Origin of the sequence: Streptomyces sp. KL116D, from assembly GCF_030766975.1 — a bacterium.
GTDB lineage: Bacteria > Actinomycetota > Actinomycetes > Streptomycetales > Streptomycetaceae > Streptomyces > Streptomyces longispororuber_A.
Window position 1 is genome coordinate 1 of record NZ_JASERH010000055.1, and the last position, 43,104, is coordinate 43,104.

Consider the following 43,104-nt stretch of genomic DNA (forward strand, 5'->3'; position numbering starts at 1 on the left):
CACACACACACACACACACACACACTAATAATAATGTAATAATAATGGGTAATATCAAATCTGTCGTCATCACATGTCGAGCAGGCGCCTCACGTACCAGCGGGAAGAGCCGCGACGGTCGGTGAACCAGGCCGCGCCGAAAATCGAGTACTACCGCGTCGTACCTACGGGTGTCGTGGCGCAGGAAGTCGAGTACCGCCGCACACGAACTCGGCCCTGTACGGCCCACCGCTCGCCGGTCTTCTTGACCATGACCGGGAGAGGTCGATGCCGCGGGCCGCGATGCCGCGCCCGGCGAGTGGGCCAGGCGCGGCCGGTGCCGCACCTCCGATCTCCCAGGACGCGGGCCGGCTCCCCGAGCAGCGCCGGGGCCGTGCCCGGCGTACTGCGTCCAGGTGGAACACCGGCTCCATGTCGCCCTTGAAGGCGGATTCCGCGTAGGCGTCCCAGTAGTTCCGGTCTCGGCGGCGATGCCGTGTTCTGCGGGCACTGCGGTCCTTTGCGGTGAGACGGGGGAGCGCTCGGGGGAAACTGGGGCGGGCGTTCGCTAAGCGATCAGTGACTGTCAGGCACTCTGAGGTCGTCGCACGGCGAGCAGGTTGGTGCCGTCCGAGGCCCATACAGGTCCGCGCTCGCTGAAGCCCTGGCCCCGGATCACGTCCACGGTGCGCTGCACCAGGCCGTCGGTGCGGCGCCGCACGAGCGGTGCGTGGTGCTTGTATGCCCTGCCGTTGCAGACGCGGCAGATCGCGAAGAACACCGGGCTGTCCAGGATGATCTGGTGCACCCCCATGTTCGCGATCTTGCCGATGCCGATGTCCGATGCCGATGCCGATGCCGATGCCGATGCCGATGCTGATGCCGAGGTGGAGGTCGCCGTTCCATCGCGGTGATCAGGTACATCACCGCGTTGCCCAGGGATCTCCTCCGCCCACAGCCGGGTCAGCAGGTTGTCGCGCATCAGCAGCGCGACCTCACGGTCCCACAGACGCCCTCGCTGCCGGGGGCATCGAACACGCTGCAGGTGCACTCCTTCACGAACGGGCGGACCGCGTTGAGCAGTTCGCGCGGGTCCCGGCTCGCGGTGGCGAACGGTCGTTCGGCCAAGACAGTCACGGTGATTCCCTTCCGGTTGGGATCATGGCCCCGCTCCGCCCGTCCGATCCGGGCGGCACGGCCGAGCGGGCGTTCAGGGAGCGGCAGCGGGCCCCTGCCGGGAGGCGACGCCGTCCCCCACTGCCGCTCGGTCTCGGGGTGCCGTCCACGTAGCGCGGGAAGCCGAGCGAGCCGGCCGGATGGTCGTCCAGCGGGATGAGCCCCAGGGCGAACTGGCAGACGGGGCAGAGGTAGATCGATGTGCCCGCCGGACGCCGACGTGCTCCAGGGCGACCGCCACCGGCTGCTGGTGGTCCGGCGGCACTCGCGGCAGACTGCGTGCTCATCGCGCCCCGCCGTCCCGAGCAGCGCGGCGCGCAGGCCCAGAGTTCGACGTACTCGCTGGTGTACGGATGGGGACCAGGCCCAAGGACCGGTCCCGGTACAGCCGCGCGCCGCACAGCCGCGCAGGCCCAACCGCGCAGCTGGTCGCCGGTCAGGCGCGCCGGATCGGGAAAGACGGTGGTCTTCATGCGCCGCTCCCTACGCGATCAGGCTGCGTTCGATGAGCCCCGCCCGCAGTTGTTCGGCGTCGTCGGCCGGCCGGATCCGGTCCGGGTCGGCATCCCACTCCCGGCCGCCGGTCCGGGCTGCCTCAGCTGGACGTACGGCCGACGCTGCCTATCGCCGGCCCGTCTTGCCCGTCTCGGTGTCGACGACCAGGGCGCCGGCGCTCCGCAGTGCTCACGTTCACGGCCCCCTCGCCGGATCACGTCTGCCAGTCGTATGGCCACCTCAGGACGGATGCGTCCCAACTCCACAAGATCCAGATGCGGAAAGGTGTCGTCGACCCCGAGGGACGGGATCACGATGTCCGCCTCGCTCAGAGCTGTTCGCAACTGCTCCACCGCTCTGCAGGGCGCGGACCGGTGCATCGGGTGTGGCCATGACCGGGACGCTAGAGATCAACCACCGCGCTCGTCCCCGGAGTTGCTCGGAGTTTCTTGACAGGATCCGGAAGGTGCTCGAAGTTTCTTCTAGAGGTGTCCAAGCCCCATGGCCCGGATCCCGCGCCGGCGCCAAGCTGTGATCAAACCCGACGAAGGGGGAGATCATGGCGCGACGACTGCGCTGCAACGGCACAGGGAAGCGGCGGCACCGGATGCCCGACCGTCCACGAGGACCTCGACACAGGAGATGTGATCTTCCACGGACCGCCTCTCACCGACCCCGGCGACATCGGCCAGCTGGAGCACCTGTCCGCCGGCGAAGTCGCCGTGGTCATCCCCCGGCACGTCGTCGTCGACTTCGCACCCAAGGAGCTGGAGCGCGTGCCCCGCATCATCGGCCTGGACGAATTCGAGGATCTGTTCCGGACCTTCGAGCATTCGGCCTGGCGTCTTGAGAGCAGGCGGCGCTACGCGAGCGACGACGCCACGGAGACCTTCCGCGAGTTCCTCGCCACCGGGTCGGCGACCTGGGGATCCCGACGATCCGTACTGCGCGCTCATCCGCCCGCAGATCGAGCAGGGCAAGACCATCGGCCGGGTCCGGGTCCTTGACGATCCCCCGACGGTCGGGCAGCTCTACCTGCTCGACAACGCCCGGCGCAACAGCGAGTTGGGCGAGAACATCAAGAGCCCTGACGCGGGCCGATGCCGAACGGCTCCGGCTGCCGCGCGAGGACTTCTGGATCTTCGACTCGCGTCTCGTGGCACGGCTCAACTCACGGCGTCGGACGACCTGACCGACGTGGAACTGATCACCGAGCCCGCCCAGGTGGTGCGGTACTCGATGGCCCGGGATGCGGCGTGGAACCACGCCGTCCCGTACGAGTACGCCGCGGCGAAGTACGCCGGAGGCGACCAGTCTGAATAGGTGCACTAGGTGAGTACGGATTTCCAGCAAGCCCGAACGGCCCTCGGGGTACGCCTTCGAGAACTGAGACTGCACTGCCCCGAGGGGCCGACTCACCGGAGAACAGCTCGCCGGGCGCACCGGCTGGAACAAGTCCAAGGTCTCCAAGCTGGAGAACGGCAAGCAGACCGCCACACCCGAGGACCTCACCGCATGGGCGCGGGCCACCGGCCACGAGAGTGCCATCGAGGGACTGCACGCGCAGCTCGCCGGCTTCGAGTCGCTCACCCGCTCATGGCGGCGCCAGCTCGCACAGGGGGCACCGCCCGGTACAGGAGACCTTGCTCGCGGAGCACGAGCGCACCTCCGCCTTCCGGATGTGGGAGAACTCCGCGATCGTCGGCGTGCTCCAGACCCCCGGAGTACGCCCGCGCCATGTTCACCCGGTACACCGAACTGTGGGACGCACGCCCGGACATCGAAGAGGCGGTGCGGGCACGCATCGAACCCAGAAGTGGCTCTACTCCGGGACGAAGCAGTACCACGTCGTCCTGTGGGAGGCGGCGCTGTACGCACCGATCTGCACGCCGCAGGCGCTCGCGCTCCAGCTGGACCGGCTCGCGGGGGATCGTCGGCCTGGACACGATGCGGCTCGGGATCGTCCCGCTCACGTCCTCACTCAAGATCCCGCCGGGGAACGGCTTCTGGCTCTACGACGACCGCCTCGTGGTGGTCGAGGACTGGCACGCCGAACTGTGGCTCCGACACCCCGGACGCCGTGGCGTCCTACGAGAAGGTGTGGGACACCCTCACCGAGTCGGCGGTCTACGGGGCCGACGCGCACCGGATCATCCTGCGGGCCCGGCATGCACTGGATCCTCGGTAGCGTCCCGCGGCGGCATGCGCCCGGCGGACTGCGGACCAGTCTGGAAGGCAGGGCCCACTGCTTGCCGATGGCGCTCCGAGAGGCAGTACGCCTACTGCAAGTGGTTCGCGGCCCCGTTCCGCCGGGCGCCCTGCGACCGTAGGGCCCGGAGCATGGTCACCGTCAGGCCCGCTCCAGCCGTCACTGAACGGGTGGCGATCCCGTGACGGCACGCGCGCGGCCAGCCTGCTCGCGAGGCACCGTGCAGCGTCCGCCCACTCGTCATCGCCCTCGCCGAACCAGCCCAGGACATCGATCGCATCCTGCGCCTCTTCCAGCGTGAGGTCCGGCAACCGCTCATCCATGGACACCCCGTGCTCGAGATCATGTGGGCAGTACGGTAGGGAAGCTCAATGGGGAACGGATGTCCCTGTGGATGAATCGAAGCCCTCCTCCTCACCCCCTCAGAACGCGGACGGCTGCGGCACGAGCATCCCGGGCACATCCACTGTGGGCCTCCTCCTCCCGGGGACATCTTTCAGCCAGTTGCGCGTGATGTGCGCTCAATCTGTCCTGGGCCACGGCCAGTTCAGTCACCACCACCAGGGCCAGGGCGCGCAGACGGGCCACTTCGGCCGCCGGGCCCTCGGCAAGTCCCAACTCGGCGATCCGGCGGGCCGTTGCGTTCGTCTGCTGCGTTCCACGGCCGCCTGTTCGCGCAGGTCCGGAATTATGGCCGCGCGCCAGCAGCTGGTCGATGACCAGTCGGTCGAAAGCGCCCGGAAGCGGCCGACACAACAAGCATCCACAACTCCCTCGCCGTGGTGTAGCCGTCGCCGACGCGGCGGTTCGTGAGTGCTCGCTGCGGACGTCCGGCTCAACATCGGCGATCAGCGAACCGCGCGTCAAAGCCTCTTTCCAAGCCCCAGATCCGCGATCGCCGGGAGGGCAGTTCCCGCCGGCCGAGGCCGGCAGCATCATCGCCCGTCAGTAGTGCACAGACCCGGTACGTCCCCGGCGCACGATCTGCTGCAGTTTCGGCCCTTCCTGATCGGTGAGTCTGCGTATCCGCACAGGCTCAGCCACCACACCTCCAGCGGTCGGAACCGACGTCACCGCCCATCCAGCCGCCCCACACAGCACTAGCGAGGTGCCGCGAGCACGTCCCGAGTACGTTCTCGAGCGTGACGCGGGCCAGCTCGTGTCTCAGGGTCTCCTCGATACCCTCGTAGACGCCCTGCATCGCGGGCTGGATGCCGTAACCCACCACGCATTCCTGGTCCGGGGTGGTGCGGTGCATTGCGAACAGCGGGCCGGGTTCCACTGCCTCGTACACGTCGAGCAGGGTCATCGACCCCAGCTCGCGCGCCAGCGACCAGCCTGCGCCCACACCCCGCCGGGACTTCACGAGCCCGGCCCTGCGCAAGTCGCCAAGCAGCCGCCTGATCACCACCGGGCTAGGTTCGCGCTGGTCGCGATCTGCTCGGAGGTGGCGACCTCGCGCCCTGGCGCTGGTAGAGACCGATCCAGGCCAGCGCGTGGGCGGCAATGGTCAACCTGCTGTTGGCGCTCATGAACTCCTTCCCCGGCCGCAACGCTTCATGTTACGACAGGATCCAGTCGTAACAAAGAAGGTTGCAACAGACTGTCGTAACAATTAGCGTTGCGACTGCCGGAACGGTCAATCAACGAGGTGAGAAGAATGAGCAAGGCACTCACGGGCAAGGTCGCCCTGGTCACCGGAGGGTCGCGCGGACTGGGAGCCGCGACCGTACGACTGCTGGCCGAACAGGGCGCCGACGTCGCCTTCACCTACGTCAGCCCGAGAAGCAGGCGCAGGCTGTCGTCGACGAGGTGTGCGGCAAGGGAGCGAAGGCCGTCGCCTTCAAGTCCGACCAGGCGGACACGAGTCAGGCGCCGGCGCTGATCGACGACGTGGTGGCGCACTTCGGCGGCTCTGACATCCTCGTCAACAACGCGGCGATCTCCGCGGCTGGCACAGTGGACGACCCGGACGCCGACACTGCCGCACTGGACCGGATGCACGCCACCAACTACCTCGGCGTGATCGCGATCATCCGCCGCATCCCGAGCGCTGCGCGCGGGCGGCCGCATCATCACGGTGAGTTCTGACTGGGCTCCCGGGTCGGTACTCCGGGAGCTGCCGACTACGCGGCGACCAAGGCAGGGATCTCGAGGTACACCCTGGGGGTCGCAAGGGACCCGGGCCCCGGGACATCACGGCCAACGTCGTGGAGGCCGGACTGATGGACGGCGGCATGGAGACGAACCCCGAGACCTCAAGACCCTGGTCAGCACGCTGTCCCTGCAAACGCCTGTCACCCTCGAAGAAATCGCCGCGGCGATCGCCTTCTTGGCGAGCTCCTTCCGCGTCGTACGTCACGGGCGCGGTGCTGACGCCCACGGCGGCTACAACGCCTGAAACCGGAACTCCTGCCGCGCGCCCCGAAGGAAATCCCGTCCTCGGGGCGCGCACCGCCAACGGCCCGCGTGCGTGGACGCGCCCTCAAGAGCCCGGGTCGTGATCGTGTTACGAGCTCTCAGGGAGCGGCAGCGGGCTGCCGGGGAGGCGATGTCATCCCCGCTGTCGCTCGGTCTCGGGACGCCGTCCATGGAGAGCAGGGAAGCCGAGCGAGTCCGCGGGGTGCTTCGTCCAGCGGGACGAGTCCGAGCGCGAACTGGCAGACGGCGCACAGGTAGACGATATGCCCGGGGCCGGACGCCACGTGTTCCAGGGCGACCGCCACCGGCTCGCTGGTGGACCGGTGGCACTGCGGCAGGTCTGGTGCTCATCGCGTCCACCGCCCCGGGCAGCGCGGCGCGCAGGCCCAGAGTTCGACGTACTCGCTGGTGTACGGATCGGGGACCAGGCTCAGCGGCCGGTCGCGGCGTACAGCCGCGCGCCGCACAGCGCGCAGGCCCAGCCACGCAGTTGGTCGCCGGTCAGGCGCTTCGGGTCGGGAAAGACGGTGGCTTTCATGCGCTGCTCCGTTAGGCGATCAGACTGCGTTCGATAGGACCTGCTTTCAGCTCTTCCGCTTCGTCGGCCGGACGGATGCGGTGCGGATCGGCATCCCACTCCCGGCCGCCGGTCCGGGCTGCCTCAGCTGGACGTACGCCGGGCCGACGCTGCCCATCACCTCGGCCCGTCTTGCTCCGTCTCGGTGTCGACGACCAGGGCGCCGGCGCTCCACTCAGTGCTCACGTTCACGGCCCCCTCGCCGATCACGTCTGCCAGCCGTATGGCCACATCCGCGCGGACGCTCCCGAGCACCACGAGTCCGAGTTGAGGTGACGCCCGGTCAACTCCAAGGGAGGGGGGCAACGATGCCTGCTCTGCGGCTGAGCGCGGGGCGCGAGGAGACCCAACGACATGTCGGGATCGATCGGTGTCCTGCGGCTTGGTGCGTGTGGCCATGACCAGAGAGCCTGTGGTGCAGGGTCCGGGGCGCAGCCATCCTGGTTTGATCAACGCCCCTTGAAAGGACACGATCATGAGGCGACTGCGCTTCACGGGCACCGACAGCAAGAACGGCGGATGCCCGGCACTGCATGAGGACCTGGACTCGCGCGAGACCGTCGTCCAGGGCAGGCCGCTCACCGACCCCGACGACACGGCCGCAGCTTCAGCACTTCGGTGCCGGGGGATACCGCCGTCGTCGTCCCGCGCCAACTGCTCGTCAACTGGGCACCGAAGGAGATGCACCGCTTGCCAGAGATGATCACGCCGGAGGAGTTCGGCCGCCTCTTCGAGACGTTCGAGCACACGGCCTGGCATCTGGAGACGCGGCGCGGCTACGCCTCGGACCGCGAGGACCTGATTTCGACCGTTTCCTGAGACGGGTCAGGTAGACCTGGGACCTGGACAGCGCCTGGAACCAGAACATCAAACGCCAGACCGAGGCGGGCAAACGCGTCGGCCGAGTGCGCGTCGTCGACCAACCGCCCACCGACGGGCAGCGCTTTCCTCCTCGGCTACGCCACGTGCAACGCCGCCTCGGGTGAGGACGTCGGGTGTCTGTGGCGCAGCGACGCACAGCGGATCAACTTGATCGAAGAGGACTTCTGATCTTTCGACTCCCGGCTCGTCGCCGTCCTGCACTTCGACGACGACGACCGCCTGACCGGCGTCGAGACCATCACAGAGCCCGCCGAAGTGGTGCGGTACTCATGGCGCGTGACACCGCGGTGCATCACGCCGTCCCGTACGAGTACTTCGCGGCACAGGTGGCCGCGACCGAGTGACCCAGCGAGAGTGACCGGTGAGCACGGGACTATCAGAAGGCTCGCAGCGCTCGGCGTGCGGCTGCGGGAACTGAGGATCGGGCGTCCTGACGGAAGGCTCACCGGTCCACAGCTGGCCGGCCTGCTCGGCTGGCCGCACTCCAAGATCTACAAGCTGGAGGGCGGCAAGCAGACCGCCACGCGCGCACGACCTGCGCGCGCTTTTTGGACGCCATCGGGTGGCCCGACGCGTTCGGTGAACTCGCCGCGCGTCTGGCCGGGTTCGAGACCCAGATCCAGTCATGGCGGCGCCAGCTGGCGAACGGGCACCGGCCCGTGCAGGAACGCTGGAACGCCGAAGTCGACCGGGCCCGCGTCATCCACGCCTGGGAAGAGGCCGTGGTACCCGGCATGCTCCAGAACGCCGACTACGCCCGGCACGTCTTCGCCCGGTACGCGCAGACCTGCACGGGTCCACCCGCGACATCGAGGAAGCCGTGCGGGCCCGCGCGCAGCGCCAAGAATGGCTGTTCCAGGCGGGCCACCGCTTCCGCGTCATCCTCTGGGAAGCGGCCCTGCGCTCCCTGATCTGCCCGCCCGCGGTACTCGCCACGCAGCTGGACCGGCTCGCCGGGGTCATCGGCCTGGACACGGTGGAGCTCGGCATCGTGCCCTTCTCCGCCTCCGTCAAGATCGCCCCGGCGAACGGCTTCTGGGTCCTGGACGACCGCCTCGTCATCGCGGGAGGACTGGCACGCCGAACTCTGGCTGACGACGCCGACAGTGTCGCTCTGTACACGAAGGTCGGGAACACCCCGAGGGAGTCCGCCGTGTACGGCGCCGACGCACACAACGTGATCAACGCCGCGCGGTGCGCGCTCAGTTCGAGGTGACGTCCTCGCGTGACTTGGCTGCTGCCCGCTTCGCATGCCCGACAAAGATCCATGCCAGGGCGGCGAAGAACGCCGTCATGACGATGTCACCCACGGACTCACAGTGTCAGCTGCCTTGATCGCGTGCTGATGCCCGCAAGAGCAAGCCCGCCGAACAGCATCGCAAGCAGTGCCCAGAGCACCCTCATGGGTCCTCCAGCATCGAGTCGCAGGCTCACTGTAGAAAGCAGGCCGGCCCACCCGGCAGGTCACTTCGCCCACATGGGGCCCTCTGCGGTGGGAGCACAGCGCGCCAGGGGCGCTTTGCCGGACACCGTCACTCCTGTGACGGCACCCATGCCGACAGTTCTGGAGGCGAAGCGCCGCGCTTCGTTCGCGCACTCTCGTCGTCGCCTTCGGCGCATCAGACCGGGGCCGTCCGTCATCGAGATCGAAGGCGCCGTTGTCTGCTGCAGTCGCACGCAGTGGTTATCGCGGCTGCTTCTGACAGGGACGACTGGTGGTTCCTGTGGAACGGCGTCACCTGGTTCGGACGGAGCCACATCGTGCCTCAGTCTTCTGGATCCACCCTTGGTCCGAGGGCTTCAGCCGCCACAATGAGCTCTTTGTAACCGGGTTCGTCCTCAAGGCGGTATCGGCGCACCATGAAGCAGAGATTGTGAGAACGATTGGGTGCTCGCACTGGTTTGCTGCAACCCGGAACGCCTCTACTGGAACTTGCTGGTATTCGTAGCCGAAGCGATTGAGAGTGGCCAGTAGATTTAACTGAACGACGACGAGGCGGTCGAACCTGTACCTTCCGCCCTCTTCACGTTTGGAGCCCGTCGAGGAATCTGAAGACCACGTCATAGGCTTCCCCTGTCTCGGCGCAAGGCGGGACTCGAACTCACTGAGCGATATCAGGGCGTCCGTCGTCGTACATTGCGTCAGCCAGATCTGTGAGGTGGTCACGCAAGAAGTGGCCGGCCGCGACCCCGCCGTCGTAAGGAAGTCCGCTGAACAGGTCCGCTTTGGTCCACAGCGCGTCAATGCCCAGCTTCATTGCCTCGAGGAGGCGCCGATCCTGCCTCGTCGCTACCACACTGTCCACGTAGAAGGCCTGGCGTTCGATGAGGCGTGAGGGATGCCACCAAGCACAGAATGCGGTAGGAGAACGACCTTATGTAATAACCGAATGCTCGCCCTGGCTCATACGGAGCCATCCATGCCCTTCGTGTTGGAAGAGGTTCCACAACCCTGCTCCTCATCTGGCCACCGGTCTCAAGCGAGTAATCCCTTGTACAGAGCGATCCGATTCCGAAGTTCCTTCTGCTGCTCATAGGGCATACTCACGTCCAGCTTGCGTTGCTGGAACTTCTTGTCGAACCCGTACTGATTGGCGGGCCCCAGGAGCGCCACACCAGCGCCACTGCAGCAGCAACAACGGCAGATGCCAACGGTAAGGGCATGCCAAGCCAGACAGGTGTCATGGACTAAGCGAAGCCGGGCCTCAGAGAGCTGTAAAGCACCCCTCGCGTGGGGGCTCACGCTTGAGGATCAGCGTCAGCTCGATCGCATCGCCCTTGTAGCCCCTCGCTCAGCACGACGGGCCTGTCCTCGCCGAGTGGTTGGTACATGACGCTCGTGCCGGTCGCGGCGACCGCGAAGGGCTCCGCTTTCACCCGCAGGGCGATGCTGCCGGCCGGGTCGGGGGCTCGGTGTGCGGCGGGACCAGGAATGACCGGAACACCGCTTCCCAGTTTTTCGTTGAATGCGCAAGTGTGTGGGTGTACGCAACACATGTGTCACGGTCGACGACCGGCCCGGCACATTCGTGCATCCGCACATCCGTATATCGACACATCGAGACATCGACAGGGAGAACGACATGCGCACACCGTGGAAGCGCGGGACTCGTGGCCGTGGCGGCGGCGACGTCGGGAGCGGCCGTAGTTTCGCCGGCGTCGGCCTGGCCCAGCCCGCCGCGGCCGCCGAGTTCGGAGGGATCACCTTCTACACGAACCACGACTTCACCGGCACGGAAGTGCGCGCGACCCCGCGGACTACGAGTGCCACACCCCTGCCGCAGGCCATGTACTCGGTGCAGAACTACTCGCTCACCCAGTACATGGACGTCTACTACAAGGCCGACTGCGCCCCGGGGTGCCCGACTCCCCTACACCGACGCCGTCCTGCGGCTGGACGGCCTGCAGCAGAGCGGCACCGAGGTCGCTACCGGGTTCCGCAGCTACCGGGTGCTCGCCACGACCCCGTAGCCGCGTACCGGCCCCCGCCCCCGGCCGTGCCGAGTCGTCAGGGACCCGGCATCGGCCGTCCCGCCGTCGGCGTCAGTCCCTCAGCGCGTCAGTCCTGAGCGCGTAGAAACGCATCGGCGAGTTCGGCACGAAGCCGATCCGCGGGTCACCGGAGCCCCGGCGGCGGTCGCGTGCAGCGTCGCCCGGGTCAGCCCGGTGGCGCGGGCGCCCTCGTGCAGTGCCTTGCGGGTGACCGCCTCGCCGTAACCGCGGCGTTCCCAGGCCGGATCCGTGGCGACGAGCGCGACGAACAGGCGCCCTCGGCCTCCACCGCGCCGGCACGGGTCACCGGCACGCCGTCCCGCAGCCCCAGGTAGGCGTGCACCCGGTCGCGCCACAGCGCGGAGCCGGCCAGGCCGTCGCGGCCGTCCTCGACGAGGGAACCCGTAGGCACGCGCGTTGATGTCGGCGAAGGCCAGCAGGTGTGCGTCGGTCGTCACCCGTACGAAGTCCAGCTCGGGTGTGGGCCGGTTCGGGAACGGGCAGGAAGTCCCCGGCCATCCCGGTGCCGGGGAAGGCGTGTTCGAGACCTGCCTGTCCGGCCGCCGCGTCGAGCCCGGCCCGGGCGTCGTCCCGGACGAGGTCGTCGAAGACCCACAGGAAGCCCGGGTGCTCCTTCGACCGCATGATCCCGGCCGCCTCGTCGAGCCTCTGTCGCAGGAGGTCGGACCCCACGCCGACCTCGGTCAGCGTGAGGCAGTTCCAGAAGGCGAAGCGGCAGTCCGCCCAGCGGACGGCGATGCCGGGCAGATCGCGGACGTCCGCGTCCGTCCCGGTCGAGCACCATGGCACGCCAGGCCACGGAGAGCTGTTCCATCGATTCGATCGAGTCCGCCAGATCGTGCACCAGAACCCCTCAGGTCGTCGGTGTCGGGAGCAGCCCGCTCTGTGTGAACGACGCCGGACGTGTGAGGGTTCACCGAGGTGTGCGCGGTGCGCCCCGCACAAGCCTTTGCGACCCGCGCACCCCGCGCACCCCGTGCATCCCGCGCACCCCGTTCGACATGTGAGACACCTCTGCGAATGTTCAATCCAGAACTGCTACGTTGACGGCCTTCCCGGGCCATCGGCACGGATCGGCACGGGCGCCGTCGTGCGGCCCGGCTCGGAGTGGGGATGGACAAGGGGGACGTTCGGCCGGCTGCTGCGCCGGGCACGGCAGCGTTCGCTGCTGACGATCGAGGGCCTCGCCGAGGCGTCCGGGGTGAGCCAACGCGCCATCAGTGACATGGAGCGGGGCCACAGCCTGCCGCGTCAGTCGACGCTCGCCGAGCTGATGGACGCGCTCGGCCTGGAGGAGGACGAGCGGAGCAGCCTGGTGCGGGAGGGCCCTCCCGACGGGCGCCACAGGCCGTGGTGCCCCGCCAACTGCCGCCCGACCTGGCCCAGTTCCGCGGCCGCGACGCGGCCCTCGCCACGGTCCACGACCTCACCGACCGCGTCACCGGCCAGGGCGGACACGTCGTCATCTCCGCGATCGGCGGCATGGCAGGTGTGGGCAAGACGACGCTCGCGGTGCGCTGGGCGCACCAGGTGGCGGACCGCTTCCCGGACGGCCAGTTGTATGTGAACCTGCGCGGGTTCGAGGCGTCGGAACACCCCCTGGACCCCGGTGAGGCGCGTCGGCGGCTTCCTGCGGGCGCTCGGGGTGCCGAGCGGCGACATCCCCTCCGGGCGTCGACCGGCGCGGCGCGCTGTTCCGGGAGCTGACCGCGGACCGGCGGCTGATCGCCGTCCTGGACAACGCCAAGGACCCGGAGCAGGTCGGGCCGCTGCTGCCGACGTCCCCGGGATGCCTGACCATCGTCACCTCCGCAACCAGCTGTCCGGCCTGGTGGCCGTCGAGGGCGCCGCGGCGATCAACCTGGACGTGTGGGGACAGGACGAGGCGCTCGCGGCGCTCGTCGCCAGGATCGGCGAAGAGCGCTGCCGCGAGGAACCCGAGGCCGCCGCCGAACTGGTCGCCCTGTGCGGGTTCCTGCCGCTCGCGGTCGCCGTGGTCGGCGCGCAGCTCAGCAGCGAACCGCGGATGCCGCTGCGCCCTCGCGGTGCGCGAACTGCGGCGGACCCGGCCCCGCCTCGACGCCCTGGCCACCGACGACCTGCGCGTGGACGTGCGCACCGTCTTCTCCTGGTCCTATCGGGCGCTCACCGCCGGGACGGCCCGCTTCTTCCGGTACGTGTCCCTGCATCCGGGCCCGGCCGTGTCCGCCGAGGCCGCCGCCACGCTTCGCCGGGTGCAGCCGGCACCGGCCCGGCGCCACCTGCGCGAACTGGACCGCGGCCAGCCTGCTCTCCCGTGACGCCGACGGCCGCTACGTACTGCACGACCTGGTGCGCGCCTACGGCGGCGAACTGGCCGACCAGGAGGACGACGACCGCCTCGGCGCGCAGGCCCGCCTGCTGGACTACCTGCGCCACAACGCGCACACACACGGCCAACCGCCACGTGTCGCAATCTGGACCCCGAACCGGAGGAGCAGCCGTTGGACGGTGTCGTGCACGTGGTGCTCGCCGACCGCGACGAGGCGCTGCACTGGTTCCGCCAGGAGGAGTCGGCCGTGGGACCCGCCGTGCGGTCCCTGGACGATCCACGGCTGCTGCGCCTGCGCGGCAACTGCGCGCGGGAATGGATCGGTTACAACGAAGTGGTGGGCCGCTGGTCCGAGGAGATCGGGACGGCGCGCGTCGGGCTCGAAGCCGGTCTCGCGCTCGACGACCCGGTGGCCACCGTGCGCAGCCGCTCGAACCTGACACGTGCGCTGCTGGAGACGGGGCACACCGAGGAGGTCGAGGCGTCGATCGACGCGATGCTCGCGGATCTGCACCGGCTGCCGCCCGAGGTGCGGGCCCGTATCGAGTGCGAGATCGGGTTCTTCCGCATCCGGCAGGGCCGCTTCACCGAGGCCCTGCTCCATCCGCGGCGGGCCCTGGAGATCTACCGCGGGATCGGCCGGTCGGACGGGGTCGCGAGCACGCTCAGCAACGTGGGCTGGGTCCTGGCCCACCTGGGAGTACGAGGCGGCCATCGCCACCCTGCGAGGAGGCATTGCCGCTGCTGCGGCAGGTGGGGGGACCGCCGGTTCGAGGCGGGCGCCTGGGACGCGATCGGCCGCGCCCAGCAGGGACTCGGTCGGCTCGACGCCGCGATCACCGGCTACCGCACGGCGTTGCGGCTCTTCGAGGAACTCCTCGACGACTACAACCGGGCCGGAGTCCTCGACCACCTCGCGTCCGCCCAGCTGGAGCAGGGGCAGGAGGCGGAGGCCCGGGCGAGAACTGGGTCCGTGCCGCCGAGCTGTTGACCGCCCTGAGCGCGTGCGCGACGCCGCGCAGATGTGGGCCAAGGCGGAGTCCCCTGCCGCCGAGGGCGGACTGACCCTCCCGGAACACGTCAGTCAGTTCACCGGTGAGTACGTCAGTGAGTACGGTCAGTGAGTACGTCAGTGAGTACGTCAGTCCAGCGCCTTCACGCCCCCGACACAGCGGCCTCCAGGAAGGACCGGTCCGCCCCCGCGCTGCCCATGACGCGCAGTCCTTGGACGAACGTGGTGAGGAAGCGGGCCAGCTCCACCGGGCTGTGGGCGGCGCGCAGTTCGCCGCGCCGCTGAGCCCGTTCCAGCGCGTGGGCGAGCACCGATTCCATCGCGGCCATGGCCGATCTCACCCGCTCGACCGTGGCGGGGTGGCCGGTACGCTCGGTCGCCGCGCCGACCAGCGAGGCAGCTCTGCTCGGGAGCGGCGAGGTCGGCCGAGGCCAGGGCGAGCAGCAGGTCGCGCACGGTGACGCGGATGTCCGCGGTGAGTCGAAATGCTCCGTGAGACGGTCCACGAGGTCGTCGCAGCAGCGGGCGAGCACCTGCGCGTAGAGACCTTCCTCGGGATCCGAACGCCGCGTACAGACTGCCGCTTCCGATGCTCAGCCGCTCGGTCAGCCGGGGCACTGAGGTGGCGTTGTAGCCAGTGCTGCCGGGAAGAGGTGTGTGACCTGCTCCACCGCCAGCGCGGTCAGATCCACGAGGGCGCGCCATGGGTATGACCCTTTCCTCTGGTCCTCTGCGCATCGCGCGACGCGTGCGGCGGTCGGCTACTGCACGGTCGTGAGATCGCGCCGACGGCGCGCATGAGTACAACGACTGCAAGAATCCCGGCCGTCGGGAGAAGGGACCGAGGTGTGCCGTCCGCGCCCTGGACAGTGACCGAATACTTATCTGCGAGAGCCCGTCTCGTCGGCGTTCTGCGATTAGCCTCGACGCACCGACGAAACGTTCCGAGGGACGGACATGCAGCTGCATCTGAGGTATCTGCCGGAGCCGGACAGCGCGTCCCGGCTGGCGGCCGACGTCGTCGCGACCGCCTCCGACATCAGCGGCGCGGACCTGGGACTATAGCCCGGCCAGCATCGAACTGATGGAGGAGATCGTCGACGGATTCCGCAGCGACGGAGCCACCGGCGTCCCGAGATGGCCGAATTTCTGGTCGCCTTCGGCTGCTACGTCGGCGAGATCCTGGTCCGGCACCGTGGCGGTACCTGGCGGCACCCCCGGCCCCACGCACCAGGCCGTAAAATCCCCTCGTCGTGGAACTGCCCGACGGACGCCGCTGCCGGCCGGTCGACTGGTCTTCCACCGGCTGGAGGACGGACCGGCCGTCAGCATCCTCGCCCTCTACGCGGCGGCCGACGGCGGCACTACCGGAGCAGAGCGCCCGCCCCGGCCGCGGCCGCCCCTGACGGCCTCCGAGCCGACCGTCGGCAGCCCTGCGTGAATGTTAAAGTTCCGCCGGTCCTTCGCCGGCGTGCGACCTCCACACACGGAGGCCGGGACACGTGTGACCGGCAGGCACATCTACGTGGGGGCGGACCCGGCGGGCCGGCGGGAGAGGACGACATGGGTGCGCACCCTGCGGTCCGGACGACGGCGTGCTGATCGGCCGTGAGCACGAACAGGAGCAGGTGCAGGACCTGCTCGCGGCGCTGCCCCACAAGGGCAGACTGCTGCACCCTGAGCGGCGCACCCGGGATCGGGAAGAGCGCCGTCCTGCGCTTCGCCGCACACGAGGCGACCCGGCAGGACATCGCGTCCTGTCGACGACCTGGGCCCCCGCCGAACGCCAGGTGCCGCACGCCGCGCTGCACCGTCTGCTGCACCCCCTGCTGCCCCACTCCCGGCGACCTGCCACCCCGCGAACGCGGCACGCTCGACGCCGCCTTCGGCGCGGACCCCGCCGCACCCGCCCCGCGGGATCTCGCGCAGGCCGCGCTGCGCCTGCTGACGTCCACCGTGGGGACCGCCCTCCTCCCGTGTCGACGACCTGGACCGCCTCGACGACGCCAGCCGCGACACCTTCCGCGCGATGACCCGCCTGTGCGGCGAGACCCAGCTGGGCATGATCGTCGCCGAGCGCGCCGCCCCCACGGACTGGCTGCCGCCGCACGCGCACACCACCGTCCTTGGGCCCCTTTCCGCCCCTGCAGGCCCGCGAACTCGTGCGGCGCCGCGGCCCGTCGGCCGCCCCTCGTGGGAGGCGGAGCTGGTCCTCGCCGTCGCCGGGGGGCAACCCCCTCGCGCTCACCGAACTGTCCCTGAGCGGCGGCGGCCTGGGAGAGGCGGCGGGGCTCGGCCTGCTCCCGGCGACTCCCGGCTGGCCGAGGCGTACGCCGACGACCTCGACGCGCTGACCGAGACGGGACACCGGGTGCTGTGCACCGCCGCGCTGAGCACCTCCCCGGCCGTCGAGGAGATCCTGGCCGCGAGCACGCGCCTGCTGGGCAGTGCCCGCGACGCGCGCGCGGGCCTGGCCGAGGCCGTCGCGCACGGCCTCGTCACCACGGACGACCACCACCCTGAGCTTCCCCAACCACTGCTCCGCGCCGCCGCGTTGCGGCGGGAACCCGCGGCACGGCGCATGGCCGCCCACGCGGCGCTCCGGCAGAGCGTCACGGACCCGGCGGGCGCCGCCTGGCACGCCGCCCACTGCGCGACCGGCGCCGACGAGGACATCGCCGTACGCCTGGAGTCACTGGCCGACCTGGAGTCACTGGCCGACGGGTCAGGGGCCCGGCACCGGTCCGCTGGCCGCCCTGGCCGCGCTGGAGTGCGCCGCCCGGCTGTCCCCGGACCCCGAGCGGCGGGCGACCCGGCTGCTGCGCGCCGCCGAACTGGCCTGCCACCACGGCCTGGCCGACCTCGGCCGCCAGTACGCGCGCGGCATCGACCCGGCCGAACTCGGCGATCTCGGCCGCGCCATGCTCCTGTGGCTGCACGACCTCGTGCCGGGCAACGTGCCCGGTGGGCCGCGAGCGGATCGGCCAGCTGTGCGCGGCGGCCCGGGCCGTGGCCGGCACCCACCCCGACCTCGCCCAGAAGCTGCTGCACACCGCCGCGGGCCGCTGCTGGTGGCAGCAGACCGACGCCACCGCACGCCAGTCGGTCGTGCGCACCCTCACGGACCTGCGGACCCCCGCCCTGGCGCAGCCGCGAACTCGTCACCCTCGCGCTGACCGACCCCCTCTCCATCAGCCACGTCCCCCTGCGGGTCACGGAGCCGGCCGGCCCCGACGAGTACCTCTTCCTCGGTCAGGTCGCCCATCTCACCGGTGACTTCGAACGCGCCGCGGAGCTCCTCGGCGACGCGGAGCGAGCCGCGCGCCGAAGGCCGCCGAGGACGGCTGCCGCATCCTCGAAGCCAGGGCCCTGGGCGAGATCTGGCTCGGTTCCCCGTGGGACACCGCGCACGCCCTGGCGACCGAGGCCCGGACGATCGGTGCCGGGCTCGGACACGGCAACTACGCCGCCAGGGCAGTAGGTGCGCAGGGCGTCATCGAGGCCCTCCAGGGCCGGCACGACAAGGCCCTGGAACGCGCCGTGTGGCGATCGAGAGGCCTCCCGCCACCTCGGCCAGGGCCAGCACCTCAACCTCGCCACCCTCACCCGCGTCCTGACCGCCTCCGGCACCGGACGCTACGCCGAGAGCCTACACACAGCTGCGCTCGTCGTTCACCGAACTGCTGACCCCGTACTCCTTCCAGCAGCTCTGGGGCCTGCCCTTCCTCGTCGAAGCCGCCCTGCCCGCGGGGGGAGACGGACGACGTCAAGGCGGTCGTCGAGCAGGTCGCGCACACCACCCGATCCGGGCGGGCACCCTTCCTGCGCAGAACCCTCGCGTACGCCGAGGCCGCGCTCGCCCCCGACGACGAGGCCGAGGCCCGCCACCAGGGCGGCCCCTCGACGGCGACGCCGGACGGTGGCCCCTGCTGCACGCCATGACCCAGCTGAGTTACGGGGCCTGGCTGCGGCGCCGACGCCGCGTGGTGGAGTCCCGAACCGCTCGGCACCGCCGAGACCCTCTTCCGTGCACTGGGCGCCACGTCCCGCGCGGAACGCGCGGCATCGGAGCTGCGGGCGGCCGGCGGCACGGACACCGCACCGGCGCAGGACACCGCGGCCCGCCTGCTCTCCCCCCAGCAGCTGACCATCGCCCGCCTCGCCGCCCGGGGACTGACGAACCGGGCCATCGGGAGCAGCTCCCACCTGTCGGCCCGCACCGTGGCCTCGCACCTCTACCAGATCTTTCCCAAGCTCGACGTCACCTCACGGGCGCAGCTCGCCACCCGGAAGGACCTGCGGTGACCCGCGGCCCCGGCCGGATCAGCCGGCAGAGCCGTCGCCGAGCACACCGGGCCAGCTGGGCCCGCGACGTCACGCCGAGCCGGGGAAAAGATCCGGTACAGGTACGCGCCGATCGTGCGGGGCGACAGGCCCAGCTCGGCGCCGATCTGACGGTTGACAGCCCACGCCCGGCGAGCCGGGCGATCCGCAGTTCCCTGCGAGCTGAGCAGGTCCGCCGCCGCGGCCCGGCCAGGACGCGTCCGGTGCGAGCGCGTCGGCCCGTTCCCCGAGGCCCGCAACTCCCGCGGTGATACGGGTGACCCGGGCCTCGGCACCCATCATCGTGAACGTGGCCGCCGCCTGGCGCAGCGTGACGCGGGAGTCGGTGAACTCGTACCGGCGGCGCAGCCGGCGCCCGTGGGCGAGCCGCAAGGCGGCCTCCAGGAAAGGGGCCGGTGGGACAGGTCCATGGCGAAGGCACCCGCGTACCGTGCCTCCGCGTCCTCGTCGTCGGCCAGGACGGCCTGGGCCACGGCGAGCTCCACCACCACGTGCGGCGCGGGCTCGGGGCCCAACTCCCGCTCCAGCAGACGGAGTCGGGCCCTGGCGGGGCTGCCGCCTGTACGGCGGCGGCCGCCTCCGCGAACGGGACCAGGGCGAACAGGACAGGGGGTGCAGCGTTCGGGGGGCGGACAGCAGGCGGGCGAGCGTGGCGTAACCGGCGGTGACGTCACCGCTCTCCACCTGCGCCCACCCGGTTCCGACGGCGACGATCTCGTCGATCGCGGACACCGAGGAGCGGGCGGCGTCCAGGTCCCGTGCTTCGGCCGGCAGCGGCACCGTACCGGTCCGCAGGCCCTGGGTGAGGCTTACGAGCAGGTGCGCCGCCGTGGTCTCGCTGCGCAGCCCCCGCTCGGTGCCGAGTGCCGCGCAGCGTCGGAACGCCGCCTCCCGCCTGCCCCCAGTCACCCGTGACCAGATGTGCCAGACCCTGCCGGAGCAGGGCCGCGGGCAGCCTGGTCGGGCAGCCGGTGGAAGTGGCAGCGGCGCTCGGCCTGCCGGTGCAGCTCCAGCGCCAGCAGGGGGTCAGCCGGCCCGCAGGGCCGCCTCGCCCAACCGCTCGAGATCGCGGACGGCAACGTTGTCAGCCCGTCCGGCGGCGGCCGCAGCCGCGAGATGAGCGTCCCCGCCCTGCGGACCGGCGCGGCCGTGGCCATGGCGTGCAGCAGCCGCGGATCGTGCGCGACCTGTGCCGGAAGGGCGCCGAGACGGGCGAGCAGCGCCGCGCGCGCTCCGGGTCGCCGGCGACGAGGGGCGCGGTCAACTGGGCCAGTTCAGGGCGTTCTCCACCTCGGACGCCCCTCGACGGGCGCAGGCCACGCGGCCGGGTCCGCCGCGCTCTCACCGCGCCCGGTGAGGGTCTGCGCGTACAGCAGACCGAGCGGTCCCAGGGGGTGCTCAGGGCGCGGCGCGCGAGCTCCCGGGCGGTACGCCGCCGGTCGGTGTCCTGAGCGAGCTGCGCGCTCCGCAGCAGGCAACGCCCCCGGTCCTCCGGCCTGCGGTACAGAACGGCCGCCCGCCGCAACAGCCGCAACGCGACGGCCGGTTCGTTCTGCCGCACCGCGAGCCGGTGCACGTCCTCCAGAGCGCCGCGCGAGATCCGCGTCCAGGACCCTCGACGGCTTGGGACAGGTGCCACAACTGCCGCGCCGACCCCTGCTTGAGCGTGTCGGCCAGCGCCGCGTGCGCGGCGCAGCGGCAACTCGGGCCGGTACCGTGCACCACCGCCCCGGCCAGAGCGGGATGGCTGAAGCGCATGCGCATGCCGTCGAAGGTGACCAGGCCCTGGCGTCCCGCGGGATTCCACGGCGGCGAAGTCCAGGACGCGCGCCCCCTCAGACGCGACGCCGCCGAGAGCAACAGGGAGATGTCCGCCGTCGGATGGAGCGCCGCGACCAGCAGCAGATCCCCGGTCTCGCGGGGCAGGGTGCCGGACATCAGGGGGCCATGGCGGACGACAGACGGCCGGACGAGGCGGGCAGGTGCGGAAAGAAGTCCTCGGTCCCTACGGGAAGTTCCAGGAGCGCGAGGGGATTGCCGGCCGCCGTCGCCATGAGGTCGCGCACGGTGTGCGGATCGGTTCCCGGACGGCGCATCGCCAGCAGTGCCGCGGACTCGGCCAGGGTCAGCGGACGCACTGGCACCTCCGGGAGACCTGTCAACGACGCCGAGCGCGCCCCATGGGTGAGCGCGGTCATCAGCACACCCACCGGGTGACCGGCGGTTCTACGGGCGACGAACGCGAGCACCTCGGCGCTGGCTTCGTCCAGAGCGTCCCAGTCGTCGACGGCGATCAGCACAGGCCGATCGGCGCCCGCCGACTCCAGAACCCGGAACACCGTGAAGGCAGCCGCGCCTCGGTCCTCACGGGCGGGAGCACCATCCACCAGCAACGTCTCCAGAGCCCGACGGTCCCCGGCCGGACAGTGCGGTAGCCGGGCATCGCTCAGAAGCGGCCACAGGATCTCCAGCAGGCCCGACATACCGGGCCGCACGCCGCTCCGGCTGCCCGCGCAGCGCGGCACCCTCCCGCATCCCGGCGGCCGCCGCCTCCTCGACACCGGCCGCCAGCAGTACCGACCTGCCCGACCCGGCGCCGCGCACGACACGTGTCGCACCGTGTGTCACGGCCTCCCGTACGAACACCCGCAGTTCCCGCAGCTCGGCCTCGCGGCCGACGAGCCCGTCCTGTGCGGCCGGTCCGCAGGGCCTCGGCGGGGGGCCTGCGGACGTGTGCGGACGCCCTGCTCCGCGGCGGCGAGGACGGAGACCTCGACCTGCGTGTTCATGGATGACCTCCGTTCCTGGAGCGCCGGCCAGCATGCCCTTCCCCATCCCAGCGGACGCGGGCGCGGGAACAGGCAGTTCGCATGCAGCTTGCCGCGCCTGCCGACTGCGTCCGTTCTGCCTGTGCTCCCGAACCGGCCCGGATACATTGTCCCGGCAGGGGCGGACTCGGGACATCACATGTAGGCGGGCATCAAGGTGCGTGGGTATCGGGGGCGGCAGCTGGGGCTGACCCGCCTGACCATCGTGGCGAGCAGTCTCTTCGCTCTGCTGATAGGTGTGGCGTTCACCGTCCTGCTGTGGGCGATCGCCGACGCGAACAGTTCCGTCTCGGCGCGCCGCGCGTCCCGGACGGCGCTGGTGAAGTCCGGGAGCATGGAGCAGATCGTCCTCGATCTCGAGACGGGCCAGCGCGGCTTCGTGATCACCGGGAAGAAGGACTTCCTGGAGCCGTGGACGGCGGCCCGCAAGGCCTTCCCGGCGGAGGCCCGACGGTTCACGGCGTCGGTGACGTCGCCGGAACAGCGGCGGATCGCCGCGGAGATCACCAAGGGCGTGCGGTCCTATCTGAACGACTACTCGGTCCCGCTCGTCGACGCGGTCCGCCGCGGGGACCGCGCGGCGTCCGGCGCGGCCGTGGCGGTGGAGGGGGCAAACGGCGGGTCGACGACCTGCGGGCGCAGTTCGACCAGTACATGGAGGCCGAGCGGGTCCAGCTGGCGGAGCGTACCGACGCCGCCGGCGCCAACAGCCGCCAGGCGGTGATCACGGCGGCCGTGGGTCTCGCGGCGTCGATCGGTCTGGTGGCCGTGGTCACGGTGCTCCAGCACCGGGCCGTGGTCGCGGCCGGTGCGCGGCGCGGCGGCGGCCGCCCAGCGGCTCGCGGGCGGCGACCTCGGCGTAGGGATACCCCCGAGCAACGTGGCTGAAGTCGGCGCGCTCGGCGAGTCCTTCAACTCCATGGCGGTGTCCTTGCAGGACAGTCGCCGCCGCATCATGGAAAGCGTCGAGGCCGTGCACCGGCGCACGGCCAGGGACCTCCACGACGGGGCGCAGCAGCGCCTGGTCAGCCTGATGATCGGCCTCCGCCTGGCGCGCGAGATGCTGCCCGCAACGGAGACGTCGGTGACCGAGCTCCTCGACCAGTCGATCACCAACGCGCAGACGGCGATCGACGAGTTGAGGGGAGCTCGCCTCCGGCATCTACCCGCTCGCGCTGACGGTGCGCGGCCTGGTGACGGCGGTGGAGGACCTGGCGTCCCGGTGCCCGGTGCCGGTCGTCGTCCACAGCACGTACGACCGCCGCATCTCGTCCGCCGTCGAGTCGAACGCGTACTTCATCGTGGCCGAGGCCGTGACGAACGCGGTGAAACACGCCGAGGCCTCCCGGATCGACATCTACCTCGACCTCACCGAGGTGTTGCGGATACGTGTGGTGGACGACGGCATCGGCGGCGTGGACACGGCGACACCGGGCAGCGGTCTCACCGGACTGACCGACCGGGTCGCGGCGTTCGACGGCAAATTGTCGATCGAGTCGCCGCCCGGCGCCGGCACGGCGGTCCTGGTCCAGATCCCGATGGGGGACTGACCTGGGCGGCCGTGCAACCGCCCGGCTCCCGCGCTCTGGGGAGGTCTGTCCCGCCGTTCCGGTCAGCAACCGGCGTGCGGCTCCTGCTTCTCCGGCAGGTGGGTCTCGGCCCAGGTCCCGAGCTCGGCGAGGGCCGGTTCCAGGGCGCTTCCCGCCCGCGTCAACCGGTACGACACCCGCAGCGGGGGCCCCGCGTCGACGCGTCGCGCTCGACGAGGCCGGCGGAGCCCAGTTCGGTGAGCCGGTCGGAGAGCATCCGCTCACTGATCCCCGGCACCGCCCGGCGCAGATCCACGAAGTAGGCGGGCCCGCCGGTCAGCACGGCCAGGATCGGGCCGGTCCAGCGCTGCCGAGCAGCTGGAACACCCGGGTGATGGCGGAGCTGACCTGCCTGCAACCGGCGTCGTCGTGCTGCTGATCGACCGTCATACGGTGAGGATACTTTCCTGTGCTGTACGGACGATCACGGGGAGAAACATGTGTCCCGCTCCACCGTGCCGGCGGGACCGGGCCGCACACCGCGCGGTCCGGTCCAGGAGCCTCCGTCGGTGTTCAGAACCCGCGCCACACGTTGTCGAAGGCGGCGTTCTCGACCGAGCGCCGCTGACGTACGGCCTCCAGCTCCATCACGGCGTTCCCCACGGCGGCCAGGACCGTCACGGTCGCGTCGTCGTCGAGGTCATGGCCTGCATCCACGTCCTGCCCACGTCCTGCCCGTCTCCCCGCCCTCGTCGTCGCCCCCGTCGTCCGCCCGGTCGCGCAGGCCGACGGCGGCGGCGAGGGCCGCGAGCACGGGTTCGCCCGAGGCGTGGCGTTCCTCGGCCCGGCGGACGGCGGGGGAGTCCACGAGTTCCACCCGCTCCTGCCTCGACAGGGAGTCGGCTGCCGCGGGTGCGGTTCACCAGCCCGGCCCGCTCCAACTCGTCCGTGTAGGCCGCGGACAGCTCGCGTCCGCGGCGCCACAGCCAGTCCTCGACCGACTCGTACGGTTCCTGCCGGACGACGGTGGCGGCGGCCTCGTCCAGCAGCCGGTCGCCGGCCGCCGATCCGGTACCGGGCACCAGACGTTCGCCGTCCAGGCCGATGACCTGCGCCTCAGCGAGGTCGAGCACCTCGGCTCCGGCGAGCGCGAGCGACAGATCGCCCTGTCCCACTTCGCGGTCGGAGGCCGACAAGGCGATGATCGCCAGATCCTGTGCGGTGCTCATACGTGTCTCCATGTCGATCGGCCGAGTCCGGGGCGGTTGTCCCGACGCTCACCCGGGCCGTCGTTCCGGGGTGTGTTCAGGGTGCCACGCGGAGGCACGTGACGTCGGCCAAGAGGGTGCCGGGACCGTCAGGCGGCAGCCTTCAGCGGGCCGGAGAAGGACTTGCGCAGGGACGAAGGAGCGACGAGGGGGGAGCAGGAGGCGAGCATCTTCCCCTTTGAAGTCGCTGGGAAAGCGCGCGTGAGTTCGACGTCGACGCGCGTGCCGTCGCCTTCGGGCGTGAGGTCGAAGACCCAGCCGCCGCCCGCCCCGAAGAGCTTCGAGTCCAGGGTGGTGACGGTGACCTTGGAATCGGTCCACGTGTACCGGGGCCCGTTCCCAGGCGGCGCTCGTCCCCTCGGTCACCTCGGCCGAGTTCTCGCCGAGCTCATGGACCGTGAAGTGGTCGGCGTCGATGGTCGGCCAGGCCTCCGCGCGGCCGGGGGCCGAAGTCGGTGAGCGTGGCCAGGGCCTGCGCGGGAGACAGGGAGGAGATGAGGTGGAAGCGGACGACGGCCATGGGAGCCCCTTGCATCAGAAAAAGTAACCGGCTGGAACGGTTACTAAGATTCCACGTCCCGCGTCACCCGTCAAGACGGTTCAAGTCCACAAATGGGCCGGTGGCGGGGGTTGCGTTCTCGTGAGTCACTTGTCAGTATGGTTACGTGAATCATGCATTCCCCTGCGGGACGCTCCCGCTCGACTTCGTCGGCACGCTGCGCGCGCCGCAACGAAGAACCGACAGAGAAGCTCGCCACCCCCGAGCTGCTCGACGACTGGTTCGTCGAGTCCAAGATGCTCGACCTGGCGCCCGGCGCGAGCGAGGTCGACCTCGCCATCGCCATCGACCTGCGCGAATCCATCTACGATCCGGTCGCCGCCCGTCTGGACGGCAAGCCGCTGCCCACCGACGCGGTCGCCGAACTGAACCTGCAGGGCGTCCGGCATGCCGGTGACGCTGCGACTCGGCCCCGACGGCGCGACCCGCACCGGCACGGTCTCCCAGGGCCTCGCGGCGCTGGCACGCGAGGCCGTCGAGATCCTCGGCGGCGACGACGGAGCGCTGCTGCGCGAGTGCTCCCGCCCCGAGTGCACCCAGGTCTACCTCGACCGCTCGCGCGGCCACCGCCGCGAGTGGTGCGCCATGAAGACCTGCGGGAACCGGGTCAAGGCCGCCGCGTACCGAGCGCGCCAGCACGCCGCCCAGGACTGACCCCGGGCCGGCCCCGCCCCGGCCATCGAGCGCCTCGTGGCGGGCGCTGGACGTGATGCCCCCGGTCGACGACCCGGCCGTGGGGCGGGGCGCCGCATACGGAGCCGCGCGTACGTGCGCGGCCACGGCGACAAGTGCTGTCCCCCTGCCCGGGCCCCCGTGAGCCGTGAGCCCCGGCGGCCTCCCCGCGTCACCGACAGCACTCCGATCCGGAACAACACCGGACGGACGCGTGAGCCAATCCGCAGAAGCAGAGACACATGCAGGCGGATCCCTATGGCGCGACTCCGATCACGAAGCGCTCACCAGGCAGGATGGCGAAGGGCTGCGAACGAGCACGCAGTCACACGTATGTCAGATACCTAACCCGCCTGAGACACCTGCACTCGATGTAAGGTGACTCGTAAGGTGTCCGGCCGGAGCAGGCCCGAAGAGGTATGTGCGATGTATGCGGCCCGGCCGGACGGAACCACCCCTTCTTCAGAACAGGCACAGCCATGACGCTGACCACCACTCCGTTCGGCAAGCACGCCACAGCGGCGGAGGTACTCGACGGAGTCGATCTGAGCGGACGCCGGTTCGTCGTCACCGGTGGCTCCTCCGGGCCTGGGCGTCCGAGACGGTCCGGGCGCTGGCCGGTGCCGGCGCCCAGGTGACCATCGCGACGCGTGACCCCGCTGCCGCCAAGCCGCTGCTGACGAAGTTCCCCGACACCCGGGCCGTCGCCCTCGACCCGCCGACCTGGCCTCGGTCCACGCGCTTCTGCCAGGCATGGAGCGGTCCCTGGACGGCCTCGTCGCCAACGCAGGCGTGATGATGCTCCCCGACCCGGCAGACCACCGCCCAGGGCTGGGAGGCGCAGCTCGCCACCAACTACCTCGGTCACTTCGCCCTGGCCGTCGGCCTGCGCGCCGCGCTGGCGGAGGCCGACAGGCCGCGCGTGGTCGTGCTCAGCCCGGCGCGCAGCTCCGGGCCGGATTCGACTTCGACGACCCGCAGTTCGATCGCCGCCCCTACGACCCGTTCGTCGCCTACGCCCAGTCGAAGACCGCCGACGTGCTGCTCGCCGTCGGGATCAGCCGCCGGTGGGCCGAGCTCGGCATCACCGCCAACGCCTGCGCGCCGGGCTGGATCCACACCAACCTGACCCGGCACATCGACCCGGCGACCATGCGGGCCTCGGCGCCATGGACGAGGACGGCAACCTGCTCACCCCGGACTACTACAAGACCTCGGCCCAGGGTGCGGCCACCACGGTGCTGCTGGCCGCTTCGCCCCCTCCTCGAAGGGGCTGACCGGGCGCTACTTCGAGGACAACCAGGAGTCGCCGGTCGTCGAGGGCGGCGCCGAGGTGATGGCCGGTGTCGCCAGGTGGTCGGTCGACCCGCCGCCGCGGGACCGGCTGTGGATCTCGCGCTCCCCGAGGTGCGCTGACCCCGGCACCCGCACAACCATCGACCACGCACAAGAAGAGGAATGAGATGAAGGACAACCGGCGACACCCCGAGTTCCTCCTGGTGCACGGCGCCCGGCACGGCTCGTGGGCCTGGCGCGAGCTCCAGGACGTCTGGCCGGCCGCGGCTGGACCAGCCACACGGTCGACCTGCCGAGCGTGGTCGCCGAGGGCGCCGTAGGGGAAGTTGCCCGGTCTGCTCGACGACGCCCGGGTGGTCCGCGAGAAGATCGACGCCGTCCAGGCCCCGTTGATCGTGGTCGGACACCCTACGGCGGCGCTCCGGTCACCGAGGGCCACCACGGCGGCCGCCAACGTCTCCACCTCGTGTACGTGTCGGCTTTCGCGCTGGACGAGGGGGAGAGCCTGATGACGTGCTTCGGCGGCGAACAGCCGGACCCTCGCCGCGGTGGAGGGGACCATCCCGGTCAGGGACGACCCGAAGCAGACGCTCCACAACGACGTGCCCCGGGCGCCCGGGACGCCGCTCTGGCCCGACTGCTGCCGCAGAGCGCGCTCTCCTTCGCCGAACCGGTGAGCCGGGCCGGCTGGAAGACGCTGCCCAGCAGCTACGTGCTCTGCGACGACGACCGCAGTCTCCTCCGTCCTACCAGGAGCCGTTCGCCCTGCGGGCCGGCACCACGTACCACCCGCCCAGTGGTCACACCCCGCTGCTCTCCATGCCGGACAAGCTCGCCGACATCCTTGAGGAGACGCCTCCGGCGTCACGGCCGAGGCTGCGCTGAGTACGTCGCCGCAGGTGAATGCCGCCGGACGCTGAGCAGGGCGTGCGTGGCGCGTGCGTGTGGCGTGTGGCGTGTGGTGCGTGAGCTCAGATGTGGTCCGTGGGCGGCCAGCCCCACCACCAGAGGAACAGGCCGCCCAGCAGGACGACGAGGAGGATGGCCGCGTTGGAGGCGGCGGTAGTGCACGACGAGGGCGATGAACTCACGGATGACGGCGCTCGGCCAGAAGTACGACGCCGTCGGCGCTCCCACGACGTGGCCCCGCACACCCACCCGTCTCGCGGTGATGGCGGCGCGGAACGCGTGGTAGTTGCTCGTGACGATCACACGCGCGCTGCGGGTTTCTTCGTGTGCATCAGGGCCTGGCTGAACGTCAGGTTCTCCTCCGTGGTCGTGGAGCGGTCCTCGCGTTCGATGAGGTCGGCAGGAAAGCCGCGCTCGACGAGGTAGGAAGCCATCGCGTGGGACTCCGGCAGTTCCTCGTCGGGTCCCTGCCCGCCGGAGACGATGAGCACGGGCCGCCGCCCGCGACGCGACAGCCGCGTGTTCCTTGCGTCCCTTCTCCAGGCGGCTGGCCAGGAGCGGAGGCACGGTACTGCCGCCGATCGGCCCGGAGCCGAGGACGACGACGAAGTCGCCTCTGCGCCAGAAGACCAGCCGCTGGTAGAGAGCGGCGTAGAAGAGGAAACACACGAACAGGGAAGGCGACATAGCCGGCCAGGACGACGGCGGTCCCCGCGACGACGGCCAGGGTCCGCGAGTGCAGGACCAGCGCCGCGACCAGCAGGGCGAGCAGCACGGTCAGCGCGAGCCCGACCCTCAAGGACACCAGGTTCGCGAGGTTCCTGCCCTCCTTGCGGACCATGGTGACGCCGTTGAGCGAGCAGAAACCCCGCCAGGACGACAACAGCGACAGCAGCCGTCACCAGGAGGCCGAACGCGATGTCACCGCTCAAACCAGGCTTGATGGATCCGAGTTGGAGCAGAGCGGCCACCACGGCGAAGACGACGGTCAGCCCCAGAAAGACCGCGTTGCTGAGCCTGCGGTGCTCCCGTACCACCCCCACACAGAACCCGACGAGGCACAGTGCGGACGGCAGGTAGAGCAACATGCCGCACATGCTAGGGGGTTTCGGCATGCGGCCCTCTCGCCCGATCTGGGCTATGCCGCCCAGCTGTCCTCCAACAGGGACTGGAAGGTGGTGGCCTGACGGCCGGTCAGTTCTGCCAGGGTCGGGTCGACGGCGGTGAACTCTCCGTTTCGTGCTGCCGCGAAGACGCTCACCAGCAGGTCGGCGACGGGGGCGGGAGCGCCGTGCTCCAGAGTCTGCTCGCGGAAGGCATCGTCGGAGACGACGGTGCGGGTGAAGGGGCGCCCGTGACCTGGGCGGCGATCTCGGCGACGGTGTCGAAGTCGAGGGCCGCCGGGCCGGTGAGTGGCGGGGTGGGTCCTTCGAAACGCCCCTGGTCGGTGAGGACGGCCGCGGCGGCCAGGGCGAGGTCGTCGTGTCCGGTCCAGGCGACGGGTCCCGTCGGCGGGCAGGGCGATGTCGCCGGTGCGGCGGGCGGAATCCAAGTGCAGGGCGCTGGCCGCGTAGAAGCCGTTGCGCAACGAGGTCCAAGGCAGGCCGCTGGCGCGCAGCAGGTCCTCGGTCCGGGCGTGGTCCCGGCAGGGCGTGGAACAGGGAGTCGTGGGCGGCGCCCATCTGGCTGGTGTGAGACGATGCGGCCGACTCCCTGCCTTGACGGCGGCGTCGATCGCGGCGCGGTGGCCGGCGACGCATTCCTCGCCCGCACGGTCGAGAGAGACGAGCAGCACCTGCTCGGCGCCGTCGAAGGCGTGCGCGAGGGAGGCGGGGTCGTCGAGTCGCCCTGCCGGACGCGGATGCCGCGGTCGGCGAGGTCCTGGGCCTTGCGGGGGTCGCGGACGCTGACGCCGATGCGCTCGGCGGGGAGGCGTTCCAGGAGGTGTTCGACGGTGCGACGGCCGAGCTTTCCGGTGGCTCCGGTCACGATGATCACAGGGTTCTCCCCACATGGTTTCCAGTGGAATCACTTCAACGATAACACTGGAACTATCATCGGAATCAGAATCCCGATATCATCGATACATGCCGAGCCGTGACACCACTGACAACAGCCCTCGTCGGCGCATCATCGAGGCGGCCGTCGAGCTGCTGGAGAGCGGCGGTCCCGAGCGCGGTGAGCACCCGCGCGGTCGCCGCCGCGGCGGAATGCAGCCGCCGGCCATCCACCGCCACTTCGGCGACAAGGACGGCCTGCTGGGGCGGTCGCCGAGGCACGGCTACACGCAGTTCCTCGAGGACAAGAGGGCCCAGCTCGACCTCACGCCGGCGGACCCGGTGCAGGAGCTGCGCCACGGCTGGGACATGGTGGTGGAGTTCGGTGTCTCGCATCGCGAACTGTTCGCCGTGATGAACAGATCCACCAGCTCAGGAACAGACGCGGCACACCGCGCGGGCCTGGAGATCCTCCATGGCCGAGTACGCCGCCTGGCGGCTGCGGGATACATGCGCGTGGATGAAGAGCTGGCCGCCCAGATTATCCAGGCCACCGGCCAGGCAGTCACCACCTGGCACTCGACGCAGATCGCCGCGACCCGATGCTGCTGACCGTCATGCGCGAGGCCATGATCACCGCTGTCACCCGGGCCGAGCCGACGGTCCCCGCCGAGGAGTCCGGCCCCGCGCCGGCGGCCCGCGCGCTGCGTGCGGCCCTGCCCGACAAAGCCGACGTCCTCAGTGACGCCGAGCAGGCCCTGCTCCACAGAGTGGCTCACCCGCCTCGCGGCGGACGCCGGAGACGCCACGGGCCTGATACTCCGTCAGCACCCCTGATGCAGACGGAAGATCGCGAGGAGATCGTCCGCGGAGTCGTGGTCGCCGGAGAGAAGGACACTGACTGCAGCGATCGGGCGCACGGGACTGTCTGTCGCGGACGTGTGACGGTGATGGCGCCGCACTAGATCTCACGGGCCGAACTGCGCCCGGGCGCGCCGCGAGTCAATTCCGGCCCTCGGGCGTGGGCGAGGACCGCCAGCGCGGTGTCGGCAACGCTCCGCACGGTCTCCGGGTTCAGTCCGGCCTTGCCGACCGCCTCGATGCCGCGGACGACGGTCAGCAGCAGTGCCGCCAGCCGCTCCGGATCGGCGGAGCTGTCGATGTCGCCATGGCGGCGGGGCGGCGCTGATCTCCGTCCGCAGCAGGTTCATCCAGCGCGGCCCATGGTCTCGGCCGGCCGCCCGGCGAGCGGTCGGATCGAGCTGGGAAGCCGGTTCGGCCCGCGCCCTTGGCCAGCAGACACCCCGCGGCGCTCGGTGTCGGGAGGCGGTGGTGTTCTCCTGCCATGAGGTGCACGTATCCCGACAGCCGGGCCCAGGGCCTCCGAGTCCAGGCCGCCCGCCAGCCGCTCTTCGGCCACCTCGGCGACGGCGGTGCACCAGTCGTCGAGCACGCGGTGGAACAGCTTGCGCTTGTCGCCGAGCGCGCCGTACAGGCTGCCCTTGCGAGCCGGTGACCTGGGCGATGTCGTCCATCGGGTTCCTGCGTAGCCGGTCGCCCCGAACTGTTCCCGCGCCTGCTCGGACTCGGCGTTCGTCGAATGCGCGTGGTCTCCGCGTGGCCTCACCGTACCCATTCTTGACTCGATCGTCCATTACTGCCTACGTTGTGGACGATCGGTCCCACTCAACTGAAGGGGTCCGCCATGCATAGGCGATGCTGCAGGACAAAGGTTGCCGTGATCGCCGGAGGACCAGCGGGATCAGGCCAGCCATCGCCCACCGCTTCAGTCCAGGGAGGGCGCGCGGGTCTTCGTGACCGGCCGGGACGTCGACCGCCTCGAAGCCGCAGTGAAGGAGTTTGGGTCCTGCGGCCACGGGCGTACAGCGCCGGCAAAGTCACCGGCCCTGACCGGCCTGGACGCGCTCTACACGCGAGTCCACGAAAGAGCCCGGACGCATCGACGTGTTGGTGGCCAACGCGGGAGTCGTCGCGGACGCCGCGCTCGGCGCCCACGCCGAGGCGAACGTGGACCTGACGCTCGCCGTCAGCATCAAGAGCCCACTGTTCGCCGTTCAAAAGGCGCTCCCGCTTCCTGTCCGGAGAACGCGTCCCATCCTGGTCATCGGCTCCGAGCAACAGCGTGCGGCCCAACGAACAACTCGAGGTCTACGGCGCCTCGAAGGCGGCGCTGGTAGCGGCCTCGTGCGCAACTGGGCCCGGGCAGTCGCGCGAGCGCCGGTTCCGGGTCAACGTGCTCCAGCCCGGGACCCACACGGACCCCCGGACTGCTGGGCGTCGCAGGCGCGGAGGCCGACCGTTTCGCCGAGGCCACCGTGCCGCTGGGGCGACTGGCCGACGCCGAGAAATCGCCGAGGCCGCCCTGTTCCTGGCCTCGGACGCCTCGTCGTTCGTCACCGGAGCCGAACTCTTCGCGGACGGCGGCTACGCGAGCCTGAACGACGGCCGGAAAGTTCCATCTGCCGGTCGACGTCGTCGCCGGGGTGACGGCGAGGGCGGGCGATCGTGGGGTGTGCGTGTGAGGTCGCCTCGCGTCGGTGCAACTGGCTCCGGCGGCGCGCGCTGCGTGCGGCCTGCCCGACAAAGCCGACGTCCTCCCGGCAGGCGAGCGGCTGTGCGAGGCTCGAGGCCGGGAGCGTGGCGCCTCTTTCGATTGCGTCGGCGACGATCTCCGCGACGGTCCCGGACGAAGACCGTCCCGAAAGGCAGGAAAGAGGGATCAGGCGGTCAGGATGCTTTCTGAGGCTGGTTGGCGGTCTTCTCCAGCAGGCTCTGCAGGGGTGTGCTGCTGGGCGGGGGTGAGCGCGGCCAGCGGCGAGGTCCTGGGCGAGCAGGTCAGGAGCTGCTCACGCGGCGTGGGTGCCTTCTGCGGTGAGCACGAGGTGCTTGGCGCGCGCCGGTCGGTCGGGTGGTGGCGTTCGACCAGGCCCTGTTTCTCGAGCTTTGTCGATGACGAACGTGGCGTTGGAGGGTTCGCAGCTCATGCGCTCGGCGAGCTCGCGCATCGTCATCGCGGTCATCTCCCGCAGCGCGGTCGCGACCGCGGTCAGGCCCAGAGTGCCGGCCCGCCGGCGTACGTGATCGGAGATCTGCTGGGCCAGCCCGTCCCACCAGGCCGCACAGTTCTCGCTCGGCGACGGCCTGCGCCTGCGAGGGAGGTGGGGAGGGGTCATGCTCCCCACTCTAGCAAGTTCATCAAGTCTGAATAATGAAAGCTTGAATGATTCAAGCTTGATGCTTATGGTTGCCGGTCGCCGCCCCGCGCGTACAGCGACGATCTACGCATACGACGGACGAGGAGATGCCACCATGCCGAACTCGCTGGTCGACCAAGACGAGCGACTGCGACGCCCAGCGGAACTCTCGCTCGACATGGCTGAGGTGCCACGAAGGTCTCCTTCGTACCGGACGAGGCCGTACAAGGCCGGCCGAGCGCCTGGCTGCCCGACAGCACCGACGACTTCTGGGCGGCTCACCCGCAATATCTGGACGACACCGGGCGCGGTGGCCAGCCTCGGCGGCCTCCTGGTGGAGCACGGCGACCGCGCGCTGCTGATCGACACCGGGTTCGGACCCCTAAGCGCTGCCGGCCGACCCGGGGACACCGAACGGCTCCATATACGGCGGCGGGCTCCTGAACGGCCTGGCGGAACTCGGCCGAAGCCCGGAACAGATCGAAGCGGTCGCCTTCAGCCACCTGCACCCCGACCACCTCGGCTGGGCCGTACACCCGGTCCCCGGCACCGGTGCGCGCGCCCTTCGCGCACGCCGACCACCTGGTGGCAGAACCGGAATGGGCCCGGTACGCGCAGCCGGAGACCGACGGCACGCCCGACGAGGCCATCGCCGCGCTCGCGCCCCACGTCCGCACGATGACCGACGGGCAGTACATCTTCCCCGGCGTGCAGGTCCGATCACCGCCGGCCACACCGAGGGACACGCGGAGTTCGTCATCACCGGAGGCGGACGACGCCTCATCGCCTTCGGCGACTCATGCATTCACCGGTCCAGGCCGACCACCCCGGAGTGGTCCTGCGTCTACGACCATGACCCGGCCCGGTCCGCCGGTCACCGCCACCGCCTGGTCGCCGAGTTGGAAGAACCCGACACGATCGGATTCGGCATCCACTTCGCCGACGTGGTCTTCGGACACGTCCGCCGCGACGGCAAGGCCCCGCCTGGCGCCCCCTGGAGACCACGGACGCCGGGCACGACCAGCCACGGTGACGACCGAATCCCTCGGCCCAGGGCGTGTGGCGAACCCTGAAGGACCGATCTCGGCTGTTCGACCAGGCCGGGAGCCGGAAGCGACGGGCCTAACGACGTCGGCAGACGAACTCGCCGATGCGTCGGCGTGCGGGACGTAGACGAGGTGATGTCGAAACCGGCCCGGTCCAGCATGCCTTCAAGACCCATGCGTAGGTGGAGAACTCCTCCCGCACGTGCGCCTCGAAATCCGCCCTCGTGAAGCCCTGGCCCGCAGGCTGCCCCGCCGTGTCGATCCATCGCTCCAGATGCTCTGCGGCGTCGGCGGGCTCTGAAACTGAAGATGACGTCCCACAGGTAGAAGATGCCGCCCGGCCGCAGCATGTCGGCCGCGTTGAGGAGCGCCTGCTGCTTCAGAAATCGGCAGTTGGTGCAGGGCCGACTTGGTGGTCACCACGTCCGCGGGTCCCGCGCGATGGGCGTAGTCCAGGAAGCCGGCCCGGTGCCAGTGCGCGCCGGCGCCGGCGCCGGCCCGTTCCGCCCTGGCCCGGGCGAAGGCCAGCATCTCCTGTGAGACGTCGACGCCGTGGGCCTCGGCCCCGCGCCGTGCGGCCTGGACCACCAACGAGCCGGTGCCGCAGGCCAGATCGACCAGGCGGACGCCCGCCTCGACGCCGAGACGGTCGAGCAGTGCGTCGTCGGCAACCGGGTCGGTTCCCCTGATTGCGGTCGTAGGCGGCCACCGCAGCCGGACTGCCCAGGTCGATGCCGACCGGCTCGTACTCGCGGGAAGAACCACCAGTACCGGCTCTTCCTCCATCTCGCCTCCACGCTGAGCTTCACGCGAACCGCGGCCGATTGCCACGTCAGTCCGGGCCGTTGTCCCGGACCGTGCAGCGACTGGAGTCCTTTGCCGGACACCGGCTTCGGACCGTGGCCCGCACGGCGTCGCGCTGACCGAGCACGGCCACCGCTTCCGCCGCTACGTGACGGAGGCTCTTCAGCTGTGGGACCGATACAGCGACAACGGCTTCGGAGGGGGACCAACTCAGCGGCCGACTGAGGGGTGTTCGCCTCGGTCACGGCCTGCCAGAGCCTGCTGCCCGACCTGCTGGCACCGCTCCGAAGCGCCCATCCCCGGGTGCAGATCTCGGTGCGGACCGGCGACGCCGCAGCGGCCCTCGCGCTCCCCTCGACGACGGCGAGGCCGACCTCGCCGTCGCGGCCATGCCCTCCCGGGTTCCGGCCACTCGCTCGCGCGCACCGTCACCCGTACTGCGTCCTGGTCCGAGCCGGCCCACGGGGATCAGACGCACAACTCCCGGACCCCGACGAGTCGTTCGTACTCCCCAGACGGGGCCTGGTCCGGGACATCGCCAACCGATGGTTCCGCCGCCACGGCATCACACCCCCGCATCGCCGCAGAGGCCGACGGGCATGAAGCACTGCTCACCTTGGTCGCCTCTCGACTACGGCACCGGATCATCCCTGACCTCGTCCTCCAGCACGGCAGCATCCGGCACCGGCTCCACGTCACCACGGCCCCGACCAGCCTCCGGTGAACTCACCATCGGCGCCTCGCATCCGGCGCACCGATCTTCACCGCCCTTGGTCGCGGTGGCCTGGGCAGCCACAGTGCCCGGTCAGCCACCGAGGTCAGAAGTGCCCGGTCAGCCACCGAGGTGAGAGCACTAGACAGGCCGGCCAGGGTCGCTGCCCAGCCGAGGACAGGTGCGCCCGGTCAGGCAAGCCACAACGCAACACTCGCTACGCGCTCCTCGTACGCGAGGGGAACAAGGTCCCTGGACAACACGCTTGGAACGCCTGCTGGTTGTGGTGCTGCGCCTCAGCCTGCTGCGGCTTCGTCCGGCGCGTCTGCCCGGGGTCCGTGCGGCGTGCGGCCGGCGATCACAGCGACCGCGGCGAGGGCAGCAGGTCCAGGGGCAGCGTCCACGCCATGGCCCGCGCGTGGCCGTCCGTCGTCGCTGAGGGTGAGGAAGAGGGTTCCCAGCAGTGCCACCCCCGGCGGAGGCGGCGTGAACTGCTGGGCCGCGGTGACGAGGCCGGAGGCCACACCCGCCCGGGCAGGCGGGATGTCGGAGAGGGAGTACCCTGATCAGTGTCGGCAGTACGAGGGCCGTTGCCGAACCCGGTCAGGCACACCGCGACCACGAGGGCCGGCACGGTCGGCAGCCCGCTGACGAGCAGGCCGGTCATGGCGGTCACCGGCCCGAGCCCGGTGACGAGGGATACCCGGTGCGGATCGAACGCTCCCTGGTCCCGTGCGACCCAACTGCGCATCAGCAGCGAGCTGGTCACGAACGTGATCCCGGAGGGTACGGTACAGCCCTGCGTGCAACGGCGAAAGGTGCTCGCCCTGTTGCAGCAGGATGGTGAGACGCAAACATGAAGCTCGCGAAGAACAGCATGAGAGGCGATCGAGGCCAGGGCGCCGCGCCGCAGCGACGGCACCGTGAGCAGAGCGGGATCGAGGATGGGATCGCCGCCCCGGTCGGCAAGCCGGCGCTCGGCTCGCACCACAACCGGATCAGACCGATCCCGGCGAGTGGCAGCCACAGCCACGATGGGCCAGCCCCACTCCCGTCCGAGGACGAACGGAACCAGTACCAGGGCCAGTGCGAGCCCGATTCCCGCAGCGGCTGCGCCGTTCAGGGCGGGGGCGCGTCCGCCCGGCGGATGCAGGCATCACGACACAAGCGGCGGCGAAGGTGAGCGCGGCGATGGGCAGGTTGATCAGGAAGATCGCCCGCCACCCCCAGCCCGGCGAGGTCGGCGCTCGACGGACCAGCCGCCGAGGATCTGCCCCCGCGATCGACCCCGTCCCCGTCGCGGCCCCCGTACCAGCCCATCGCCCAGCCGCGCCGTCCGGCGGGCAGCGCGGTGCTGATCGTGGCGAGCACCTGCGGGATCATCACCGCCGCGGCGAAACCCTGCAGTACGCGGGCGATCACGAGCCAGGCCGCGGTCGGTGCGAGCCCGCACAGCCCCGACGTGGCAGCGAACAGGATCAGGCCGGTCAGGTAGACGCGGCGATGCCCGTACAGGTCACCGAGCCTGCCACCGGCGATCAGCCCGCTGGCGTAGGCGAAGGCGTACCCGCCGACCACGAGCTCCAGCTCGCGTCCGTGGCGGACAGGGAATCCTGGACGGCGGGGGGCGGCGACGTTCACGACGAAGAAGTCGCAACTGGCTCATGAACGCGGCCACCAGCACCACGGCGAGGCAGCCTGGGCCGCACAGATATCGTGGATGTCATGTATCCACGATATCCTTGTCGGGTATCGTGCGGTACATGCAGGTGTCACAGGGGTGTCGAGTGGGCGATGCACATCTGCACGCTGCTCTCGAAGCGCCGGACGGCACGCCGTGCCGCGGCGCACGCTCGCCGAGGCGTACGCGCTGCCCGAGCCCTACCTCGCCAAGTACCTGAAGCGCCTCGTCGCTGCGGGCGTACTCACCTCGACGAGCGGACCCCGCGGCGGCTACCGGCTCGCGAAGCCCGCCGATCAGACCACCGGCCTGGCCGTGGTCGAGGCCGTCGAGGGAACCGGCCCCCACCTTCACCTGCCGTGAACTGCGCCGCCACTGGCACCGTCGCCGCGACGCGCGAGGAGTGCCGCGAGAAATGCGCGGTGCACTACGATGATGGACGCCGCCGACGAGGCCTGGCGGGCACGCCTGGCCGAAACCACCATCGCCGACATCCGGCGGCACCGTCCTGACACCCTGAGGGCCCCGCGTCGCTGAAACCCTCGGGTGGTAAACGCCGTTGATGCGCCGGCGGGTCGCCCGGGCCCGCCAACCCGTAGCTCCCGGTCGGGTCGGTGCCCTTGTTGAGTCTCGACCGGCGGGGACGTCGCAGGGCGCGGGATCAGGCGGCGATAGCCCTGGGGCGAAGTGACGGGGGTGGGCGCGGACCGACCGGCCGGCAGGCCGGCGAGGCCCGCTATCGCGAGGCGCTGGCTGGTCTACTGGCCGGAACGCCCGCTCTGCGTCCGTCGCACGCCCGGTTCGGCGGCCAGCACTCCAGTGCCATGTCGGCGATGCCCTGGAGTTCGTCGCGGCCGAGGCCGCTTGCGAGCCTGGACGGCGATCCCGAAGGTCACCGTCGTGACGTATCGGGCGAGTCGTCGGGGGTCGGCGTCGTGCGGCAGATCGCCTTCGTCGACGGCCCGCTGGAAACGCTCCTCCAGGCGTAGAGCCGCGCTGTTCCGCCAGGGGCGACCAGCATGTCGTGCGCGGGCCGTCCCGCTTCGCTCGACGCCAACGCGACCTGCACGCCCAGGCATCCCACCGGGCCGCTCTGGACGCGTCGTGGTCCGCACCGCTCCACGGAGCATCGCCTCGACCACGCCTCGCGCGGTCGGCTCCTCCAAGGCGCGAGTCCCATAGCCGGCCGGGCCCTCGGTGTAGCCCGGTCCAGAGCTTTGCGGAACAGCTCCTTCTTGTCGCCGAAGGCTGCGTACAGGCTTGGCTTCGTGATGCCCATGGCCTTGGTCAGGTCGGTGAGGCTGACGCCCTCGTAGCCCCCGCTCCCAGAACAGCCGCATGGCGCGCTCAAGCGCCTCGTCGACGTCGAACTCCCGAGGCCGACCCATGACGACGATGCTCCGCGAGACCAGCCATGTGTGCAGCGTACCTCCCTGAGCAGCGATCGGCGCCGATTTCTGTACCGATTGATATAGAAAGTCAACTCCGCCATCTCCCGCCCGCGGCGCATTCCGGTGTCACTGACTCCTCTCCACGACTTCACTCCGATCGGAATAGAAGTCGTGGAGTCGAGGTTCCCCTCTGGGACAGCTACCGCGACAGACCGCGGGAGCCCATACGCCATCAGCAGCAGCACCCAACACCGCCCGATCCAGGGCGAAGAAGGGCATCATGTCTGACATCGACCTGCGCGACGCCGAAAGTGCTCAACGCCCGCAAGTCCGACGGCATCGCGGTTGTCACCGGCGCGCCAGCCCGCGGCATCAGCGCGGCCGTCGCCGGCCGTCTCGGCGCCGACGGCTGCACCGTCGCAGTTCACTACCGCCAGGACTCGGCCGCCGCGGCGGACGTCGTCGGAAGATCACCGCGGCCGGCGGCACGGCGTTCTCCTTCGCCGCCGACCTGGCCGAACCCGACACCGGCACCGCCTTCTGGGCTTCCTACGACGCAGCCGCGGGCGAACTGCGCGACGCGCGCGTGCAGGTCCCCGGTGAACAACGCCGCGATCATCGTGAACGGCGTCATCGAGGAGACCACCGCCGAGGACTTCGTCCGCCAGCAGCAGATCAACACCACCGCGCCGCTCCTGATCATCAGCCGCCCCGCCCCGCCTGAGCCGACGGCGCACGCGTCGTGAACGTCTCCTCCGGCGCCACCCGCCTCCCCAATCCCCGGCATCATCGGATACACCATGACCAAGGGAGCCCTCGAAGCCCTCACGCCCTGCTCGCCCAACACCTCGGCCCACGCGGCATCACTCGTCAACGCCGTCCGCGGCACCACCGACACCGACATGAACGCCGACTGGCTGCGCGGCAACTCCGAAGCCATCACCAACCTCGTCGCGCAGCGCGCCCTCCGCCGCGCATGGGCGACCCACCGACGTCGCCGACGTCGTCGCCCTCTCGCCTCCCACGACGCCCGGTGGATCACGGGCCAGATCATCGACGCCACTGGAGGCGAGCGCCTGTAGGCGGTACCTCTCCAGGGGACACCGGCGACATCCGCGCGTCGCGACAGCCGGCATTGACTGAGAGCTCCGGCGCTGGCCAGGCTCTCGTTCGGATCGGCTCGACTACGACTGTGCTGAGCCCATTTGGATGGGCGAGGCCGGTGCGAGCCCTGAGCGAGCACCGGCCGGCGCCGGTCCGGGGAATGTACGTGCGTGGGTGGTGACAGGTTCGCCACGAACAGGCGGTTCGCCGCGAACAGGCGCCGAACTCGCCCGACGCGCCCGCCTAGTGCCAGCCGCAAGTACGTCTTGTCGTGGCCCACAGCGCCGCGACAGCGCAGCTGGTGTCCTGCCGGGAAGTGAGAGGCGAAGCTGTTGCACTCTGCAACAGAGCCTCGTACCGGCGACCTGGCCGCAAGCAGGCTGCCTTCCTACCCTGAGGGGCTATGGAGGGCTGGAAGTTTTGGTGGGGATCGCCGCGTTCTTCCTGGGCGGTCTTGCGACACAGCTGAATGGGTGGCTTGCCCACCGGCGTCAGCGCGGAAAGACAAGGCCGACGAGGCCCATGACGCACTCAGACAGCGCGGCGTGAAGAGTTCGAGCTGCAACACCTCATCGAGCTCCAACCAACTGTTCGCCGACGCCATGGAGGCACTGCTCGACTATTCGCCTCGGCCGTCCGCTGGTACATACACCTGCGGGATACGAACAGCCTCAACGACGACGCCGAAGAACGCCGGGACCAGGCCAGCGAGGCCTCGCAGGCCGCACTCACCAAGGCCGCACTTCAATGCGGCTTCGTACTCGCTGATGACGTCAGGAGTCTGGCGGATGAGATGACCAACCACATCGCCTCAGCCAACAGCCTGCTCCACGAGGATGGGTCCCCAACGTTCTAGAACTGACCACCGCTGCGGGAGAGTTGCACGTAGGGTCGGCGCGAGAGTCGCAGCATCTACGCAGGCCGACACCCTCTGCATGACTACAACCACACGGTCGCCCAGCCCACTGGCAAGCCCTTGGTCGCCCAGCAGGCAACTACCCGACGTACGGCAGCATCCCGATCCATACCCACCGAAGTCGCCTGCCACAACGGCCACCTGAACGCAGCACGCGAACTGACGGCACCACCTGGCTCGGCGCCGCCCCTACGCCGGTGTCCTGTGCAAGTGAAGTTTGATCGTTGTCATCGAACTGCGGGTGGCGCAGATCCCTTGCCGTGTCGGGGCACCACCTGGCGCGCAGCGGGGTCCGCGGCGAGGCGAGTTCGGTGCGGACGTCCCCAGAACGCGCCGGCCACCGTGACGAAGGTGGGGCGGAACAGGCCACCGGCCGCCCTCGATTCGTGCTGTCCCTGGCCCTGCCCGGGGCATGCGACGCACATTCGCGGCCAGGGAGGGGGAGCGGGCCGCCGGTCGGCCTGTGGCTCCCTGACGGCTCCACCGCGATCGTCCGGAGCGGGACGGCCACACCCAACAGCGTGGCCCGACGCGGTTGTGGGACACCGTGGAGCGGGCGGCCCTGCCGAGCTCCTCGAACAGCCCGATGGACCCGCTTCCGTGTCGAGGTCGTCCCGGACGGCAGATCGTCTCTGTTCGACGGCGGCCCGCACTGGCACCTCGACCGGTCTTGAGTATCTCGACCCACGTCCCGCGGGTGTTGAAGGTCGTCTGCGTGGGGCAGCAGGTCTGCTCTACTGGAAGGGCGTGGCTACCTAGGCCGGCGTGAGTACGCCAACCGATGTGCGGGTCGATCAACGGGTCTTGGATGAGGGCATGGTCTTCAGCTCCTTGCGCCGCCCGTCGGGGCGACCCGGTCCGCACGGTCAACCGCACTGGCTGCACCCGGGCCGGTGGTTCCCGCCCGACGGGGACGCAGTCGCCTCACGGCGGCGTTGTCCGCGCTGTGCTCTTCATGCCCGCGGCACTCGTGGTGTTCGTCTTGTCGCTGCTGATCCCAATGCCGCGCACTGCCTGGAGTACGGGCAGTGCACCCCAGGCCTTCCGGGCTACCTGCTCGCCTGGAGTCTGGGGACTTCCGCCGGGGCTCTCCTGGTTGCCTCGTTGCTCCGTGGCCGCGGATGCGGTGGTTCGCCCTCGCCGTACAGCTGACTGCTGAGGGCACCGCGCTGACTCGCAGATCCTCGTCGCTCCCTGAACCTCTGATAGGGCTGGCCCGACGCGGGCTGGGTGAGCGCCAGCGGCGCCTTATTGATCGTTTCAGAATGAGGTTCGGAGTCGTTGCAGGCAGATGATGCTGCAGGCGAGCCGTAGGAGGCCGAGGTGCAGGTCGGCGCGTACCTCGTAGCGGATGATGCGTAGGCGGCGAACTGGAGCTGCGAGCTGCAGAAGGTCCGCTCGACCGCAGCGGGTCTTGCGCAAGCCGGAACCGTGGTAGCGACGCCGCGACGGGCAATGAGTAGCTTGATTCCATCAAGCTTCCGCACAGCAGAGCGGCGGTACTTGTCGAAGCCAGTAGCCCCGGTCGGCGCGAACAGTCTGTAGCGGTCGCGTCTGCGGGCGTCTCACGCAGGCCCCCGATCGGCGATCGCGTCCAAAAGAAGGAGCTGTGCGACGTCGTGGCGGTGGCCGCCGGTCAGCGTTACGGCCAGCGGGCTGCCGTAGCCGGTCGTGACGATCAGGCGGCGCTTTGCCGCCAGGCCGGCTCCCGATCGACCGGCGAAGAGGGCCGGTGTGATCCCCTTTGAGCGCCCGGACGTGGAGAGCCGTCGATCGCCGAGTCCTCCCATGCGGCGAGACCCGCCTTCCGCAGTTCGGCGAGAAGCACTTCGTGCAGGCGGGGCCGAGACGCCATCCTCAGTCCAGTCGGAGCCGGCGCCAGGCAGTCACTCCTGAACAGCCAACGACCTGGATGGGGACACCGTGCCAGGCCACGCCCTTGCGAGCACGTAGATGATGCCGGCGAGATGCGACGCGGTCCGGCACGGCAGTCGTCCGGGGTGGCGATGGCGTCGGGCAGGCCGAGTGGGGGAGAAGCGCAGCTATGCGCTCTCAGAGATCGTCGGACACAAGGTCGGCAGGCATGTCTGGAGAGTCTGCCCGACGCCCTATCAGGCATTGGCAGCGAATCCGGTGTTGATGCGAATGGCGGGAGCTGCGCGAGTTTAGCGCCAGCCTCCGTGGCGTGGTTTCCACGGGCTCGCCGAACAGTGGGCCGAACTCCTGACCGTCGTCGATCACGACGTAGTCCGCTTCCG

At 70.3% G+C, this 43,104-nt stretch carries 33 protein-coding genes and 15 pseudogenes; 27 read left to right on the top strand and 21 right to left on the bottom strand.

The window, feature by feature from the left end; all coding sequences use genetic code 11:
* Positions 1-565: 565 nt before the first annotated feature.
* Both RBJ77_RS21665 and RBJ77_RS21670 read right to left on the bottom strand, forming a co-directional pair.
* On the bottom strand, positions 566-793 hold the full coding sequence (locus RBJ77_RS21665) for a hypothetical protein (protein ID WP_372346552.1): 228 nt from the start codon (positions 791-793) through the stop codon (positions 566-568).
* A gap of 167 nt (positions 794-960) precedes the next feature.
* Complete coding sequence (locus tag RBJ77_RS21670) at positions 961-1,107, bottom strand: hypothetical protein (protein WP_372346553.1); 147 nt, start codon at positions 1,105-1,107, stop codon at positions 961-963.
* Between the two features lie 1,102 nt (positions 1,108-2,209).
* Between RBJ77_RS21670 and RBJ77_RS21675 the strand changes: the two are divergent.
* Both RBJ77_RS21675 and RBJ77_RS21680 read left to right on the top strand, forming a co-directional pair.
* Positions 2,210-2,973 (top strand): annotated as a pseudogene (locus RBJ77_RS21675) (DUF6879 family protein).
* A gap of 356 nt (positions 2,974-3,329) precedes the next feature.
* Positions 3,330-3,515: pseudogene (locus RBJ77_RS21680) on the top strand (hypothetical protein); the annotation flags it as partial.
* Positions 3,516-4,959: 1,444 nt separating this feature from the next.
* Here the strand turns inward: RBJ77_RS21680 and RBJ77_RS21685 are convergent.
* Positions 4,960-5,391 (bottom strand): annotated as a pseudogene (locus RBJ77_RS21685) (Rrf2 family transcriptional regulator).
* A 128-nt stretch (positions 5,392-5,519) separates the two neighbouring features.
* On the opposite strand from RBJ77_RS21685, the gene RBJ77_RS21690 reads away from it, so the two are divergent.
* The 7 genes and pseudogenes from RBJ77_RS21690 to RBJ77_RS21720 all read left to right on the top strand — a co-directional run bounded on the left by RBJ77_RS21690 (position 5,520) and on the right by RBJ77_RS21720 (position 8,955).
* Positions 5,520-5,744 carry an SDR family NAD(P)-dependent oxidoreductase gene (locus RBJ77_RS21690; protein WP_372346554.1) on the top strand — a complete coding sequence of 75 codons (225 nt, stop codon included), beginning with the start codon at positions 5,520-5,522 and terminating at the stop codon, positions 5,742-5,744.
* Positions 5,672-5,950 carry an SDR family NAD(P)-dependent oxidoreductase gene (locus RBJ77_RS21695; RefSeq protein ID WP_372346555.1) on the top strand — a complete coding sequence of 93 codons (279 nt, stop codon included), beginning with the start codon at positions 5,672-5,674 and terminating at the stop codon, positions 5,948-5,950. The genes RBJ77_RS21690 and RBJ77_RS21695 overlap by 73 nt, the downstream gene beginning before the upstream one ends.
* A 1,525-nt stretch (positions 5,951-7,475) precedes the next feature.
* Complete coding sequence (locus RBJ77_RS21700) at positions 7,476-7,676, top strand: DUF6879 family protein (RefSeq protein ID WP_372346556.1); 201 nt, start codon at positions 7,476-7,478, stop codon at positions 7,674-7,676.
* A 47-nt stretch (positions 7,677-7,723) separates the two neighbouring features.
* Positions 7,724-7,843 carry a DUF6879 family protein gene (locus RBJ77_RS21705; RefSeq protein WP_372346580.1) on the top strand — a complete coding sequence of 40 codons (120 nt, stop codon included), beginning with the start codon at positions 7,724-7,726 and terminating at the stop codon, positions 7,841-7,843.
* Between the two features lie 295 nt (positions 7,844-8,138).
* Positions 8,139-8,210, top strand: a pseudogene (locus RBJ77_RS21710) (hypothetical protein); the annotation flags it as partial.
* 251 nt (positions 8,211-8,461) lie between these two features.
* Positions 8,462-8,650, top strand: a complete 189-nt coding sequence (locus tag RBJ77_RS21715) for a hypothetical protein (protein WP_372346581.1) — start codon at positions 8,462-8,464, stop codon at positions 8,648-8,650.
* Entirely contained in the window at positions 8,560-8,955 is a 396-nt protein-coding gene (locus tag RBJ77_RS21720; RefSeq protein ID WP_372346557.1) for a Scr1 family TA system antitoxin-like transcriptional regulator, read from the top strand. Before RBJ77_RS21715 ends, RBJ77_RS21720 begins: the two co-directional genes overlap by 91 nt.
* Before the next feature lie 886 nt (positions 8,956-9,841).
* Here the strand turns inward: RBJ77_RS21720 and RBJ77_RS21725 are convergent.
* Positions 9,842-9,997, bottom strand: coding sequence for a hypothetical protein (locus RBJ77_RS21725; RefSeq protein WP_372346558.1), 156 nt, complete (start codon positions 9,995-9,997; stop codon positions 9,842-9,844).
* A gap of 825 nt (positions 9,998-10,822) precedes the next feature.
* Here RBJ77_RS21725 and RBJ77_RS21730 point away from each other — a divergent pair.
* A complete protein-coding gene (locus RBJ77_RS21730; RefSeq protein WP_372346559.1) occupies positions 10,823-11,308 on the top strand; it encodes a hypothetical protein in 486 nt (161 codons plus the stop codon).
* Here RBJ77_RS21730 and RBJ77_RS21735 read toward each other — a convergent pair.
* Positions 11,283-12,096 (bottom strand): annotated as a pseudogene (locus RBJ77_RS21735) (GNAT family N-acetyltransferase). The gene RBJ77_RS21730 and the pseudogene RBJ77_RS21735 sit on opposite strands and share 26 nt — an antisense overlap.
* 246 nt (positions 12,097-12,342) lie before the next feature.
* On the opposite strand from RBJ77_RS21735, the pseudogene RBJ77_RS21740 reads away from it, so the two are divergent.
* From RBJ77_RS21740 to RBJ77_RS21755, 4 genes and pseudogenes are all read left to right on the top strand, one after another.
* Positions 12,343-12,555, top strand: a pseudogene (locus tag RBJ77_RS21740) (helix-turn-helix domain-containing protein); the annotation flags it as partial.
* Positions 12,556-12,602: 47 nt separating this feature from the next.
* On the top strand, positions 12,603-12,959 hold the full coding sequence (locus RBJ77_RS21745) for a hypothetical protein (RefSeq protein WP_372346584.1): 357 nt from the start codon (positions 12,603-12,605) through the stop codon (positions 12,957-12,959).
* 338 nt (positions 12,960-13,297) lie between these two features.
* Entirely contained in the window at positions 13,298-13,552 is a 255-nt protein-coding gene (locus tag RBJ77_RS21750; protein ID WP_372346560.1) for a hypothetical protein, read from the top strand.
* A gap of 183 nt (positions 13,553-13,735) precedes the next feature.
* Complete coding sequence (locus RBJ77_RS21755; protein ID WP_372346561.1) at positions 13,736-14,554, top strand: hypothetical protein; 819 nt, start codon at positions 13,736-13,738, stop codon at positions 14,552-14,554.
* A gap of 164 nt (positions 14,555-14,718) precedes the next feature.
* Here the strand turns inward: RBJ77_RS21755 and RBJ77_RS21760 are convergent, their stop codons facing one another.
* Positions 14,719-14,916, bottom strand: a complete 198-nt coding sequence (locus RBJ77_RS21760) for a hypothetical protein (protein ID WP_372346562.1) — start codon at positions 14,914-14,916, stop codon at positions 14,719-14,721.
* Between the two features lie 1,688 nt (positions 14,917-16,604).
* Here RBJ77_RS21760 and RBJ77_RS21765 point away from each other — a divergent pair.
* Together RBJ77_RS21765 and RBJ77_RS21770 are read left to right on the top strand one after the other, a co-directional pair.
* Positions 16,605-18,056, top strand: a complete 1,452-nt coding sequence (locus RBJ77_RS21765) for a hypothetical protein (RefSeq protein WP_372346563.1) — start codon at positions 16,605-16,607, stop codon at positions 18,054-18,056.
* Positions 18,057-18,748: 692 nt separating this feature from the next.
* Positions 18,749-18,880: a LuxR C-terminal-related transcriptional regulator gene (locus tag RBJ77_RS21770; RefSeq protein WP_372346582.1), complete on the top strand. Its 132-nt coding sequence runs from the start codon at positions 18,749-18,751 to the stop codon at positions 18,878-18,880.
* A gap of 69 nt (positions 18,881-18,949) precedes the next feature.
* On the opposite strand, the gene RBJ77_RS21775 is transcribed toward RBJ77_RS21770, so the two are convergent.
* Both RBJ77_RS21775 and RBJ77_RS21780 read right to left on the bottom strand, forming a co-directional pair.
* Positions 18,950-19,291, bottom strand: coding sequence for a hypothetical protein (locus tag RBJ77_RS21775; protein ID WP_372346564.1), 342 nt, complete (start codon positions 19,289-19,291; stop codon positions 18,950-18,952).
* 1,565 nt (positions 19,292-20,856) lie between these two features.
* Positions 20,857-21,402, bottom strand: a complete 546-nt coding sequence (locus RBJ77_RS21780; RefSeq protein WP_372346565.1) for a hypothetical protein — start codon at positions 21,400-21,402, stop codon at positions 20,857-20,859.
* 502 nt (positions 21,403-21,904) lie between these two features.
* On the opposite strand from RBJ77_RS21780, the gene RBJ77_RS21785 reads away from it, so the two are divergent.
* From RBJ77_RS21785 to RBJ77_RS21795, 3 genes and pseudogenes are all read left to right on the top strand, one after another.
* A complete protein-coding gene (locus tag RBJ77_RS21785) occupies positions 21,905-22,471 on the top strand; it encodes a CHASE3 domain-containing protein (RefSeq protein ID WP_372346566.1) in 567 nt (188 codons plus the stop codon).
* An 84-nt stretch (positions 22,472-22,555) separates the two neighbouring features.
* Positions 22,556-22,834, top strand: a pseudogene (locus RBJ77_RS21790) (HAMP domain-containing protein); the annotation flags it as partial.
* Positions 22,835-22,940: 106 nt separating this feature from the next.
* Positions 22,941-23,297 (top strand): sensor histidine kinase, encoded by a 357-nt coding sequence (locus RBJ77_RS21795; RefSeq protein ID WP_372346567.1) that lies wholly within the window; start codon positions 22,941-22,943, stop codon positions 23,295-23,297.
* Positions 23,298-23,359: 62 nt separating this feature from the next.
* Here RBJ77_RS21795 and RBJ77_RS21800 read toward each other — a convergent pair.
* From RBJ77_RS21800 to RBJ77_RS21810, 3 pseudogenes are all read right to left on the bottom strand, one after another.
* Positions 23,360-23,726, bottom strand: a pseudogene (locus RBJ77_RS21800) (winged helix-turn-helix transcriptional regulator).
* Between the two features lie 123 nt (positions 23,727-23,849).
* Positions 23,850-24,505: pseudogene (locus RBJ77_RS21805) on the bottom strand (GPP34 family phosphoprotein).
* A 128-nt stretch (positions 24,506-24,633) separates the two neighbouring features.
* A pseudogene (locus tag RBJ77_RS21810) lies at positions 24,634-25,064 on the bottom strand (hypothetical protein).
* Between the two features lie 152 nt (positions 25,065-25,216).
* Between RBJ77_RS21810 and RBJ77_RS21815 the strand changes: the two are divergent.
* Both RBJ77_RS21815 and RBJ77_RS21820 read left to right on the top strand, forming a co-directional pair.
* Positions 25,217-25,480: pseudogene (locus RBJ77_RS21815) on the top strand (ABATE domain-containing protein); the annotation flags it as partial.
* 10 nt (positions 25,481-25,490) lie between these two features.
* A complete protein-coding gene (locus RBJ77_RS21820; RefSeq protein WP_372346568.1) occupies positions 25,491-25,757 on the top strand; it encodes a CGNR zinc finger domain-containing protein in 267 nt (88 codons plus the stop codon).
* 882 nt (positions 25,758-26,639) lie between these two features.
* Here RBJ77_RS21820 and RBJ77_RS21825 read toward each other — a convergent pair.
* The 3 genes and pseudogenes from RBJ77_RS21825 to RBJ77_RS21835 all read right to left on the bottom strand — a co-directional run bounded on the left by RBJ77_RS21825 (position 26,640) and on the right by RBJ77_RS21835 (position 29,775).
* The gene (locus RBJ77_RS21825) at positions 26,640-26,894 is read right to left on the bottom strand and encodes a hypothetical protein (RefSeq protein WP_372346569.1); all 255 of its coding nucleotides are present in this window, start codon (positions 26,892-26,894) and stop codon (positions 26,640-26,642) included.
* A gap of 1,148 nt (positions 26,895-28,042) precedes the next feature.
* Positions 28,043-29,068, bottom strand: a pseudogene (locus RBJ77_RS21830) (YdcF family protein).
* Between the two features lie 50 nt (positions 29,069-29,118).
* On the bottom strand, positions 29,119-29,775 hold the full coding sequence (locus RBJ77_RS21835) for an SDR family NAD(P)-dependent oxidoreductase (protein ID WP_372346570.1): 657 nt from the start codon (positions 29,773-29,775) through the stop codon (positions 29,119-29,121).
* A 292-nt stretch (positions 29,776-30,067) separates the two neighbouring features.
* On the opposite strand from RBJ77_RS21835, the pseudogene RBJ77_RS21840 reads away from it, so the two are divergent.
* Positions 30,068-30,814: pseudogene (locus tag RBJ77_RS21840) on the top strand (TetR/AcrR family transcriptional regulator).
* 370 nt (positions 30,815-31,184) lie between these two features.
* Here the strand turns inward: RBJ77_RS21840 and RBJ77_RS21845 are convergent.
* The gene (locus RBJ77_RS21845) at positions 31,185-31,604 is read right to left on the bottom strand and encodes a hypothetical protein (protein WP_372346571.1); all 420 of its coding nucleotides are present in this window, start codon (positions 31,602-31,604) and stop codon (positions 31,185-31,187) included.
* A gap of 516 nt (positions 31,605-32,120) precedes the next feature.
* Here RBJ77_RS21845 and RBJ77_RS21850 point away from each other — a divergent pair.
* Positions 32,121-32,741, top strand: a complete 621-nt coding sequence (locus RBJ77_RS21850; protein ID WP_372346572.1) for an SDR family oxidoreductase — start codon at positions 32,121-32,123, stop codon at positions 32,739-32,741.
* A 103-nt stretch (positions 32,742-32,844) separates the two neighbouring features.
* Here RBJ77_RS21850 and RBJ77_RS21855 read toward each other — a convergent pair whose 3' ends face one another.
* Positions 32,845-33,171 (bottom strand): MarR family transcriptional regulator, encoded by a 327-nt coding sequence (locus tag RBJ77_RS21855; RefSeq protein ID WP_372346573.1) that lies wholly within the window; start codon positions 33,169-33,171, stop codon positions 32,845-32,847.
* Between the two features lie 470 nt (positions 33,172-33,641).
* Between RBJ77_RS21855 and RBJ77_RS21860 the strand changes: the two genes are divergently transcribed.
* Complete coding sequence (locus RBJ77_RS21860; protein WP_372346583.1) at positions 33,642-34,265, top strand: MBL fold metallo-hydrolase; 624 nt, start codon at positions 33,642-33,644, stop codon at positions 34,263-34,265.
* 138 nt (positions 34,266-34,403) lie between these two features.
* On the opposite strand, the gene RBJ77_RS21865 is transcribed toward RBJ77_RS21860, so the two are convergent.
* Together RBJ77_RS21865 and RBJ77_RS21870 are read right to left on the bottom strand one after the other, a co-directional pair.
* Positions 34,404-35,024, bottom strand: coding sequence for a class I SAM-dependent methyltransferase (locus tag RBJ77_RS21865; protein WP_372346574.1), 621 nt, complete (start codon positions 35,022-35,024; stop codon positions 34,404-34,406).
* Positions 35,025-36,873: 1,849 nt separating this feature from the next.
* The gene (locus RBJ77_RS21870; RefSeq protein WP_372346575.1) at positions 36,874-37,395 is read right to left on the bottom strand and encodes an MFS transporter; all 522 of its coding nucleotides are present in this window, start codon (positions 37,393-37,395) and stop codon (positions 36,874-36,876) included.
* Positions 37,396-37,591: 196 nt separating this feature from the next.
* Here RBJ77_RS21870 and RBJ77_RS21875 point away from each other — a divergent pair, with 196 nt between their 5' ends.
* Positions 37,592-37,798, top strand: coding sequence for an Rrf2 family transcriptional regulator (locus tag RBJ77_RS21875; RefSeq protein WP_372346576.1), 207 nt, complete (start codon positions 37,592-37,594; stop codon positions 37,796-37,798).
* Between the two features lie 373 nt (positions 37,799-38,171).
* On the opposite strand, the pseudogene RBJ77_RS21880 reads toward RBJ77_RS21875, so the two are convergent.
* Positions 38,172-38,823 (bottom strand): annotated as a pseudogene (locus RBJ77_RS21880) (TetR/AcrR family transcriptional regulator).
* A 602-nt stretch (positions 38,824-39,425) separates the two neighbouring features.
* On the opposite strand from RBJ77_RS21880, the gene RBJ77_RS21885 reads away from it, so the two are divergent.
* Positions 39,426-39,572 (top strand): hypothetical protein, encoded by a 147-nt coding sequence (locus RBJ77_RS21885; RefSeq protein ID WP_372346577.1) that lies wholly within the window; start codon positions 39,426-39,428, stop codon positions 39,570-39,572.
* A gap of 54 nt (positions 39,573-39,626) precedes the next feature.
* Positions 39,627-39,908: a hypothetical protein gene (locus RBJ77_RS21890; RefSeq protein ID WP_372346578.1), complete on the top strand. Its 282-nt coding sequence runs from the start codon at positions 39,627-39,629 to the stop codon at positions 39,906-39,908.
* 2,198 nt (positions 39,909-42,106) lie between these two features.
* On the opposite strand, the pseudogene RBJ77_RS21895 reads toward RBJ77_RS21890, so the two are convergent.
* Positions 42,107-42,892: pseudogene (locus RBJ77_RS21895) on the bottom strand (transposase).
* Between the two features lie 6 nt (positions 42,893-42,898).
* On the bottom strand, positions 42,899-43,104 hold a 206-nt coding region (locus tag RBJ77_RS21900), incomplete at its 5' end, for a hypothetical protein (RefSeq protein WP_372346579.1).

Excerpts from the sequence above, each read along its gene's own strand:
- RBJ77_RS21765 (WP_372346563.1), top strand. The coding sequence starts at position 16,605 with ATGACCCGCCTGTGCGGCGAGACCCAGCTGGGCATGATCGTCGCCGAG.
- RBJ77_RS21725 (WP_372346558.1), bottom strand. The coding sequence starts at position 9,997 with ATGAAGCTGGGCATTGACGCGCTGTGGACCAAAGCGGACCTGTTCAGC.
- RBJ77_RS21890 (WP_372346578.1), top strand. The coding sequence starts at position 39,627 with ATGACCAAGGGAGCCCTCGAAGCCCTCACGCCCTGCTCGCCCAACACC.
- RBJ77_RS21665 (WP_372346552.1), bottom strand. The coding sequence starts at position 793 with ATGGGGGTGCACCAGATCATCCTGGACAGCCCGGTGTTCTTCGCGATC.
- RBJ77_RS21780 (WP_372346565.1), bottom strand. The coding sequence starts at position 21,402 with ATGTCGGGCCTGCTGGAGATCCTGTGGCCGCTTCTGAGCGATGCCCGG.
- RBJ77_RS21690 (WP_372346554.1), top strand. The coding sequence starts at position 5,520 with ATGAGCAAGGCACTCACGGGCAAGGTCGCCCTGGTCACCGGAGGGTCG.
- RBJ77_RS21730 (WP_372346559.1), top strand. The coding sequence starts at position 10,823 with ATGCGCACACCGTGGAAGCGCGGGACTCGTGGCCGTGGCGGCGGCGAC.
- RBJ77_RS21855 (WP_372346573.1), bottom strand. The coding sequence starts at position 33,171 with ATGACCCCTCCCCACCTCCCTCGCAGGCGCAGGCCGTCGCCGAGCGAG.
- RBJ77_RS21820 (WP_372346568.1), top strand. The coding sequence starts at position 25,491 with ATGCCGGTGACGCTGCGACTCGGCCCCGACGGCGCGACCCGCACCGGC.
- RBJ77_RS21865 (WP_372346574.1), bottom strand. The coding sequence starts at position 35,024 with ATGGAGGAAGAGCCGGTACTGGTGGTTCTTCCCGCGAGTACGAGCCGG.